The sequence below is a fragment of the Ectobacillus panaciterrae DSM 19096 genome, assembly GCF_000430785.1.
In the GTDB taxonomy this organism is placed as follows: domain Bacteria; phylum Bacillota; class Bacilli; order Bacillales; family Bacillaceae_G; genus Ectobacillus; species Ectobacillus panaciterrae.
In genome coordinates this window covers 1-57,671 of sequence record NZ_AUMR01000038.1, presented here as the reverse complement: position 1 = coordinate 57,671, position 57,671 = coordinate 1, and the positions used below count along the sequence as shown (strand labels likewise).

Sequence of the window (57,671 nt, the reverse complement as noted above, 5' to 3'; positions counted from 1 at the left end):
GCTTACGAACAGAGTACACGATCGCATCTGCAACGTTGCGCTCTTCATTCGCTAAAACAAAATACGCGTCTGCGATTTCGGTTACGATGTTCTCGCGATGATTGTCGATAAGAAGGAACAATGTGTTCAAAATAGGCTGAGATAGAGAAGAGAATGCTTTGTTTAGCATTTCTTTCTTCTTTTCGTTAGAAATGTTAGGCTGTTCCAAAAACATATGCAATTCCTTGCTGTTTTGGAATACGTCTTTCACAGAGCGCAATTCTTCCTCAAACGTTTCTAACATATACTTTTCTTTTGCGAGCTGGAAAAGAGCAACTGCATAACGATTGGCTACAATGTCTTTGCTCATCGCGCTTCGCCTACCTCGTTGATGTAGTCACGAATCAGCTTCGCTTGGTCTTCCTCTTTCAGTTCTTTTTCAATTACTTTAGAAGCAATTTGAACGGATAGAGTAGCAACCTGTGCTTGTAAAGCAGCGATAGCTTGCTCTTTTTCACGCTGAATCTCTTTTACTGCAGATTCTTTCACGGATTCTGCTTCTGCTTTAGCAGCAGCGATAATACCTTCTTTTTGCTCTTCCGCTTGCTTTTTCGCTCTCTCAATCAATTCCTTCGCTTCTTGGCGAGATTGCACCATGAATGCGCGTTGCTCTTCTACCAATTTCTTAGAATCGGCATTGTTTCTTTCAGCCGCTTCAATTTCACTGGCAATATGCTCTTCACGCTGCTTCATGATATTCATTAAAGGTCCGAATGCATATTTGCGAAGCAACGCTAATAGAATTAGGAAAATAACCAATTGGTACACGATCGTTCCATATGGAATGGCAGCTCCTAAAAGCACAAGGATTCACTCCCTTCAGTAGTTTCAACTTGACAAAAAAAAGCCTCAATTTTTGGCATGTATTCAGCTTCGCCGGCAGTCGGCTCCGCTTTTCTTGATGTCTAGCTTCGCCTCCTAGATGCTCCTGCAGAGAACCTTCCCCACAAAAAGGCAAAAAACGCCTTTCTGGGGAAAGAACCTCTGCTTCCGCATCTGGGCAGTCGGCTCCGCTTTTCTTATAAAGCAATGGCGAAGAAGGCTTGCAAACGATCTTCGCCATTTATAGTAAGGAGCATTCCTTATTTGTTTAGAACCATGAACGCGATAACCACGCCGATGATAGGAAGGGCCTCAACTAATGCTACCCCGATGAACATGATAGTTTGAAGCGTGCCACGTAATTCTGGTTGACGAGCAACACCCTCAACTGTACGAGATACGATCAAACCGTTACCAATACCAGCACCTAGTGCAGATAAACCAATTGCAATTGCAGCTGCGATTACACCTAAACTCATTTTAATTTGTCCTCCTTTGTATTAGAAAAAAGTATAGTTTACTGAAATTTATTAATGGTCATGACTTACTTTGTGAGCCATATACACCATTGTTAGCATAGTAAAGATAAATGCCTGAATTGCACCTACGAAAATACTGAAGCCCATCCATGCAAGCATTGCTAAACCGCCGCCTACAGCGCCTAACGCGCCGCTTGTTCCTAATCCTGCAAGCAATGTTAACAGAATTTCACCTGCGTAAATGTTACCGAAAAGACGAAGACCTAACGTTAATGTGTTCGCAAACTCTTCAATAATCTTTAACGGGAACAAGAAAGGCATCGGTTGGAAAAAGCCCTTCATATATTCGCCAGTACCCTTCATCTTGATTCCATAATAATGGGTGAGGGTAACTACCATCACGGCTAATGTTAGCGTAATAGCTGGGTCAGATGTCGGAGATCTCCACCATGCGATATGCTCATGTCCTTCATGAATGGAAAGCATAAATGGCAATCCAAGCATGTTAGATACGAAAACGTACATGATTAGAGTCACTCCTAAAGTCAAGAAGCGGCCTCCAGTTTGCCAGTCCATCGTGCTGTTGATGATATTTTTTACGAAGTCGATAACCCACTCCATAAAGTTTTGCATTCCTGCGGGGCGAAGCGCCAATGTGCGCGTTGCTGCTACAGCGATTAAGAACACAATGAGTGCTGCAATAGTTGTCATCATTACACTGGACAAGTCAAACGTTAAGCCTAAAAACTCAACTAACTTACCGTGTTCCACTAGTAATTCACCTCTCTTCCCTGCCGATATACTGTAAGTAAAGAAAATCTATGATCATGACAAGATAGCCTGTCATTAATCCAAGTCCTAAACTCCACGTCTCCATGAGATGCTGATAACGCACTGCAAATATAATAACGAGACCCATTGCCGCTAAGCGCGGGTATGTACTAACCGCATTAGCCTTAAAACGTATTTTCTCATTTCCCTGCTCCACCCGGTCGAGCAGCTTGTCCGTTTTCCATGCGACGAGACGCAAGCTCATGAAGCTCACGATCGTTCCGATAATCACACCAAGAAACACCTTTGGATAAGGTGTAAATCCCCAGCCCAGCACAAAAAGTGCAAGGAGATAATACATATATTTCTTTTGTCTTCGGACGAGCTCGTGCATGTCAGTCATTGCTGATCTCCTGAGTTAAATTTTTGAATAAGCACAGTCATTGCGTAAGTACCTGTTGCAAGACCTAGCAATAATCCAATAATGAGAAATAAGGGAAACGTATTAAGCTTGCCGTCAATCCACTTGCCCAAGAAAATTCCGACCAAAATGGAACCTACGAGCTGGGAAAGGATGCCGGTCATTAAAGCATAAGCCTTCATTGGGTTGCGCTGTTTTTTTTGCATACGTTCATCCCTCCAAACGAGTGTGGGGAGTTAATGCAGAAACATTGTGATGAGATAATAGTAACTTATTTTCGAGAGAATCATTTTGAAAAGCTGAAAAAGTTACTTTTTTGTCAAAAAATAGATGAAAAGTTACTACTGAAAACCCTATCATCTATCGCCATTGTTAAGCATACAATAGTGTGTTTAACAGTGTCAACGAGAAATCGAAAAAAATCGAAAAATTTAAGAGATATCCAACATTTATCGACATTGAGGACGCAGTCCTAGGAAAAGGTGAGCACCGTCTCGAATGTGTCTTCCCGCCGTCCCTTTTTCACGAATACGAGAGCTTTATACGTTCCTTTAATGGATTGTTTGACTGATATAATTTGCTCGTATTTTCCATTTGTCACATTTTGGCGATAATCAATGAAGTCCACATATCGGAAAGTTGCCGGATCATAGAGGACGATTCCCATCTCGTCGGCGCCGCCGGGCAAATACATTTCATATTTATATATACCTTCTCCTTCTCCCCGCGCAAATTGGAAACCCATGATGCGCGGATAGTTCGGCTCCTCCACGAAGAATAAATACGGAAGGCGGATCGTTTCCTTCTCTCCCAGCATCGTAACATATCCTTCATAGAGTCCTCTTTTTAAAAAAGAAGGATTAATATCAATTTCCACATTCACCTGCTGCTTTTCATGCGGCTTTACATACAATGTATGCGGCAGACTCCATTGTATACCCGTCGCCAGCCGCGGGCTTTGGAAAACATATTTCTGCACACGATCGCTTTGGTTATCGATTACGAGAGGGATTTTCTTTACCGACTGTCCGTCTTTCTTTTCCACAAGACCAAACGGGAGCGATGCAGGGTATACGAGCGTTTCCGGCCTAAACGCCTTCCCCATCTGAATGCGGCCTGCCCCCTGCTCGTAAACGGTGTACAGCCTTCCGTTTTCATTATATAGAAGCTTTGCCGTATTCATAAGCGCTGCCTTGACCTGCTCAGGATTCCATTCGGGATGCGCTTGCTTCATAAGCGCTGCCGCACCCGCTACGTGCGGCGCAGCCATGCTCGTTCCCTGCAGCGATAGGTAACCGCCGGGAATTGTGCTCTTAATGCTGACGCCAGGAGCCACGACGTCCGGCTTAATATCCCATGTAGCTGTTACTGGTCCGCGCGAGCTGAAGGAAGCGAGGCGGTCCTGTTCTTTCCGGAACGTTGTGCGAAGGAATGTTTCCGTTTGCACTTTCAGCCATTTCCCATCCCTTCCCGACAAAACGGCAACCGGAATGGTTACGCCCTCCACAGCTCCTTGGAAATAGCCCTTCATATTATTAAAAATGATTACGGCGGCTGCGCCAGCCTTCTGTGCATGTTGCACCTTCTGAGAAAAGGTAAGGGCTCCCCTTTCCACAAGCACGACCTTGCCGCTTACATTCTTCATATCCGCTTGCTTCCCAAGACCCGCATACACCCACTCCGCGGCGCGGGACAAGCTCCATGCCGGCGATCCCTCCATCATATCAAGGCGCAGCTCTCTTCCTGCTATTTGTACATAAGGAACGCGCATAAGCGGAGAGGAGGCTCCGACCGCAATCGCTTTTGAAGCCGTGCCGGGAGAGCCCACCGTCCAGACACCAGGACCAGAGTTGCCGGAAGCGGTGACTGCTATGATTCCGTGCTCGACTGCTTTATTCAATGCAGTGCTTGTCGGCCAATCCGGACCGTTCACCTCGTTTCCAAGAGATAAATTCAGAACATCCACCTTGTCTTCTATTGCTTTTTCAATTGCCGCAAGCACCGTTTCAGTGGAACCCACACCGCTGGGGCCAAGCGCGCGGTACGCAATGATTTCCGCATCCGGTGCGACGCCTCGAAGCTTCCCGTTCGCCCCGATAATACCGGCGACGTGCGAACCGTGCAGCGTCGGTCCTACACTTCTGGACTCCATCGGGTCATGGTCGCCGTCCACCGTATCATAGCCGCCTTTATAATTGCGTCGCAAATCAGGATGCTCATAATCGATACCCGTATCGATGATTCCGACTTTGATTCCTCTTCCTGTCAGTCGGTTTCCGCTCCGGTCATAATAACCGCGCACCGTATCTCCGCCAATCAGCGGAACACTTTGATCCAAATCTGCTTTATAGGTAGAAATCGGCGTAACCCGCACAACGCCCGGGATTCGCTGCAGCTCGTGCAATTCTTTGCGGCGCCCCTTCACGCTCAAGCCATGCAGCGCCGTTTTATATACATGACGCACCGTAACGCCCGGGTAACGGCTGCGGATTTCTACTTCTATTGCAGCCAATCGCTCAGGTGCCACCTCGATAATTGCAATCTCCCATTCATTTTCATACTGCGGCGGAGCGGACGGATGCTCCGGAAACGTCGCGGCCTCCGCTTCTGATGCGAGCAGAAAACAAGATAGAATCAAAAGAATACGAATCATGTCTACTCCTCCTTATTCCTTTATCTTGTTCCCCGGGAAATTATTTCATGTATCAAAACAGACTATAATTTCCCACTCGTTAAACAAGGAAAAAACCTGATTGAGTTGAAATGCAGGTAGAGAAGAAATTAGAGGGTGCGCTACATTTGGAATACGTTTAATTCAGATCAAGCAATACTTAGCTCGTTAGAACGGAAGCAGAATTATATACAACTGAATAAAAAAAAGAAGAAGGGTTCCCCTTCTTCTCTCGGTCTTACTTCGTTCCGAATAAGCGATCCCCGGCATCGCCTAGTCCCGGCACGATGTAGCCGTGGTCATTTAATTTCTCGTCAAGCGCCGCCAAGTAGATGTCCACATCAGGATGGGCTTTTTGCACCGCTTCTACGCCCTCTGGTGCCGCACAAAGACACATTAATTTGATGTTTTTCGCGCCGCGCTTTTTCAAGGAGTTAATCGCTTCAACTGCAGATCCTCCTGTCGCAAGCATCGGATCGACTACGATGAAATCACGCTCTTCTACGTCAGTAGGAAGCTTTACGTAATATTCTACCGGCTGTAATGTTTCCGGATCGCGGTATAAGCCGACGTGGCCTACCTTAGCAGCCGGAATCAGTTTTAAAATACCGTCTACCATTCCTAATCCCGCACGCAAAATTGGGATGATACCCAGCTTTTTGCCGGCAATCACTTTTGTTTTTGCCATGCTTACAGGCGTTTCGATTTCAATCTCTTCTAATGGCAGGTCGCGCGTAATTTCAAAAGCCATTAAGCTCGCCACTTCGTCCACTAGCTCGCGAAACTCTTTTGTGCCCGTATTCTTATCACGAATATATGTAAGCTTGTGTTGAATTAAAGGATGATCAAATACGTAAAGTTTTCCCATGTGACACACTCTCCTTTGGACGTTTTTTGCACTATTTACGATTGTATAGAAAACCCGGAAAATATTCAAGGGCTGTGCCAAGTTTGACACAGCCCTTTCAAAAATTCTTATAGTCCAGGATACATAGGGAACTTTTCTGTTAATGCGTTTACGCGTTGTCTCGCTTCTTCAAGCGCCGCTTCATTGTCATGGTTCTTCAATGTATAAGCGATGATAGATGCGATTTCATCCATTTCTTCCACTCCGAAGCCGCGCGACGTCACAGCTGCTGTACCGATGCGGACTCCGCTTGTTACGAACGGGCTTGCCGGATCGAATGGAATTGTGTTTTTATTTGCCGTGATGCCTACTTCATCCAATACATGCTCTCCCACTTTACCTGTAAGGTTCAAGCTGCGAACATCAATCAAAATCAAGTGGTTGTCCGTTCCGCCGGAAACAAGCGTTACGCCTTCCTTCTGTAAGCCTTCTGCTAAACGCTTCGCATTGTTGATGACGTTTTGTGCATACGTTTTGAAGCTGTCTTGCAGCGCTTCGCCGAATGCTACTGCTTTTGCAGCGATAACGTGCATAAGCGGGCCGCCTTGAATGCCTGGGAAAATCGATTTGTCAATTTGCTTCGCAAACTCTTCTTTGCACAGAATCATACCGCCGCGAGGTCCGCGCAATGTTTTGTGAGTTGTTGTCGTCACGAAATCAGCGTAAGGAACTGGATTCGCATGAAGACCCGCCGCTACAAGACCAGCGATGTGTGCCATATCCACCATTAAATAAGCGCCCACTTCGTCTGCGATTTCACGGAACTTCTTGAAATCGATGGCACGAGGATACGCACTTGCACCTGCTACGATTAACTTAGGCTTGTGTTGTTTCGCTTTCTCAAGCACATCGTCATAATTAATATGATGTGTATCAGGGTCTACTCCGTACTCGATGAAGTTGTACTGCACACCGCTGAAGTTTACCGGGCTTCCGTGTGTTAAATGGCCGCCGTGGGATAAGTTCATACCGAGCACTGTATCACCTGTCTGAAGAACCGTGAAGTATACCGCCATGTTCGCTTGTGCACCGGAGTGAGGCTGCACATTCACGTGCTCCGCACCGAAAATTTCTTTAGCGCGGTCTCTTGCGATGTCTTCTACTACGTCTACATGCTCACAGCCGCCGTAGTAGCGCTTGCCTGGGTAGCCTTCAGCATACTTATTAGTCAAAACAGAGCCTTGAGCTTCCATTACCGCTTCACTTACAAAGTTTTCGGAAGCAATCAATTCGATTTTGGAACGCTGTCTTCCTAATTCCTCTTGAATTGATTGAAACACTTTTTCATCCTGCTGCTTTAAATGCTCCATGAAAATCCTCCTTTTTCTGAACGAATTATGCGCTTAACTTGTAATAATTCGGATTTTACACCAAAAATACGAATTATAGAGCGACAATTCATTTTAACATTCACGTTTTTTTCAACTTCATTCTAACATGACTTTGCACTGCATTGGAAGAAAAAATCACCAAGCTATTTCAAAATAGCTGTTTTTACAAAACGTCCAGCCGAACTGCCGAACTCATTCTGTAAATTTCTTTGCTGATCACGCCAAATCCCCCACTAATTTTACCCATTTATTCATCAATTAACCAAACACATCTAAAAAACAGCCCGAGGCTTGCCGCGAGCTGTCTGAATTGAACCATTTATTTTGATTTCGACTGCTTGATCAGCTGGTCTCGATTCATATTCCCTTCCATCTCTCTTGCGAACTCTTCATCCATCCGGTGGCTGGAGGCCGTTTTTCCGGCCCGGACATTGCCGCCGAATCTGTTCATGGAACCGCCTTGTTGATTCGTTTTGCCCATTACGTCACATCCTTTGCAAGTTGATGTTTTAGTATGGGGTAAGCGACCTTCCCAGCATCCGTTCCATATTGAGGGAAAATCGGTTTCTTGTGTCGTAACTATACATACAAAAAAGACCATCCTAAGATGGCCCCTACTGACAAGTAAACGATTCTTGCTTTTCAGCATATACCGCGCGAGCGCCGCCAATGAGCTTCGGACGTGTTTTTGCCATTGTTACATGCGCTTGACCGACTCTCTTAACGCTCGTACGCACCGGTACAGCTACGTGCTTTAAATGCATGCCGATGAATGTGTCGCCGATGTCCATGCCTGCATCTGCTTTGATGAACTCGACAACCGCTGGTTCTTTCATATTATAGTACGCATACGTAGGCAAAGCGCCGCCGGCTGAACGCACCGGAAGGACAGAAACAATTTCCCAGCCATGCTTCATAGCTATTTCTCTTTCTGTTACTAATGCACGATTTAAATGCTCGCAGCATTGAAAAACAAGAGAAACGCCAGTCTTCTCTTGAAATTGTTTCAGCTCGGTAAAAATGGCTTCTGCCACTTCCATCGTCCCGGACGTTCCGATTCGAGCCCCCATGACTTCGCTTGTGCTGCAGCCTACAACAAAAATATTTCCTTCTTTAAGAAGAGCTTGCTCCTGAAAATCTGACAGTGCCGTCTGTAGCTGCTCCCTTAATTGTTCTAACTCATCCATCACGATTCTTCCTTTCGCGGGGTTAGTTCAACAAATTATATCACGCTTGTTTCAGGCATTGAAATAAGAATTATACTCGTTTTTTCTAAAAAGAATGGGATCATTCTGCTTCGTATGTCTTAATTTTGCCTACGCGATTTTCGTGGCGTCCGCCTTCATACTCTGCCATTAACCAAATACGTGCAATGTCTCTTGCCAGGCCCGGTCCGATTACGCGTTCACCCATCGCAAGCATGTTGCTGTCGTTATGCTCGCGTGTTGCTTTCGCGCTGAATGTATCGTGAACCAACGCGCAGCGAATGCCTTTTACTTTGTTGGCCGCAATAGACATGCCGATGCCTGTCCCGCAAATTAAAATTCCTTTGTCCGCTTCGCCTTTTGCAACCATTTCTGCTGCCGGGAATGCAAAATCCGGATAATCGACAGAACCGGCTTCACACTCGCAGCCAAGGTCGATATGCTCGATTCCCATTTCTTCCAAAAGGCCGATAATTTCTTTGCGAATATTCATGCCGCCATGATCAGATGCCACTACTACTTTCATGTGTTTCCCCTCCAATTGTCTTAACCAATATTGTATTATACACGAAAGATGACATTTCGGATTATTTGTTTTTATGCTTTTTTATAAAACGCTGAATTAATTGCTCCATTTCATTAAGCGTAGCCTTATACACTTCAAGAGAGCCGCCAAACGGGTCCGAGATATCGCGGCTTCTGTCATCAGTCGCTTCATATAATGTGAACACCTTTTCCTGCATGTTCGGAAAATATTGCAGAATGAGCTGCTTATGGCTCCCGGTCATTGTCAATACGGCATCAGCCCATTCCAGCTGCTCTTCATGCAGCTGGGCTGCCGTATGATTAATCTGTATTCCTTTTTCTTCCAAAGCGCTTTTTGCATGCGCTGAGGCGTCGCTGCCAGCCGCTGCAAATACACCCGCTGATTTCACTTCAAAAGCTCCATCCCCATAATGACGCAACACCGCTTCTGCCATAGGGCTGCGGCATGTGTTTCCTGTACAGACAAATAGGATACGTTTCATAGGCGCTCCCTCCTTAGTTTACGCTCTTATCATCTCTTCAATCTTTATAATGTTTTCCTATCTTTATTCATTATTATAATACCTTAGCCTTATCATGTGAAAAAAAGCTGTCCGTTTTTTTTGCGGACAGCTTTTCATTAATCTATAACAGGAAACCAGCCAGTACGGTTGCTGAGTTCAGCACCGGAACGAAGTGCAATCGGCTGAAAGATTGCTTCGTATTTCAGATTCATCAATTCTCCTTACTCTGTAACTTTTAATTCTACATTCATGTTTCCTTTTGTTGCTTTAGAATACGGACAAACTTGGTGCGCTTCCTTCACAAGCTGTTCTGCTTCTTCTTTCGTTACGCCCGGTACCTTTACTTCCAATACAGCTTCCAATTGGAAACCGCCGTCAGTACCTTTGCCGATAGACACATGAGCTGTTACTTCTGTCGTACCGACTTTCACACGTTTTGTACGTGCTACAAGGTTCAATGCGCTGTCGAAGCATGCTGCGTAGCCGGCTGCAAATAATTGTTCAGGGTTTGTAGCGTCGCCGCCTGGACCGCCAAGTGCTTTTGGCATTTTCACATCTAAATCAATCACGCCGTCAGTAGATACGACCTTCCCGTTTCTTCCTCCTGTTGCTGTCACAGTTGCAGTATATAGATGCTCCATAGTTCAGTCTCCTTTTTCATTTTGATGGTGAATCGTTTGTAAAAGCTTCTGGCATTGCCTCAATAAATCGGCGAATTCTGTTTGAGAAACGCCGCTCTCTGACATTAACGTCTCGGGAATGCAATATGCTTGTTCTTTTAAAGCTGCGCCTTGCTCTGTAATTGCCACATATACCTTGCGTTCGTCTTCTGTGCAGCGCTCACGACGAACCAGTCCGTTTGCCTCCATACGCTTCAGCATTGGAGTAAGCGTGCCGGAATCAAGGAATAGCTCCTCCCCCAGCTCCTTCACCGTCCCCCGCTGTTTTTCCCACAACACGAGAAGCACAAGATATTGCGGATACGTAAGACCCATTTCTTCTAAATACGGACGATATAACCGCGTGATTTCTCGAGAGCACGCATATATCGAAAAGCAAAGCTGATTTTCAAGTTTCAATACATCATTTTTCTCCATAAACACAAATCCTTCATTAATTTAGTTGTGCACAATTAAATTTGACACAATCATAACAAACAATCTTCTTATCGTCAAATATTATGCCGAAAAGCGTAATCGGCTCGTTCAGGTGAAGAACCTCTGGTTCTGCACCTATATATAAATGATTTGTAATTTCGACATAGGAACTGCTATACAGAACAAAAGGCATCCTGATCCTGCACTCGCTTTCTCTCTCTTACCCTTGTATGGGGCAGGAAAAGGGGTTGACCGCTTCTATGCTCCGCCGGATGCTCTTTCCCACTATAAAAAGACGGTTTTTTTATTCAGTTGTATATAGCCGATGGAGCTGGACAGTTCTAAAACTTATCCTTCCCTATCTTTCAAAAATGAAAAACGCGCATTTCCCGTACACGAAATGCGCGTTTTTCTGATAGAGGTATATATCGTGAAGCCCTGTTCCCAAGTACAGCTCAATCTTAACATACAAATGTAAAAATTCACGCTTGTTTTTGTAAAGACTTTTCTATAAGCAGAACTTATTTTCCCAGCGTAACCGTCATAACAGTTGTTTGACCCTTTTGGGCTTGCGTATCGATATTTTTGTCAATTGCGCCGAATGCATCGCCGTTTGTAATAACCATTGGAGTAATGATACTTTTCGCTTTTTCTCCGATAAAGGCTAAATCAAATGTTAACAGCTTATCCCCTGCCTTCACTTCTTGTCCCGAAGCTACGTGAGCTTCAAAGCCTTCTCCGTTCAGGCTTACAGTTTCTAACCCAACGTGAATCAAAATTTCTAAACCGTTTTTAGATTTAATGCCTACCGCGTGCTTCGTATGGAACACCTGAACAATTTCCCCGTCTACAGGAGATACTACTATACCCTCCGTCGGGACAATTGCGATGCCGTCTCCCATCATGCGCTGTGCGAAAACCGGATCTGGTACTTCTTCAATATTCTTTACTTCTCCTGTCAGAGGAGCTACAATCGTTTCTTCTTTTTGTGCTTTAGAACCTAAACCGAATAATTTTTTAAACATTATATAAAATCCTCCTTTAAGCTCATACTTATATTGTAGTGTAGTCTTTTTTATTTTGCCGTTTTTCTGTCCAATTGTCTAGAAATCTTAACAACCCTGTTCCATTTGTATAGGATATGCAATTGTTAATAATTTCTCTTTATAATTTTTAATAAGTTACTTGACAAAAGTAAGTAATAATTTTATCATTACTTACGTAAGATAAGTTGATAATAATTTTTAAGGAGGAATTCATAATGGTGAATTTAGGTCTTTTACTTATTCGTTTAGTTGTAGGAATTACATTTATGGGACATGGCGCACAAAAATTATTCGGCTGGTTCGGCGGCTACGGCTTAAAAGGCACAGGCGGCTGGCTGGAGTCAATCGGAGTAAAACCAGGCGTATTTATGGCATTCTTGGCCGGTGCAGCTGAATTGCTTGGAGGGCTTCTTTTCGCAGCCGGTGTATTCACTTGGGCAGGTGCAGCATTGATTACCATTACTATGTTAGTCGCGATCTTCACAGTACACGGCAAAAACGGCTTCTGGGTGACACAAAACGGATATGAATATAACTTAATACTAATTGTAGTAGCGATTGGAGTTGCCTTAATCGGTCCTGGCGCTTACACTTTACTCTAATATATCTCGAATTCGAGACACTAGTCCTACAGGGGTGAAAAATGATGAAGAAAACAACAGGTATCCACCATATTACAGCAATTGTTGGCAATCCACAGGAAAATGTTGATTTTTATGCAGGAGTTTTAGGACTTCGCCTCGTAAAGAAAACAGTGAACTTTGATGATCCGGGTACGTATCACTTATACTTCGGAAACGAACAAGGCAGCCCGGGCACCATCATTACCTTCTTTCCGTGGCCGGACGCCTATCAAGGGCGGATCGGTTCCGGTCAGGTAGGCGTAACAACGTATGTTGTTCCTGTCGGTTCCCTTGCTTTCTGGGAAGAACGTTTAAACAAATTTCAGATTGAATTTACAAAGTACACACGCTTTGGCGAAACGTATTTGGAATTCGACGACCCGCACGGTCTGCATCTTGAAATTGTAGAGCGCGAAGAAGGGCAAGACAGCGAATGGTCCTTTGGGGGCGTCCCTGCCCAGCATGCGATTAAAGGCTTTGGCGGTGCGGTATTGCTTTCTGCCAATCCGCTTGAAACTATGAAAGTATTGACAGAAGTGATGGGACTTGAACGCATCGGCGAGGAAGACGATTTTGTCCGCTTCCGCGCAGCAGGCGACATGGGCAATATTATTGATGTGAAGAAAACCGCGATTCCCGGCCGTATGGGCGTTGGCACGGTGCACCATATCGCATGGCGCGCAGATGATTATGAGGATCATGAAGCTTGGAGAGAGCACGTCAGTCAGCATGGACAGCAAGTAACGCCTATCATCGACCGGCAATATTTCAATGCGATTTACTTCCGCGAGCCGGGTGCCATTCTGTTTGAAATCGCGACAGATCCGCCAGGGTTCCTTCATAACGAGCCGTTCGAGCAATTGGGTGAAAAGCTGCTGCTTCCGCCGTGGCTGGAACCGAAGCGTGCTGAGCTTGAAAGCATCCTGCTCCCGGCCGAAGTTCGCGTACTGGAGGTGGATAAATGATGCATCATCTCTTTCAAAAAGGTACAGATAATGCTGCACCGACCTTACTTTTACTGCACGGTACAGGCGGAACAGAGAACGACCTGTTGCCCCTCGCAGAAATCATTTCCCCGTCCTCCAACGTATTGAGCGTACGAGGAAATGTATTGGAACACGGCATGCCGCGCTTCTTCCGCCGCTTGGCGGAAGGCGTGTTCGATGAGGAAGACTTGGTGTTCCGCACGAAAGAATTGCACGGCTTCTTGGCGGAAGCCGCCGAGAAGTACGATTTTGACCGCAGCAATGTAGTCGCAATCGGCTACTCAAACGGCGCGAACATTGCCGGCAGTCTTTTATTCCATTACGAAAACGCATTAAAAGGTGCTATCCTTCACCATCCGATGGTGCCAAGACGAGGGATTCCCTTGCCGTTGTTGACCGGAACGCCTATCTTTATCAGCGCGGGCACAAATGATCCGATTTGCGCGCCGCAAGAAACGACTGACCTTGAAAAGCTTTTAAGCGAAGCCGGTGCCAGCGTACAGGTGCATTGGGAAAACTTCGGTCATCAGCTGACGCGCAGCGAGGTCGAAGCAGCGAAGCGCTGGTTTGAAGCGAATTTTTAACTATTAAGGAGGAAGAGACGTTGCTTTCTATCGATCCGAATACGCAAAGTGAACGAGACAATTATAAACTTCTGACCGGGAGCATCATTCCGCGCCCCGTCGCATTCGTTACAACACTTTCTAAAGAAGGCGTATTGAACGGCGCGCCGTTCAGCTACTTCAACATCGTTACAGCCAATCCCCCGATGATTTCCGTGTCTGTACAACGCCAGGCCGGCAATCAGAAGGACACCGCGCGAAATGCAATAGGGGCAGGAGAATTTGTCGTTCATATCTCAGACGAAACGTATGTGGAGGCCATCAATGAAACTGCAGCGCCGCTTCCTCCAAACGAAAGCGAAATCGAACTGGCGAAGCTGACACCAATCAAGAGCGAAGCCATCGCCGTACCGGGCGTCCAAGAAGCAAGCATCCGTATGGAATGCGTACTGGAGCGAGCCATTCCCTTAGGGGGCACCGAAGCGCAGCCAGCCTGCGACCTTTTGATTGGCAGAGTCGTCCGCTTTCATGTCGCAGAACGTTTATATGAAAAAGGACGCATTGATGCAGAAGGACTGCAGCCTGTGAGCCGCTTGGCCGGCAACAGCTACGCGAAGCTTGGAGAGCAGTTTGAGATTGTACGCCCGACATAAAGGAAAAGCGGCGCCGGCTCGTTCAGGGGCTGGACATGAAAGAAAGCACGGCGTTCTGCCGTGCTTTTTTTATATCCGCAAAAAAGAGCCGCCCCATCAAGGAGCGGCTTCCATTTGTTATGTTTCTGCCATAATATTCCAGCTAATCCCAAACGGATCCGTTACACGTCCGAACATCGCACCCCAAAACACGCGGTCGAACGGCATCAGCACCTCTCCGCCTCTTGATAAGCCTTCAAACGCTTTGCGGGCTTCTTCTTCTGACGCAAACTCTAAAGCCAAATCGATATTTCCATACTGTACAGGGCCAACAGAATCGGCCATAAAGGAAGGAGAGTTTTCCATGATTCGTGCACTTTCTGTTCTCAGCGCATATATCTGTTTCAGCGAAGCGCATTATGATTCTTACGAGGTAGGGAGAATTGTATGACATATTTAAAAGTGGAATTTAAGTGCTGGAAGATGGCATTCATCACTTACATACTCATAATAAGCACGTCTCTACAAGAAAAAAGGCTGCCTTTTCTCGCTCTTGTGACCGTGCTGTATTTCGTTGTATTTTGCATGATATCTATTCTTTTGAATGTTATGCAATATGATTCATCAAAAAAAGCAAGGAGCTGACTCCTTGCTTTTTCATATAGGAAACAATAGCTTCAACCCGAACCCCACCAATATGCTGCCTCCCAGCATTTCGCCGTATGTGCCGAGCACCTTTTTCGCGTGGCGCCCCATCAGCAAGCCCGACCATGTTAAAATGGCGCTGGTGAGACCGAAGATGACGAGGGTCGCCCATGTTCTGGCACCGTAAATGCCAAGGCTGAGCCCGACCGAGAAGCTGTCGAGGCTGACACTGAAAGCAAAGAGATATAAACCCAATCCGGACGGAGCCATGTTGCTGCCTTCTGATTTGAGCAATGAGGAATAAATAATATGAAAGCCGAGCCCCATCAACAGGATACCGCCCGCTGTTATGGCCATGGAGCCGAATTTTTCTGTTAATAAGCGTCCGATTAATATGCCTAAAAGCGGCATGATGACGTGAAAAGCCCCGATGGTAAGGCCTATGTAAAAGATTTGCCTTAGTCTAAGATGAACCATACCCATGCCAAGACTTACAGAAAAGGCATCGAGCCCTAAGGCAAATGCCATAATGGCGAGCGTCAGAAGCTCACCGATAAGATGTTGAATGTCCATGCTCCCCCTCCTTGGACTTGCTAATTAAAGATATGCACGTCCAAGGAAGGATAGAAGTGATTTTTGTACAGGTTCAGAATCTTTATTCTACAATGATTTGGTGCCCTGCTGCCTTGATGAGACGGTTCATGATAGCAATGCCGATGCCTTCTTTTGGGAAGGATTCGCTGTAAATGACATCCACGCCTGCTGCATCAAATGCGCGCAGCGCCTCATACAGCTTGGCAGCGACAGTAGCGGGTTCCGAGCGTTTACCGCACGAGAGCACAGCGTCCGCCTGATAGAAGGAGTGATTTTCTTCTGTTGTCAGCACACCGACTTTAAGCCCTTCTGCCTGTTTTTCTTTGGCGAGCTGCTGGATATAGCTTCGCGTACCTTCCACCACAGTAAGCGGCGCTTTCGGCGCATAATGTGTATACTTCATCCCAGGAGACTTCGGCTTCTCTGTTTCGTTTTCCAGCCCCGGATCTATCATCACCTGCCCGATTACTTCTTCCAGCTGTTCTTTCGTTACACCGCCCGGACGCAGAATTGTCGGGATGTCACTTGTACAATCCAACACCGTGGATTCTACTCCTACTCCTGTTGCCCCGCCGTCTACGATACCTGCAATTTTACCGTTCAAGTCCTCGTATACGTGAGATGCAAGCGTCGGGCTCGGACGGCCGGAACGATTGGCACTTGGCGCTGCAACAGAAACATTTGCCTGTGCGATTAACGCAAGAGCGACAGGATGGTCCGGCATACGTACCGCTACCGTTTCTAAGCCTGCCGTTACTTTTTCGGATACGCCGTCTTTTTTAGGAAGAACGAGCGTAAGAGGCCCCGGCCAAAAATGCTTGATCAGCTGCTGTGCAACAGGCGAAACCGCTGATACGAGATGATTCAACTGTTCAAGTTTTGCGATATGTACGATAAGCGGATTATCGTTCGGGCGCCCTTTCGCTTCAAAAATTTTGGCTACTGCTTCGTCGCTTGTGGCATCCGCACCGAGCCCATATACTGTTTCAGTCGGAAAGGCGATAACCTCTTTTTGCCGAAGCAAAACAGCCGCTTCCTCTATTTGTGGATAACTGTTTTTATTTTCAACATCTTTATCCACAACCCATAATTTTGTATTCATTCTTCTTCACGTCCTTATTCCATAAAAAATCCTTGATATATATAGTTTACTACGATGAAAACAAAAAACACAAACAAGGTTTATCCACAAAATGTGGATAAACCTCAAAATTCCGTGGATAACTTTGTTAATAGCTGATAATTCACACGAAAAGCGGAATTATCCGGTACAACTAAACAGAACAAACGCTTCCTGCTGTTTCATGCTTGTTTGAAAATGCTCCAAATCTTGAATTCCCTCAGGAACATTGTCTTTTTCCACAATTGTAAAACCGAACGTGTGGAAAAGCGGCAATGATCCTTTTTTGTTCGTAATTAAATACAATTTTTCTACACCTTGTTGCTGTATATAGATGAGAAATGCTTGAAAAAATCGTAAAAACTGCACCTTATCCACAGCAGGAGACAGCACAAGCGAGCGAAGCAGTCCATCGCTGCCGGCTTTTTCGTAGCCGATTGTCGCTTGAATCACTCCATTTTCATCTTCAAGAAGCATAAATTGTGGATAAATACGATCTACTTTCGTCCCGTTCACTTCAGCTTGTCCAAGAAAACGAATAAGCTTGTCTACATCCTGTTCCGTCGCAAAACGCATGGCGGACATCTCTCCCTTCTTGTATCCATGATATGAAAAGAGACGTCCGCTTAGAACTTATTTAGAAAATAAAGCGGCAACGACTTCTGCAAAGAAAAACTTTACCTTTACTTCTTCCTCTTCTTTTACTTCCTTCACTTCTACTTTTGCTTTCTTTTCCGCCGAGGTTGCTTCTAATTCCTTCATCAGCTTTTCTTCTTTAGCGATGCGTGCCGCTTCTTTTGCTTTTGCAACTGCTTTTTTCACCACAGGCTTTTCTTTTTTATCCACAATTCTTTCCACAGAAGGTGTTTCTTTTTTATCCACAATCTCTTCCGTAGATTTTTCTGGTTTTGTATTTTCTTTTTTAACCGTTTCTGCTTTCGCCACTTTTTCTTCCTTGCGAACCGCTGTGCCGCTTGAGAAGTCTAAAAAGCAAAGCGGAGGGAACAGCACGCACCACCAGTTTGCGCCTTCGCCTTTCCCAAGCGTTACTAACACTGCTTCGTACTCTCCTGCCGGATATAGAAAATTGCCGTACAGCTTTGTCGGAAATTTGATGTGCTTGCCAAACTCTACTTTATAGCTTTGCTTGCTTCCTTCTTCCTTTAACACTTGCGCTACGGTTTGTTCAAGCTCCGGGATGCGGCTCTGAATGATGAGGCGCGCATCGTCGATGGAAGTTAAATCCGCTACCCATGTATCAATTTGCGCTTTCACTTGATCACGCACCTTGCGCTTTAATGCTTGATCCTTCTCGGAATCGCTGTTTGCCAAAATGCGAAGGCGAATCGCCTCATTCGGAATGACCTTTGCTTCTGCTTTTGTATATCCAAAATGCGCTGTAAGCTGCGCGCCGATTACCAATAAAATTAAAAATGCGATAACTTGCTTTTTCATTCTCCCACACCGCCCCTTCAGTAAAACAGTGTAGGCATATTTTCTGTTTTCTAAACTAGCAATCTAGAAAATTGTTAAGAAAAGCGGAGCTATATACAACTGAATAAAAAAACCGTCTTTTTACAGTGGGGCGAGAGCATTCGGCGACGTGCGGAAGCGGTCAAACCCTTGCAGTGGTCCATGCAAGGGTAAACCATAGATAGGAAGAAAGCGCCAATGCCTCTATACACAGCACATTGAAATGTCGAAATCATAAATCATTCATATATAGACATACAGAAAAGCGAAGCTGGCTCGTTTCTTCAACGCTTCATCTCTCAAATTGCACCGTTTATTATCCAAAATGATGCATTTACTATCCGATTCGGACCATTTACTATCCAAATTCACACATCTACTATCCAAATTTCAATTTTATGACGAATCTATAAGTCAGTTATATATAGTATTAAAAAAAGAGCCCTTTGTTTCGCAAAGGGCATTTTACATCTGGGCGAATACCATGCGGTCCTTGCCGTTGATGTCAAAAACGATTTCTACGGCTGCATGAGGGAATGTTTCTTCAAGCATGGCTTTGATTGCCTCTCCTTGGCCTGCACCGTATTCAAATGCGACAATTGCTTTTTCCTTCAGCACTTGCGGCAATTCAATCATAAAGCGGCGGTAAAAGTCCAAGCCATCCTCTCCGCCCACCAATGCGCGTACAGGCTCATGCTCCTTTACGACCGGAGACAGACCTTCCCACTCTTCATATGGAATGTAAGGAGGATTGGACACAACAATATCAAGCTTCTTTCCGCTTTCAATAAACGGCTGCAGAAGATCTCCATGATAAAATGCAACACGAGCACCTAGCCTTTGTGCATTTTCTTTCGCCACTTCAATGGACTCCTGCGCGATATCTACAGTAGAAACAGAAAGATTTTCATTTTCCAGCGCCAAGGTAATCGCAATAGCGCCGCTTCCCGTTCCGATATCTGCAACCTCCAAGGCTTGCGAACCAAACTTATGGGATATGCGTTCAAGCACGCCAAGGATAAGCTCTTCTGTTTCCGGGCGAGGAATCAAAACCTCCCCATTGACGTGAAACGTCCGGCCGTAAAAGATTTCATAGCCGGTCATGTATTGAATCGGTACACCTTCGCCGTGACGTTCTACCATTTCACGAAAGGCAGCAGCCTGTTCTATGGTCAGTTCATCACGCATTCTCATGAGGAGCCCCGTTCTGTTTGTCTGCAGAATATGAAGAAGCAGCATATCTCCCGCATTTTCCTCGCGTCCTTTTTCCCGCAAAAAAGAAGAAGCCCATTTAAGGGCTTCGTACACGCGCATTATTCCGCGGCCTCCATCTTCTTCGCTTGATCCTCCATGATTAAAGCGTTGATGAATTCATCAAGCTTGCCTTGCAGAATTTGATCAAGCTTTTGAATCGTCAAGCCGATTCGATGGTCTGTCACACGGTTTTGCGGGAAGTTATACGTACGGATACGCTCGGAACGGTCGCCTGTTCCTACCGCTTGCTTACGGTTTTGATCATATTCCGCTTGCGCTTCCTGCTGGAACTTATCGTAAACGCGGGCACGTAATACTTTCATTGCTTTTTCTTTGTTTTTGATTTGGGACTTTTCGTCCTGGCATGATACAACAACGCCTGTCGGCATATGCGTCAAACGAACCGCAGACATCGTCGTGTTAACGCTTTGTCCGCCCGGGCCGCTGGATGCGAAAGTATCCACGCGAATATCCTTTTCATGAATATCCACTTCTACCTCTTCTGCTTCCGGCAATACCGCAACAGTCGCTGTAGATGTATGAATACGTCCGCCTGATTCTGTTTCCGGTACGCGCTGTACGCGGTGCGCTCCATTTTCGAACTTCATTTTGGAATATGCGCCTGTACCGTTAATCATAAAGATAATTTCTTTAAAGCCGCCAAGCCCTGTTGAGCTTGCCTCAATAACCTCAGATTTCCAGCCCTGCACTTCCGCGTAACGGCTGTACATGCGGTATAAGTCGCCTGCAAATAACGCTGCTTCGTCTCCGCCGGCAGCGCCGCGAATCTCAATGATAACGTTTTTGTCATCATTCGGATCCTTCGGAATCAATAATACCTTCAGGCGCTCGGAAAGATCTCGTTCTTGTGCTTCGAGCTCAGAGATCTCTTCCTTTACCATATCGCGCATATCTGCGTCCAATTTCTCTTCAAGCATTGCTTTTGCATCCTTCAATTGATCGCGTACAATTTTATACTCACGATATACTTGTACTGTCTCTTGAATATCGGACTGCTCCTTCGAATACTCACGAAGCTTCTTCGGATCATTTACTACAGCAGGATCGCTCAAAAGCTCGTTCAGTTTCTCGTAACGGTCTTCTACAGCCTGCAAACGATCTAACACGTCACTCACCTCAACATCCTAAGTCTTTAAATAGTATAGCTTGTGTAAAGAAGGAAAAGCAAGATGCAGCAGCGAAAGCCGCATCTTTTTCCCCCGTTTCCTTCTGTGAAAAAAACCCGCTTTTCCAGCGAGTTTTAATCCTGATTGCACTTTACTTCTCTCGGTACAATATGACAATGACGGCAGCGCGGTTCATACGATTCGGATGCGCCGACTAAAATAATCGGGTCATCAAAAGATGCCGGCTCTCCATCAATCAAGCGCTGCGTACGGCTTGCCGGCGCCCCGCATACTGAGCATACGGCTTGCAGCTTCGTTACGTGTTCGGCAATAGCCATAAGCTGAGGAACTTGTCCAAATGGTAGACCGCGAAAATCTTGGTCTAAACCGGCTGTAATCACTCGATAGCCGCGGTTTGCGAGGGTTTGCACCACTTCCACAATGTCCTCATCAAAAAATTGCACTTCATCTATTGCAATGACATCTAGTTCTTCTGTTACGCAATCCAATATTTCGGCTGAAGATGTAACCGGAACAGCCGTCACCTTTGCACCGTTATGGGATACTACATCTTCTTCACTGTATCGTTTATCAATACTGGGCTTGAACACAACTGCGTGTTGCTTCGCAAATTGCGTACGGCGCACGCGGCGAATCAGCTCTTCTGATTTACCAGAGAACATGCTGCCGCAAATGACCTCGACCCAGCCATTTCGGTTCATTAAGTACATAAAAAATGCCTCCTCGTTTTAAAAGCAAGAAGCGAAATCGTAAGAAAAAACCGTCCAATCCTTTTTAAATGGGCGTAGAGCACCTGCAGAATATATATACAAGTGAATAAAAAAACCGTCTTTTATAGTGGAGAGATCATCCGGCGACGTGCAGAAGCGGTCAAACCTTTGTAGTGGTTCATGCAAGGATAAAGAGAGAAGAAGTATACCATACTCCCTTTTGGTTGCACATAGCACATGAAAATGTCGAAATGATCATTCACTCATATATAGTAACGGTTAAACCCGCTCCTCTGTGTCTTTTTACTAAGCACATAGGCTTGTGCATACTGCGAATAAAAGGAATGGAAAGAGCGCGGAATTTTATAAATTTTTTTCAAAAAAAAAAAAAGCAGGCAAGCTCTGCTTGCCTGCTTTATTTCCATTATATCATTAGGAACGTAGCTATTACTTAATGCCGTATTTTTTGTTGAAACGATCAACACGTCCATCCGCAGTAGCGAATTTCTGACGTCCTGTGTAGAATGGGTGAGAATCGGAGCTGATCTCCACTTTAAGCAGCGGATAAGTGTTGCCGTCTTCCCATTCGATTGTTTCTGCAGAATACTTAGTAGATCCGCTTAAGAACTTGAATCCTGTGTTAGTATCCATGAAAACAACCTTCTTATAATCTGGATGAATTCCTTGTTTCATTCTTTTCATCTCCTTCCGCCCTGAATCATTTTAGAAACAGAGTTTTTCATCAAATGCTATAGCAGCATAGTCTAACGATGAAACACACATGATGAAATTATAACAAGGTAGGATGCATTTTGCAACTACCTATTTTTAGCATTATTTACTTTTCTTTTTCGTTTATTTTTTGTGCTGGAATCGGCTCCGCTTTTCTTGGTGTCCAGCTCCTCCGGCTAGGTGCTGCCACCATAAGATGAAACTTCATCCGTGGAGATGATTTTTCCTCCACGGATGTTAGTTGAATCAATCGGGCTCTTAGCGTCCGTTTGTTCATCTTGTCTAAGCAATCCTGTTACGGACGCTTAGAGCGGGATAAAGGCAAAAAGCGCCTTTTTGGGGAGAGAACCTCTGGTTCTGCACCTGAACGAGCCGGCTCCGCTTTTCTTCATGTCCAGCTCCGCCGGCTAGCTCCTCCTGTCAGAGAACCTCCCCCCATAAAGGCAAAAAGCGCCTTTTTGGGGAGAGAACCTCTGCCTTCCGGAGCTGAACGAGCCGGCTCCGCTTTTCTTTATTTCATCGTGACTACGCCTTTTTGCTCTTGGGTAATCATTTGGAAAAATTCTTCGTTTGATTTTGTATTGCGCAGCGTACGCAGCAGACGGTCTGTGAAGTCCGGCGTATCTGTCATTGTTTTGCGGATGACCCAAAGCTTGTCTAAGTGCTCTTTTGGGATCAGCAAATCTTCTTTGCGCGTACCGGAGCGGCGAATGTCAATTGCCGGGAAGATACGGCGCTCTGCTAAGGAGCGGTCTAAATGAAGCTCCATGTTGCCTGTTCCTTTGAACTCTTCGTAGATTACATCATCCATACGGGAGCCTGTATCTACAAGAGCGGTTGCTAAAATCGTTAAGCTGCCGCCTTCTTCAATGTTGCGGGCCGCACCGAAGAAGCGCTTCGGACGGTGGAAGGCAGCAGGGTCGATACCGCCGGACAAGGTGCGTCCGCTCGGCGGAATCACAAGGTTATACGCACGCGCCAAACGTGTAATGCTGTCCATAAGAATGATAACGTCCTTCTTATGCTCTACAAGGCGCATAGCGCGTTCGAGCACAAGCTCCGCTACTTTGATATGGTTCTCAGGCACTTCATCGAATGTAGAGCTTACTACGTCTCCTGCGACGGAGCGTTCGATGTCTGTCACTTCTTCCGGGCGCTCATCAATTAAAAGCACGATCAATTCCGCTTCCGGATGATTCGTTGTAATGCTGTGCGCGATTTCTTTTAACAGCATCGTTTTACCCGCTTTTGGCGGCGCTACGATAAGACCGCGCTGTCCAAAGCCGACCGGCGCAACTAAATCCATAATGCGAGTGGATAGGTTTTTAGGCTCGGTCTCGAGCTTCATTTGACGATCCGGATATAGTGGTGTTAATGCTGGAAAATGCACGCGTTCTTTCGCGGACTCCGGATTGTCTCCATTCACTGCCTCTACCTGTAACAGTCCAAAATAACGCTCGTTCTCTTTTGGAGGACGTACTTTTCCTGATACTTTGTCTCCATTTCTCAAGTCAAATCGGCGAATTTGCGATGCGGAAATATAAATGTCTTCCGAACTTGGGGAGTAGTTGATTGGGCGCAAGAATCCAAATCCTTCAGATTGGATGATTTCAAGAACGCCTTCCATGAAGAAAAATCCTTCTTTCTCTGCTTGTGCTTTCAAAATAGCAAAAACCAATTCTTTTTTTGTCAATTTGCTGTAATAGGAAATTTTAAACTCTTTCGCATGTTCATACAGCTCTTTTAATTTCATATTTTCTAATGTAGAAATTGTTAAACTCATTGGGACACCACGCTTTAATTTATTCTCTTTTTTTTATGGATAGAAAGGAAAAAACGGAAGGTATTATGAAAGAGTGAGTACATGTAGAATAATATTCACTATTGTAACCTCTTTTTCCACATTTAATCAATCACTGTTTGCGTAAATCCTGCTGTTAATGTGAAAATATATGATGATTGTTTGAATAGGAGTGCAGAACATATATAAGAAGGAGCGAAGGCAAAACGCCTTCGCCTATTCTATTATTTCATCACTAGATTTGGTTTCTTATGCAAGCTGTGACGGCCATCGATGAAACGAACCGTTCCTGATTTCGCTCTCATAACAACTGATTGCGTTGTGCCGACTGTGCCTTTGAATTGTACGCCGCGCAGAAGCTCGCCATCTGTTACGCCCGTTGCTGCAAAAATCGCATCATCGCCGCGCACTAAATCTTCCATGCGAAGAATTCTGTTTACATCGTCAATTCCCATAGCTTTGCATCGGTTCAATTCCTCTTCGTTTTGCGGAAGAAGTTTACCTTGCAGCTCTCCTCCAAGGCATTTCAGCGCTACGGCAGACAATACGCCCTCCGGCGCACCGCCGGAACCGAACAAGATATCTACACCGGTATGGTCGAAAGCTGTGTTGATAGCGCCTGCTACATCGCCATCGTTAATAAGCTTAATGCGCGCGCCGGCTTTTCTGATTTCTTCAATGATATGAGCATGGCGCGGACGGTTCAATATAGTAGCAACAACATCTTCTATATCTTTTCCTTTTGCTTTTGCTACCGCACGGAGATTGTCAAGAATCGATGCATTGATGTCCACCATTCCTACAGCTTCCGGACCGACTGCAATTTTGTCCATATACATATCAGGGGCATGAAGCAGGTTGCCATGGTCTGCCACGGCCAAGACCGCAAGAGCATTCCAGCCGCCTGATGAGACGATATTTGTTCCTTCAAGCGGATCGACCGCCACGTCAACGCGCGGACCGTATCCTGTTCCAAGCTTTTCTCCAATGTACAGCATCGGAGCTTCATCCATCTCGCCCTCGCCGATTACTACAGTTCCCTTCATCGGAATCGTATCAAACACATCGCGCATAGCTGATGTTGCCGCCTCATCTGCTTCATCCTTTTTGCCGCGCCCCATCCAGCGCGCAGACGATAAAGCCGCCGCTTCTGTTACACGAACCAGTTCCATAGATAAACTTCTCTCCATAATAATACCTCTCCTTCTTCTGTAAATTACGAGCTTTGTATTTGTTCGATTTCTTTCTGGGTAAGCTTTTCCCGCCAAATACGCGCGCCGAGACCGCGCAGCTTTTCTTCTAAATCTTCATATCCTCTATCAATATGTTCCAAGCCAGTTACCTCGGTCGTTCCTTGTGCCATGAGTCCTGCAATGACGAGCGCTGCACCGGCACGAAGGTCGCTTGCCTTTACTTTCGCACCGTTCAGTTCAATAGGACCCGTTACAATAGCAGAACGGCCTTCTACCTTAACATTTGCATTCATGCGTCTCAGCTCATCAATGTGCTTAAAACGCGCACCATAAATGGTATCTGTCACTACCCCTGTCCCATTCGCTTTTGTCAAAAGCGATGTGAACGGCTGCTGCAGATCCGTTGCAAAGCCGGGATGCACGAGCGTTTTCACATCTACAGTCTTCAAGTTGCTGCCGCCTGTCACTACCATTTGGTCATCGTTCGTTTCAATTTGCACGCCCATCTCACGAAGCTTCGCCGTTACAGATTCCAAGTGCTGCGGGATTACATTATCAATGGTAATCTTTTCCCCTGCCGCAGCCGCTAAAATCATGTACGTTCCTGCTTCAATGCGATCTGGAATAATAGAGTGATAACAGCCCTTCAGGGAGTCTACGCCATCGATGCGGATCACGTCCGTACCGGCGCCTTTAATACGCGCGCCCATACTCGAAAGCAGTGTTGCCACATCAATAATTTCCGGCTCCTTCGCCGCATTCTCAATGACGGTCCTTCCTTTTGCACGTACAGCTGCAAGCATGATGTTGATCGTCGCTCCTACGCTTACAACATCCAAATAAATGCGTGCGCCGCGCAGCTCATCTGCCCGTAAATAAATGGCGCCTTGTTCATTTGTGACGTGCGCACCGAGCGCCTCAAATCCTTTTATATGCTGATCAATTGGGCGCGGTCCTAAATGACAGCCGCCCGGGAGACCGATAACCGCTTTTTTAAACCGGCCCAGCATCGCGCCCATTAAATAATAAGAAGCCCGCAATTTCTTTACTTTCCCGTTAGGCAAAGGCATGTCGACCATTCTGGAAGGATCAATTGTCATTTCTTGCTCTTGATACGTAACAGCTCCGCCGATTTCCTCCAGCAAATCTCCCAGTATACCTACATCTGAAATATTGGGAATACCGCCGATAGTAACGGGAGTTTCTGCAAGAATCGTTGCAGGAATTAAAGCAACAGCGCTGTTTTTCGCACCGCTGATGCGAACAGATCCGCTTAGAGGTTTACCGCCTTCAATGAGTAACTTTTCCATCTCGCGTCCCCTTTCCAGCACCATCCTATCGATTGTTCCAGTCTTGCAAGAACTGCTCAATTCCTTTATCTGTTAATGGGTGCTTCATTAATTGTCCGAATACTTTGTACGGAATCGTTGCAATATGAGCGCCGCGAAGTGCTGCTTCTGTTACATGAACAGGATGGCGAACGGATGCTGCGATGATTTCTGTTTTAATGTCGTGCTGAAGGAAGATAGCAGAAATTGTTTCAACCAATTCTAATCCGTCTTGACCGATATCGTCTAAACGTCCAAGAAAAGGAGATACGTATGTAGCTCCCGCACGAGCTGCAAGCAATGCTTGGTTTGCGTTAAAAATCAATGTTACATTTGTTTTAATTCCAAGGTCGCTGAATGCCTTAACTGCTTTTAAACCATCCTCCGTCATCGGAACCTTAACCGTAATATTTGGTGCGATTGCCGCAAGCTCTTTTCCTTCTTCAATCATTTCTTCTGCGTTTAATGCAATAACCTCTGCACTTACAGAGCCTTTTACTTCCGCCGTAATTTCACGCAGACGGTCATGGAATGATACGCCCTTTTCTTTTGCTACTAGGCTCGGGTTTGTCGTAACCCCCGCAATAATTCCCATGCTGTTGATTTCTTTAATTTCTTCAAGATTTGCCGTATCAATGAAAAATTTCATTTTATAAGCCTCCTTGTTTGAATTTCAACTGATTTTTTCCGCTTTTTCCACAGTATAGCCAACTTTTTGCGAACCTTGTCTATTTTTGTAAGCTGATGCCGCTTTCATTATACAACGAAAGGAAACCGCCTAAAAGACTAGACGGTTTCCAAAATGTATAATTTCTGTAAAAAATCATACAATTGATGAAGGTTCCGCTTATTCAGCTTTACCGTTGGAACCGAACTCGCGCATTTTGCCGACTACTGTCGCTTTAATCGCATCGCGTCCTGGTCCAATATATTTACGTGGGTCATACACTTCTTTGTTTGTATTCAACACTTCGCGAACTGCTTGTGTAAATGCAATTTGATTTTCAGTGTTTACGTTAATTTTGGATGTACCCAAAGAAATAGAGCGCTCGATATCTTTTGTCGGGATACCAGTGCCGCCGTGCAATACTAATGGTACGCCAGTTAAGTCACGAACTTGTTCCATTTCTTTAAAGCCTAGGTTTGGTTCACCTTTGTAAGGACCATGAACAGAGCCTAATGCTGGAGCTAAGCAGTCGATGCCAGTACGTTTCACAAGCTCAGCGCACTCGTTTGGATCTGCGTAAATTACGCCTTCAGCTACTACATCGTCCTCTTGTCCGCCAACTGTTCCTAATTCTGCTTCTACAGACACGTTACGAGCATGTGCATACTCTACTACTTTTAAAGTAGTTTCTACGTTCTCTTCGAAAGGATGATGAGAAGCGTCAATCATAACAGATGTGAAACCCGCCTCGATTGCTTCTTTACATTTGTCGAAGCTGGAGCCGTGGTCTAAGTGAATTGCCACTGGAACTGTAATTTTCATATCTTCCATTAAACCTTTAACCATCATAACTGTAGTCTTGAAGCCGCCCATATGACGAGCTGCACCTTCAGACACACCAAGGATAACTGGAGACTTCTCTTGTTCAGCAGCTGCTAAGATTGCTTGCGTCCACTCTAGGTTATTGATGTTGAACTGTCCAACTGCGTACTTACCTTCTAATGCTTTGTTCAGCATTTCTTTCATGGAAACTAAAGGCATAGTGAATCCTCCTAAAACATTTTTTGCATCCGATAAATTCCCGTATAGTTTCAACTAAATACAAAAAATTATGTGTCGAATCGTACCGGACTTTCTTCTACACTCCATAGGATACCAACTTGTCTTAGAAAACTCAACTGAATTCACCTGCCGCAACCCTTATGGAAACGCTTTCTCTAAATATTTTTTGTAAAATTTTTACGCTAGGCGTTTACAGCGATCTCTTGGCGCACTATTGTTCGCATTTCGTCGATATCAAACGGTTTGGCAAAATGCATAATCGCTCCAAGGTCTTTTGCTTCTTGAATCATATCAAGCTCACCGTATGCTGTCATTAAAATGACTTTAATATCTTGGTCAATTTCTTTAATGCGTTTTAAAATCTCAATGCCGTCCATTCCCGGGATTTTCATATCCAAAATGACGAGATCAGGCTTGTCCTTCAGCACGATATCAATTGCTTGAAAACCGTTTGCCGCTTGAAATGTCCGATAGCCCTCTTTTTGAAATACTTCATTTAGTAAGATACGAATGCCGTACTGATCATCTACGATCAAAATCTTCTCGTCCATTCTCCCCCAGCCTTTCTATCAATAAAATGTAATTTTCCCTAATATTTTTCCTCAAAACTACTTCTATGCATTACAAATGTTTTCCTGCTTCTTCCTTATTGTATATCTTCTTATTTTTATGCGCTACCTTCTGATTTTAGATTTTAAGTAAAATCTTATATAATATTACGAGACGTATGGAAGGGAGCAACGAACGTGCTGAAAATTTTTTCCACACAGCTGAGCGGCTATTTCAAGCGCATCGCAGAACAAGAAGAAATGAACATAGAGGACAGCGCCCGTCTTCTCGCGCAGGCGCTTGTAGGAGACGGCCATATTTATATGTACGGCGTGAAGGAGATGCAGGGCGTTGTGCTTGAAGCGTTATACGGCGCAGAGCCATTGCAGAGAGCGAAGCAGTTGAAGCGAGAAGCCATAGAAGAAGTAACACCGGCTGACCGGGTCATCCTCATCAGCCGCTTTTCCACAGACGAAGAAGCGATCCTGCTTGCGAAGGAATTGCAGACACAAGGACATGCGGTGGTCGGCATTTCGGCCGTAAAAGAAGGAGAAGAATCCTTAGAGCAATTTACAGATGCTCATATTGATACAAAGCTCCTAAAAGCTTTAATTCCGGATGAAGACGGCACACGCTACGGCTTTCCGAGCGGCATGACCGCTTTGTTTGCCTATTATGGGCTGAAGTTTACCGCTCAGGAAATTCTAGCTGAATATTAAAAAACGCTGAGCACGGGAGAGAAACCCGTGCTCAATTGTTTTATATACAAGTGAATAAAAAACCGTCTTTTATAGTGGGGAGAGAGCATCCGGCGACGTGCAGAAGCGGTCAAACCTTTGTAGCGGTTCATGCAAGGGTAAACCAGAAAGAAGAAGCATACAGGTTGATTCGTTTGTTTATCGTATACTACGAGCAGCATGGCTTGTAAACAAAGGAAAGTATTGCCGCGAAATTTTATAATTTTTATCGTAAACAAAAAGCAGCTCTTTTATATAAGAGCTGCTTTTTCAAAAGGTACGAAATGATAAAATTTAGGTTTGTCTAGCTGCGCCTGAACGAGCCGGCTTCGCTTTTCTTGTTGTCTAGCTCCGCCGGCTAGCTCTTCCTGTCAGAGAACCTTCCCCCATTAAGGCAAAAAGCGCCTTTATGAGGGAAGAACCTCTGCCTTCCGGAGCTGAACGAGCCGGCTTCGCTTTTCTTAATTATTTATTTTCTTTATTAATGATAGTCGCATGCACGAAGTCACGGAACAACGGCTGCGGTCTTGTCGGACGGGATACGAATTCCGGGTGGAACTGAGACGCAACGAACCAAGGGTGGTTCTTCAATTCAATAATTTCCACTAAACGGCCATCAGGGCTTGTTCCGGAGAATAAGAATCCTGCCTTTTCCATATCTTGGCGGAATTGATTGTTAAACTCGTAGCGATGACGATGGCGCTCATATACTACAGGCTCGCCGTAAGCATGATATGCTTTTGTTTCTTCCGCAAGCTTGCATGGATATAAGCCAAGGCGAAGCGTACCGCCCAAGTCTTCTACATCCTTTTGCTCCGGTAAAAGGTCGATAATCGGATATTTTGTATCCGGATTAATTTCAGAGGAGTTCGCTCCTTCTAATCCCAATACGTTGCGTGCAAATTCAATGGATGCCAATTGCATGCCTAAGCAAATGCCAAGGAACGGAACATGATTTTCACGTGCGTATTGTGTCGCTGCAATTTTTCCTTCTACGCCGCGATCACCAAAGCCGCCTGGTACAAGGATGCCGTCTACATCGCCTACTAACTCCTTCACGTTTTCAGGTGTTACATGCTCAGCATTGACCCATTTGATTTCAACGTCTGCATCGAACGTATAACCTGCATGACGAAGTGCTTCTACCACGGAAATGTATGCATCTTGAAGCTCAACATATTTTCCTACTAAAGCAATTTTCGTTTTCTTGGACAGATTGCGCACTTTTTGTACCAATGCTTTCCACTCTTCCATATCAGCAGGCGTGCAATCCAATTTCAAATGCTCGCATACGATTTGGTCCATTTTTTGCTCTTGCAGAGATAATGGCACTGCATATAGTGTATCTGCATCACGAGCCTCAATAACTGCCTTCGGATCGATATCACAGAATAACGCAAGCTTGTCCTTCATATCTTGTGAAACAGGCAATTCTGTACGAACTACGATAATGTTTGGCTGAATGCCTAAGCTGCGAAGCTCTTTCACGCTGTGCTGCGTCGGCTTCGTTTTCATTTCGCCTGCTGCTTTAATGTAAGGAATTAACGTACAGTGAATGTACATAACGTTGTCGCGACCGATATCGCTCTTAATTTGACGAATCGCTTCAAGGAAAGGAAGAGATTCAATATCCCCTACTGTTCCGCCGATTTCCGTAATAATAACATCCGCGTTTGTCTCGCGCCCTGCACGGAATACGCGCTCTTTAATCTCATTCGTAATGTGCGGAATAACCTGTACAGTTCCGCCTAAGTAGTCACCGCGGCGCTCTTTTTGCAGGACAGACGAGTATACTTTACCAGTCGTTACGTTGCTGTACTTGTTTAAGTTAATGTCGATGAAACGCTCATAGTGACCAAGGTCAAGATCTGTTTCTGCACCGTCATCTGTTACGAATACTTCTCCGTGCTGATACGGGCTCATTGTTCCCGGGTCTACGTTGATATACGGATCAAATTTTTGAATCGTTACGTTCATTCCGCGATTTTTTAATAATCTCCCTAAAGATGCTGCTGTGATGCCCTTTCCTAAAGACGATACAACACCGCCTGTTACGAAAATATACTTAGTCATGAAAATTCTCCCTTCGGTCGTTTTGTTTCCGCTCCAATAATCCGCGGCATTCTGCTAGAGAAGCTCGAACGGACGCTAAGAGCCTATATAAAACGTTGCTGTTTGCAACGTATGTAAGGAGCAGCCCATATGTTTTATTGTTAGACTTTTTTGCATTTCTAAACAAAAAAAGAAAATAGCCCCCTAAACTATGATAGGGAGCTATTTTCTTTTTATATAAAACGTAATTGTTATCCTTTTTTAAAGAGCCCAAAAATGATTCTACATAGACTCTATAGAAAAGTCAAGGCTTATAGTTCATCCTCTTCTTCGACTTCATCGTATTCCGCTTCATCTTCGTCCACGAAATCCTCGTCATCGTCTAGCTCTTCCAACTCTTCTTCATCCAGAAGCTCGTCGTCTTCCAACTCTTCTTCATCTAACTCATCTTCATCTAATTCATCTACATCTACATCTTCATCTAACTCATCGTATTCTTCATCTTCCGCTACGAACTCATCAAATTCTTCTTCATCCTGTTTGCGCTTCTTCTTAGGTTTTGCTTGAGGCAGTATTTCCTCATCAATTTGTTCGTACGGATACCAGCTGCGCAGTCCCCAACGATTTTCCCCAATACTAATGAAGCGCCCGTCGATGTTCAGATCTGTATAAAATTGAGCCAGTCTTGTCGCTACCTCGTCTTGGGATAAGCTAAGCGTTCCGGAGATTTCCTGTACAAGTTCCGCAAACGCGATTGCTTGCCTTTTCCCTTCCATAATGGAGTAAGCAAGCTCGATCATGGACATTTCTTTTAACTCTTCTGGTGAATATTGCTCTAAATTCACGGGCGAGGCACTTCCTTTCTCTCAAAATAATCCTCTATTATTATAAGGCCTGTACAAAAAAATACATACTATTCATTATAAACAATTCATCATGAATTATGCTACAAAAAAAGGGGGAATTGAACTATCCACTAAAGTGAAAGGTTTGAGGAATTTGTATCTCTTGTTTCTTATTTGGAAAAAACCCCAATGACAAGCCCGTGCTGACGTATGAATTTTACTTCATTTTCTTAACCACACGCCCCCACTTCCATCTATTTCCACAAAATTAATTTTAGCACAAACATTTGTTATTAACATCCCCAGAAACACAATATGTAAGAATAAAACGCCCTAACACACGGGAGTCATGTGTTAGGGCGCAGTTAATCAAATATGACTTCCCTACATGTTGCGGCGATACTGGCCGCCTACTTCGTATAATGCTCTTGTAATTTGGCCGAGACTCGCTGCTTTGACCGTTTCCATAAGCTCCGCAAAGATATTTCCGCCAGAAATGGCAGTCTGCTGGAGGCGCTTCAGTGCCTCTTCTGTCTTACCTTTATGCGCATCCTGGAATGCTTGTAAATTAATAATCTGCGTTTCTTTCTCTTCGTAGGAAGCACGGGCGATTTCCATATTGTTGACCTCTTCCTCGGATGCCGGGTTCGGGTTTAAATATGTGTTTACTCCGATAATCGGCAGCTCGCCTGTATGCTTTTGCATTTCATAATGCATGGATTCATCTTGAATTTTTCCGCGCTGGTATTGTGTTTCCATCGCACCAAGCACACCGCCGCGATCATTCATGCGATCGAACTCCTGTAATACCATTTCTTCTACAAGATCTGTTAATTCCTCAATAATGAAGGAACCTTGCAGCGGATTTTCATTCTTCGTTAAGCCATGCTCTTTTGTAATAATCAACTGAATTGCCATGGCACGGCGTACGGATTCCTCAGTCGGTGTTGTAATTGCCTCATCATAAGCGTTCGTATGAAGAGAGTTACAGTTATCATGAAGAGCCATAAGCGCTTGCAGTGTTGTACGAATATCATTGAATGCGATTTCCTGCGCATGCAAGGAGCGTCCGGATGTTTGCACGTGGTACTTCAGCTTTTGGCTGCGATCATTCGCTCCGTACTTTTCCTTCATCACAATAGACCAAATGCGTCTTGCTACGCGTCCGATTACGGAGTACTCCGCATCCAAGCCGTTGCTGAAGAAGAAGGATAGGTTCGGTGCAAAATCATCGATGTTCATGCCGCGGCTCAAGTAGTACTCTACATACGTAAATCCGTTCGCAAGCGTGAAAGCAAGCTGAGAAATCGGATTCGCTCCCGCTTCGGCAATGTGATAGCCGGAAATGGATACAGAATAATAATTTCTTACTTTACTTTGGATAAAGTACGCCTGAATATCACCCATTAAACGCAACGCAAATTCCGTAGAGAAGATGCACGTGTTTTGTCCTTGATCTTCTTTTAAAATATCCGCCTGTACTGTTCCGCGTACTGTTTGTAATGTTTTCGCTGTTACTTGCTCATATTCTTCTGCTGTCAGCGTACGACCTAGCTCTTTTTCAGTCTTTTCAACCTGCTGCGCAATTGCCGTGTTCATGAACATCGCCAGGATGATTGGTGCCGGACCGTTAATTGTCATGGATACGGATGTAGAAGGAGAACATAGGTCAAAGCCGCCGTACAGCTTTTTCATGTCATCGAGCGTACATACGTTTACGCCGCTCTCGCCGATTTTTCCGAAAATGTCCGGGCGGTAGGACGGATCTTCCCCGTATAAAGTTACGGAGTCGAACGCTGTGCTTAAGCGCTTCGCATGATCATCTTTACATAGGTAATGGAAGCGGCGGTTCGTGCGCTCCGGTGTTCCTTCTCCTGCAAACTGGCGCTTCGGATCTTCGTCGGAACGCTTGAACGGGAATACGCCGGCAGTATACGGGAATTGTCCAGGTACGTTTTCTTTGCGCACCCAGCGCAGAATTTCGCCGTAGTTGCTGTACTTTGGAAGCATAACCTTCGGAATTTCCGTACCGGACAGCGTTTTTGTTTTCAGCTGTGTGCGGATCTCCTTGTCACGAATCTTTGTGACAAACTCATCGGCAGCATATTGTTCTTTTACTGTATCCCACGTATCAAGAATCAGCTTCGCTTGCGGAGACAGGACATTTCCGTAGCTGCGTTTAACTGATTCTAACGTTTCGATAGCCTGTAAATCCGCTCCTTGCTCTTTGATTGCTTCTACTGCACCTTCAATTTGGAAAAGACGCTCTGCTGTTTTTGCTTGCTGCTCTGTACTTTTGTGATAGCTGCGTACCGCATCGGAGATTTCACGCAAATAATAGCGACGGTCATTCGGGATGATTACATGCTGCTTCTCGACTTTCCCTGCCTTAATCGTTTGCGGCTCCAGGTTCTTTTGTGCCTTTTGATTCATTAATTCTACTAATTTCAAGAACACAGTGTTTGTGCCGGCATCATTGAACTGGCTTGCAATTGTGCCGTATACAGGCATTTCTTCAAGCGGCAGCTCAAATAGCATATGACTGCGCTGATATTGCTTTTGCACTTGGCGAAGCGCATCTTCAGAGCCTTTGCGCTCAAACTTATTGATGACGATCAGGTCAGCGTAATCAATCATATCAATCTTTTCAAGCTGTGTCGGCGCACCGAATTCGCTCGTCATGACATACATACTCATGTCGCTGTACTCTGTAATGCCGGCATCACCTTGCCCGATTCCGCTCGTTTCCACGATAATTAAGTCAAAGCCTGCCGCTTTTACAACTGTAATTGCATCTTGAATCGCAAGAGACAGCTCGGAGCGTGATTCACGCGTCGCCAGGCTTCGCATGTACACGCGCGGAGAATTAATTGCGTTCATGCGGATGCGGTCTCCAAGCAATGCGCCCCCCGTTTTTTGCTTTGTCGGATCGATGGAAATGACCGCAATTTTCATTTCTTTGAATTCATGCAAGAAACGGCGAATAATCTCATCTGTTAAAGAGCTTTTTCCGGCGCCGCCTGTTCCCGTAATGCCAAGAACCAGCGCAACTTCCTTTACGCGATCAGAAAGAGACTTAAAAATCTCGTTTCCTTTGCCGATACTTTGCTCCGCAAGCGTAATCAGCTTTGCGATTGTGTTTGTATCGAGCTGCTCTGTTTTTTCAAGCTCCTTCGTTAAGTCTCCTGCCGTCGGGAAATCGCATTCCTTCAGCATTTCATTAATCATGCCCTGCAACCCCAAACGGCGCCCGTCTTCCGGAGAGAAGACTTTCGCAATGCCGTATTCATGCAGCTCATCGATTTCACGAGGAATGATAACGCCGCCCCCGCCGCCGTAAATGCGGATATGATCAGCACCTTTTTCTTTTAATAAATCGCACATATATTTAAAGTACTCTACGTGACCGCCTTGGTAGGAGGATATCGCAATCCCTTGCACATCCTCTTGAATTGCTGCATTTACGATTTCTTCCACGGAACGGTTATGCCCGAGGTGAATAACCTCTGCGCCGCTTGCCTGCAAAATTCGTCTCATGATATTAATAGAAGCATCATGACCGTCGAATAAGCTGGAAGCTGTCACAAAACGCACCTTATGCTTTGGACGATATACATCAATCACTGCCATCTCTCCATCCCCCTATTTCTTCATATGCATGCCGTGCAGCAAATAATTCGTCTGCAGCTCCGTATACTCCTCGAGCGTATACAGCTTCTGCATAACCCAGCGGCGGAAGCCCCACATTTGCCCCTGCACAAAAATATTGTGAGCGATAACCCCTATTTCTTCGCTTGTTAATACGATTTCCTCGTTCTCTACGCATTGATGCAGGATGTCTTCAAACAGCTCCACCATTTCAAGCTCCTTCTTCAATACGTATGGAACAGACTCCTTTGACAAAGAGCTTACCTCTTGATACATGATGAGCACCTCTTCCTGCAGCTCATCCATAACCTTAAAGTAGTTGGCTATCGCAAGACGCAAGCTTCCCACGCTTACCTTCTCCATGCTTAACGCTTGCTCAAGCCGCATTTTTACATTTTCATAGATACTGTCGCACACAAGATACAAAACATCGTCCTTTGTACGGATATATTCATAGAGCGTGCCGATGCTGAACCCGGCCGCTTTTGCAATTTCCCTCGTCGTCGTCCGGTGAAACCCCTTTTGCTTAAAAAGCTGAACCGCCCCTTTAATCATTTGTTCACGGCGGATCGCTACAAGCTTTTCATTCTTCACAGACGCGTGGACATTATGCTTCGCCATCCCTCTTCACCTCTCTTGCCGGCGCAGGAATGGCGCTCCTGCGCGTTATTTACATAATAAGGAAATATAAAATTTGATGACATATCTAGCTACTCCGGCTAGGTGCTGCCACCAGAGAACCCTCTCCACACAAAGGCAAAAAGCGCCTTTGAGGGAGAGGAACCTCTGGTTCTGCACCTGAACGAGCCGGTTCCGCTTTTCTTACTTCGCAATCATGCGGGAAATAACCAGCCTTTGAATTTCCTGTGTTCCTTCATAAATTTGCGTGATTTTCGCATCGCGCATGTAGCGTTCTACCGGATAGTCCTTCGTGTAGCCGTAGCCGCCAAATACTTGCACCGCTTCTGTCGTTACCTTCATCGCCGCATCTCCTGCGAACAGTTTAGACATCGCGGATTCTTTACCATAAGGAAGACCTTCGGATTCAAGCCATGCCGCTTGGTAGGTTAAAAGACGCGCTGCTTCTACGCTCGTTGCCATATCTGCCAGCTTAAAGCCGATTCCTTGCTGTTCGGAAATCGGCTTGCCGAATTGCTGACGCTCTTTTGCATACCCGACGGCCGCATCCAATGCACCTTGTGCAATACCGACAGCTTGTGCCGCGATACCGTTACGGCCACCGTCCAATGTTTGCATCGCAATTTTGAAGCCTTGCCCTTCTTCGCCAAGACGGTTCTCGACAGGAACGCGGCAATCTTCAAACATAATCTCTGTTGTAGGCGAGGAACGAATACCGAGCTTGCTTTCCTTCTTGCCTACGGAGAAGCCAGGCGTATCGCTTTCTACGATGAATGCAGTTGTGCCGCGCTGTTTAGATTCAAGATCTGTTAATGCAAATACAACATAAATATCCGCTACACCGCCGTTTGTGATAAAAATTTTAGAGCCATTCAAAATGTAGTGATCGCCGTCGCGCTTCGCCGTCGTTCTCATACCTCCGGCATCAGAGCCGGAGCCTGGCTCAGTCAAGCCGTACGCACCGATTTTCTTCCCTTCTGCCATCGGGCGAAGATACTTTTGCTTTTGCTCTTCAGAACCGAATTTGTAAATTGGCCAACCCGCTAAAGATGTATGAGCGGATAATGTTACGCCAGTAGACGCACAAACACGTGATAATTCTTCTACCGCAATTACATAAGCTAAGTAATCGCTGCCGATGCCGCCGTATTCTTCCGGCCATGGAATACCTGTTAAACCAAGCTCTGCCATTTTATCGAACAGCTCGCGGTCAAAGCGTTCTTCTTCGTCACGCTCTGCAGCTGTAGGAGCTACTTCATTTTTCGCAAAATCGCGAACCATTTTTCTAATCATTTCATGTTCTTCTGATAGTTTGAATTGCATGGATGAGTCCTCCTCTATATATGAGTGAATTATAATCTCGACATTTCCATGTGCTATGTGCAACCAAAAGGGAGTATTGCATACTTCTTCTCTCTGGTTTACCCTTGCATGAACCGCTACAAAGGTTTGACCGCTTCTTCACGTCTTTTAATCTCTCCCCACTATAAATAGACGGTTTTTTATTCACTTGTATATATGTTTTTAAAGCTGTTTGCTGATTACAAGTCTTTGAATTTCGCTCGTTCCTTCGTAAATCTCGCATACCTTCGCGTCGCGGAAGTAGCGCTCAACCGGATAATCTTTTGTATAGCCATACCCGCCATACACTTGAATTGCTTCGATGGATACGTCCACTGCCGTTTTGGAAGCAAACAGCTTCGCCATGGATGCTTCCTTGCTGCAGGAAATACCTTGTGCGCGAAGAGATGCCGCACGATATACGAGAAGACGCGCTGCTTCCACGCTCGTTGCCATGTCCGCCAGCTTAAAACCGATTCCCTGCTGCGTGGAGATTGGCTTGCCGAATTGCTGACGCTCTCTTGCATATTCGTTCGCGCACTTCAGCGCCGCCTCAGCGATACCCAATGCCTGCGCCCCGATTCCGATGCGGCCGGCATCCAAGTTCGCCATTGCGACCTTAAAGCCTTGCCCTTCACCGCCAAGCAAATTTTCTGCCGGCACCTTCATATCTTCAAAAATCAGCTGCACAGTGCGTGAGCCGTAAAGACCCATCTTGTGCTCATCCTTGCCGACAATGAGACCTGGCGTATCCTTTTCCACGATAAAAGCAGAGATGCCGCGCGTGCCTGCTGTCGGATCCATGGTAGCAAACACGATATACGTGTCCGCTTCGCCGCCGTTTGTGATGAATACCTTAGAACCGTTCACTCTATAGAAATCTCCGTCCTTTACGGCACGCGTTTTCAAGCTGCCGGCATCAGAACCCGCGCTCGGTTCTGTCAGAGCGAATGCGCCGAGATATTCCCCGCCCGCAAGCTTAGGGATATACTTGCGCTTCTGCTCTTCCGTGCCGAAGTAAAGAATCGGATTTGTGCAAACAGACGTATGAACTGCAAGAATAACGCCAATCGTTGCACTCACACGGGATAGCTCATTGATTGCAAGAATATAAGAAATGAAATCCATGCCGGCCCCGCCATACTCTTCCGGAATCGGAATGCCCATCAAGCCGAGCTCACCCATTTTCTTCAATACCTCTCTAGGAAACTCACCTTTCTCCATGCGCGGCACAAATGGCGCAATTTCGTTTTCCGCAAAGTCACGAACCATTTTTCTCATCATGTTTTGTTCTTCTGTGAATAAAAGATGCATGCCCCTCACCTCGGTGTAGAAATTATGACTTGCTTCCTCTTTAACATCATTGGGGAAATCTCCGCTTGTGAAGTATTGCCTTACTCGTATACGTAGAAGCCGCGGCCTGTTTTCTTGCCTAACCAGCCTGCGCTTACATATTTGCGAAGAAGCGGGCACGGACGGTATTTGCTGTCGCCCAAGCCTTCATGCAACACTTCCATAATGTATAAACATGTATCTAAGCCGATAAAGTCAGCCAGTGTAAGAGGTCCCATCGGATGGTTCATGCCAAGCTTCATCACATCGTCGATTGCTTCTTTCGTTGCGACACCTTCATATAATGCATAAATGGCTTCATTGATCATTGGAAGCAAAATTCTGTTGGAGATAAAGCCAGGAAAATCATTTACTTCTACCGGCACTTTGCCGATTTTCTTCGTGATGTCTTCAATCGTTTGATATACTTCGTCTGTTGTGGCGAGTCCGCGGATAATTTCTACAAGCTTCATGACCGGTACCGGGTTCATGAAGTGCATGCCGATTACTTGCTCCGGACGCTTCGTAGCTGCTGCGATTTCTGTGATAGGGAGCGATGAAGTATTTGTAGCCAAAATGGTATGTGAAGGTGTAATTTCATCCAACTGCGCAAAAATTTGTTTTTTAATATCCATGCGTTCTACTGCCGCTTCAATGACAAGATCCGCTTCCCTTGCGCACGCAAGGTCCAATGCCGGAGAAATTCTATCTAATACAGCTTGCTTTTCCTCTTCTGTCATGCGGCCTTTTTCCACTTGACGGGAAAGGTTTTTCGTAATAATGCCAATTCCTTTGTCGATTTGCTCTTGCTTCAAATCCTGCAAGCTTACGGAATACCCTGCCATCGCACATACTTGCGCAATCCCAGACCCCATTTGTCCTGCGCCGATTACCACTATGTTTTGAACGTTCATATTTCATCCTCCTTGTTTTAAGAGGGAGAGGGTTTGCCTCCACCTTTTTAATAAAGCCATTTCGCCAGTCCCGCGGGCATCCCCATATCATCGAAAGCTGAACGAGCCGATTCCGCTTTTCTTTATGTCCAGCTCCACCGGCTAGGCGCTGCCACCAGAGAACCTCACCCACATAAAGGCAAAAAGCGCCTTTATGGGGTGAGAACCTCTGGTTCTGCGCCTGAACGAGCCGGCTCCGCTTTTCTTATTTCACTTCGATCATGATCGCATCGCCTTGGCCGCCGCCGCTGCAGATTGCTGCGATGCCGATGCCGCCGCCGCGTTGCTTTAATGCATGAATCAAGGATACGATGATGCGGGCGCCGCTTGCGCCGATTGGGTGACCCATCGCTACAGCACCGCCGTTTACGTTCACTTTTTCCAAGTCCAAGCCTGCAATTCGGCTGCTTGCAATCGCAACTGCTGCGAATGCTTCGTTGATTTCAAACAAGTCGATTTCTTCTACTGTTTTTCCTGTTTTCTTTAACAGCTCGTTAATGACATAACCCGGTGTTCTAGGGAAATCCTTCGCTTCTACCGCAATTGCCGCTTGGCCGAGGATTGTCGCAATCGGCGTTTTGCCTTCTGCTTGCGCGCGTTCTTCGCTCATTAAAACAAGTGCTGCCGCTCCGTCGTTCAAGCCGGGCGCATTTCCTGCCGTAATTGTTCCGTTTGCGCCAAATACCGGCTTCAGCTTCGCGAGCTTCTCAACAGTCGTATCTTCACGAGGCGCTTCATCGTGAGCCACGACAATCGGGTCTCCCTTGCGCTGCGGAATAGTTACAGGCACGATTTCCTCTTCAAAACGGCCTTCTTTACGAGCTGTTACTGCTTTCATATGGCTGTGGTATGCCCACTCATCCTGCTCTTCGCGAGAAATATTGTCTTCGCTTGCCACTTCGTTTCCGTATGTGCCCATATGAACACCGGAGAAGGAGCACGTTAATCCATCTGCGATGTTAAGGTCCACTACCTCGCTATGCCCCATGCGATATCCCCAGCGCGCTCCCTTCAGAATATAAGGAGCGTTGCTCATGGATTCCATGCCTCCTGCCACGATTAGCGATTGGTCGCCAGCGCGGATGATTTGATCCGCTAACGTTACCGCCCTTAACCCGGAAGCACACACTTTGTTGATTGTTTCCGTGTGCGTTTCCCAGGAAATTTCTGCATTGCGTGCTGCCTGACGAGATGGGATTTGCCCTTGGCCCCCCTGCACAACTGTACCGAAAATAACTTCCTCTACATCAGTCGGTATAACATTTGCTCGTTCTAAAGCCGCTTTGATGGCAGTTCCCCCAAGCTCTGCCGCCTTCACGTCTTTTAAAGCACCGCCGAATTTACCGATAGGCGTTCTTGCCGCCCCAATAATTACTGTTTTCCCCATGTAAAGTCCCCCTTTGTTACTTTTGAAATTGAAAGAATTCATTTTTGGAGCTGAACGAGCCGATTCCGCTTTTCTTGATGTCCAGCTCTGCCGGCTAGGCGCTGCCACCTAAGAACCTCCGCCTCAAAAAAGCAAAAAGCGCTTTTTAGGGCGGAGAACCTTAGGTTCTGCGCCTGAACGAGCCGGTTCCGCTTTTCTTGATTGAACGCTCGCTCGATGTTGCTGCTGTGAAAAGAGGTGCAGGCGCACCTCTTTTCTTCTCAAATTGCGGGTGTTCTTTCATTCATGCCTATAACAGATTTCTCTAGGATTTCTGTTACGTCGAGCGTTTGTACTTGCTCTTCTGCTTCCTTCGCCTTCGTTCCGTCGCTGATCATCGTCAAGCAATACGGACATCCTGTACTGATAACGGTTGGCTTGACCGCAAGAGCTTGCTCGGTTCTCGCTACGTTGATGCGAGTGCCTGCGTGCTCTTCCATCCACATGAGACCGCCGCCGGCGCCGCAGCACATTCCTGTTTCGCGGTTGCGTTCCATTTCCACAACCTTTACGCCCGGAACCGCTTTCAAAATGGAACGAGGCGCTTCATATACTTCGTTGTAGCGTCCCAAGTAGCAGGAATCATGGTACGTAATCGTTTCATTTACTTCGTGATTCGGCTTCAGTTTTCCTTCTTGTACCCATTGTGCCAATAGTTCTGTATGATGGTAGACTTCCGCTTCTAAACCGAAGTCTGGATACTCGTTTTTAAAGATGTTGTATGCATGCGGGTCGATTGTTACAATTTTCTTCACGCCTGCTTTTTCAAACTCTTCGATGTTTTTCGCTGCCATGTCTTGGAACAAGAATTCATTTCCGAGACGGCGCGGCGTATCGCCGGAGTTCTTTTCTTTGTTTCCAAGAATCGCAAACTTAATGCCAGCTTCGTTCATAAGCTTCGCGAAGGATAGCGCGATTTTTTGGCTGCGATTATCGTAAGAACCCATAGATCCGACCCAGAAGAGATATTCAAATTCTTCTCCCGCTTTGGACATTTCTTTTACAGTCGGGATATGAACATCTTCTCTTGCTTCACGCCAAGTTTCGCGTTCTTTGCGGCTTAAGCCCCAAGGGTTGCCTTGACGTTCGATATTTGTCATCGCTCGCTGCGCATCTGCGTCCATCTTTCCTTCTGTTAATACGAGGTAGCGGCGCAGGTCGATAATTTTATCCACGTGCTCGTTCATAACCGGACACTGGTCTTCACAGTTACGGCACGTTGTACATGCCCAAATCTCCTCTTCTGTGATAACCTCGCCGATTAAGCTCGGGCTGTATGCAAGCGCCGCAGCGGATTCCTGCTGTCCTGCAGCCATTGCCAACTGATTTCCTTGTGTATTGGCAAATGCAAATGCCGGAACCCAAGGCGTGCGGGACGTAACAGCCGCACCTGTATCTGTTAAGTGGTCACGCAGTTTTACAATCAAGTCCATCGGAGACAGCATTTTGCCTGTTCCCGTTGCTGGACACATATTCGTACATCTGCCGCACTCTACGCAAGCGTACAAGTCGATAAGCTGTGTTTGCTTAAAGTCTTGAATTTTTCCGACCCCGAAGGATTCCTGTGATTCATCTTCAAAATCGATTTTTTCAAGCTTGCCCGGATTCGTCAAACGCCCGAAGTAAACGTTTGCAGGACCGGCAATTAAATGGGCGTGCTTCGATTGAGGCACGTATACTAAGAATGTTAATAGAATTGTTAAGTGAATCCACCAAGCGATATAGAAAATGACGATCGCGCCTGTTGTGCCGATGCCGGATAATAAATAAGCGATGCCGGAAGCGATTGGCTCGCTCCATGACAGCTCTTCACCGTGCCAAATGATGCCTGCACCGTTTCCTAACAATACAGAAAGCATTAAGCCGCCGATAAAGATTAAAACAAGTCCCGCTTTAAAGTTTCGTTTTAAGCGAACAAGCTTTTCAATATAACGTCTATAAAAAGCCCAATACACAGCGATTAAAATAACGAATGTAACAATTTCCTGGAAGAATGTGAATGCAGGGTAGAGTGGTCCAAGCGGAAGATGTGATCCTGGTGCTAAGCCTTTCCAAATGAAGTCTAATGCTCCGAACTGGACGAGAATGAATCCATAGAAGAACATAACGTGCATAATGCCGCTTTTCTTATCTTTGAGCAGCTTTTTTTGTCCGAACACGTTCACTTTTACGCGTTCCCATCTCTCTTTTACTTTGTTATCGAATTCAACCTTTTTCCCCAATTTGATGTAAGCAAGTCTCGTTTGAATGAGGTATACAAACAGATACACGCCATAACTCGTTATGCCGAGAAATGCTAACCAGTTTACAAGAAGCCAGCCGTTCATGCTTCATCCCCTCTCTTTATATGTATACGATTTGCGTGAGGAACTAGTAAAAATTTTTACCCCCCTTTTTTAAACATTTAGAACCAAAAAAATCTTCTGAATTTTTTATCTACTTTTATTATAGTATGAGTGAGCATTCAGTCAACAGTTTTTGTTATACAACAAAAGAATTTTTTTTCCTCTTCAGGCGAAACTATAAGAACCAGTGTATCAGGAGGGGGGTTTTTATGTCTTTTTTCTTTCGCTTCCTCGTCTTGCTTGTCGTATGGGCCGGCGTGGATTTTTGTCTCGGAAGACGAAATCAGCTAAAGCGGGCGGAGGTTCGCAAATTCCCGATGCGCCATAGCGATTTTCGTTTATATACATGCGGCCAGACGCTTTATGATGATTTATTCGCTGATATACAACACGCGCGCCATCATATTCATATTTTATTCTTTATTGTGAACAATGACCGCGTTAGTCATAAATTTTTGGAGCTTTTAATGGAAAAAGCAAGGCAAGGAATTGAAGTGCGTCTGCTGTTAGATCGCATCGGCAGCCACCATCTATCAAAAGATTCCATTCGGCAGCTGCGCGAAAACGGTGTTCATTTCTCATTTTGCCACACGATTCGGCTGCCATTTCTATTTTATTCAGCCAATCAGCGCAATCACCGGAAAATTACTATTATTGACGGTAAAATCGGTTATATCGGCGGCTTTAACATCGGTGAAGAATATTTGGGGCACGATCCGCAGCTCGGCAATTGGCGCGATTATCATCTTCGCCTTACAGGTGAAGGCGTACAGGATTTACAGGTGCAGTTTCTTCACGATTGGCGCGATGAAACAAAAGAAGATTTGATCAAAGAATCGAAATATTACCCCGCCCTTGCGAAAGGCTCCGCTCTGCATCGCTTCGTTCCGACAGACGGCGCTTACCTGCAGCAAGCCTTTCTGGATTTGATTGAGGAAGCCGAGCATGATTTATATATCGGCACGCCGTATTTCATTCCGGGACGCAAGCTGCAGCGCGCTTTGCTTCGCGCAGCCGAGCGCGGTATCCGCATTACAATTCTAGTGCCAAAAAAAGCAGATCATCCGCTCGTCCGGGAAGCAAAGCTTCCATACTGCCGGCCTTTGCTTCGTGCAGGCTGCTCTATTTATCAATTTGAAGACGGTTTTTTTCATGCAAAAATCATAATGGTTGATGGACGTATTTGCGACATCGGCACAGCGAATTTCGATTTACGCAGCTTATATATTAACCACGAAATAAATTGTTTTATTTATGATAAGTCTTTCATTGAAGTTGTGAAAAAGGAGGTTGATCAAGATTTGGAGAATTCCCAGCTTCTCACCTTGGAAGAAATATCAAATCTTCCGTTTTCGAAACGATGCAAGGAGTGGCTGGCTACAGCAGTTGCATTTTTCCTCTAAGAACAAGAAGGAGAAGAATCTATGAGAATTCAATTTGAGTATATATCTCACGCCCTGGCGCTTTGGGACTGCTCTCCCGTAAAACAATGATGCTTCCGGTGGTGTTTGCTACATAGACGCATACAAATATCATTCCGAAGGTGCATCTCTCTTCTCCCAAATCTGAAAAGGAATTTCGCTCGTATGCTGATTTTGTAGATGGCGCATTTGAAATGTAATCCTCCATATTCATTCAACAAAACGTAATATTAATTTAACGTTATATTTACATTTTGTAATATCATTTGAATGTAATAGCCTTATGCCAGAAATGGAGTATATAGAAATGGATAGATTTCATAAGGAAACCTTAAAGGAAGTACATTCCGCAAAGTATCTTACAAGTTGGCATTACATCCGCTTTTTTTCCCTTTATATTTACATTCTCATTATTTTCAAGTTCACTGTGCTGGACATAGCGCAAGATCGTTTTATGAGGATAGGACTTTGCACGGCCTTCGCATTATTGTTTTTCCGGCAAATCTTCATGTGGCGTGATAACCGGCAGCTTCTTCGCACGTATCATAGCTTGAACGAACAGCTCGAAGATAAAGTCAATGAAGGCATTCAAGCTCTTTCTAAAAGCGAGCAACAATATAAAACATTGTTTGAAAATCATCCGGATGCCGTATTTTCCTTAGATATGAGTGGAAATTTCCAAAGTGCCAATACATCCTGCATGGAAATCCTAGGCTACACATTCGAGGAGCTAAATGGACAATCCTTCTTGAATTATGTGGTAGAAGACGATCAGTATATGGCACGTGACGCTATACGCCAGGCGAAAACTGGTTTATCGCAAACTTTTGAAGTACGCGCCTGCGACAAAGAGAAGGAGTTCTCTTATTTGCAAGTTACCTTAATCCCCACCTTGGTAGGCAATAAAACTATCGGCATGTATGGCATTGCAAGGGATACGACAGAATTGAAGCAAAAACAGCGGCAAGTAGAGCATATGGCATTCCACGATGCTCTCACAAGCTTGCCGAATCGAAGAAAGTTTGAGAATTGCTTGGCAGAAGCTCTGAAAACAGCAACGAAGCGTGAAACGATGACAGCTGTTCTGTTCATTGATTTAGACCGATTCAAAAAGGTTAATGATCGTCTCGGACATGATATCGGCGACCTCCTGCTTATTGAGGTCAGCAAACGGCTTCAGCAATCTCTGCGCTCTAAAGATATTGTAGCACGCCAAGGTGGAGATGAATTTACGGTTCTTCTCACCGATGTCTTCTCGCAACAAGGAGCTGCGCTTACTGCGGAGCGCTTGCTGGAGCTATTAAATGAACCTATATATGTCAGCGGAAATGAATTAAAAATTACGCCAAGCATCGGAATTGCTCTTCATCCTTCTCACGGCACAAATGTAACAAAACTTATGAAAAACGCGGATATCGCTATGTATCGAGCCAAGGCAAGCGGAAAAAACAAATACATATTTTATTCCCAAGAAATGAGTGATGTAGAGGATGAGAAGCATTTCTTAGAAGGAGAACTGAATCAGGCTCTGCAAAACAATGAGCTTGTTCTTCATTATCAGCCGCAGGTGAATATGGAAACGCATGAAATCATAGGCTTTGAAGCATTGCTGCGCTGGAAGCATCCGAAATTTGGGATGGTATCTCCTGCTGAATTTATCCCGATCGCTGAAGAAACCGGGCTTATCATTCCTATCGGAGAATGGATTCTCCGAACGGCTTGTCAGCAAGCTATCGAGTGGCACGATAGGGGCTATGCACATTTAAAGGTGGGCGTGAATTTATCTCCTCTGCAGTTCAACCAGTCCAACCTTGTAGAGCTCGTTTCAAGTATACTGGAAGAAACAAAGCTGCCGGCGCATTTGCTGGATTTAGAAATTACAGAAGGCGTCGCGATGAAAAAAGAGGAGCAAGTCATTAAAAAATTGAATCAGTTAAAGCGGTTGAACGTCCAAATCTCCATTGATGATTTCGGCACGGGCTATTCTTCTTTATCTTACTTAACGAAGTATCCGATTCATACATTGAAGATTGCCCGGGAATTTATTAAGGAAATTCAAAACAACCCGCAGGAAGAAGCGATTATTTCATCCATTATTATGATGGCCAAAAACCTGCAGCTGACGGTCATCGCAGAAGGTGTGGAAACGAACGAACAGTGGTCTTTTTTAAGCAGACAGCAATGCGATCAAATCCAAGGATTTTATATAAGCAAGCCGGTTGACGCAGACAAAGTATGGGATGTCCTGCTGTCCAACCGCATTAAGCTGGCATCAAAAAACATGCTTTCTTTATAGGAATCCTGCTTTTCTTCATGTCCAGCTCCACCGGCTAGGCACTGCCGCCTAAGAACCTCCGCCACAAAAAGGCAAAAAGCGCCTTTTAGGGCGGAGAACCTTAGGCTCTGTGCCTGAGCGAGCCGGTTCCGCTTTTCTTATATCCAGCCTTTTTCCTCTGCAGCTGCAATCGCTTCGATGCGGTTGCGCGCCCCGAGCTTATTTAGAATCTCTGACATGTAGTTGCGCACAGTGCCTGAAGATAAGTACAGCATGTTTGCGATTTCATTTGTCGTTTTTCCTTCCCGTGCAAGCACGAGCAGCTCCTTCTCGCGATCTGTCAGCGGATTTTCCTCTTGCCACATGCCGAACATTAAATCCGGCGAGATCTCGCGCTTGCCTTTCATAACATTGCGGATGGATGCCGCCAAATCCTCGCTCGGTCCATCCTTAAGCAAATACCCGTGAATGCCTGCCTTCATCGCTCTCTCAAAATAACCGGGACGAGCGAATGTCGTCAAAATCATAACGCGGCAAGGCGATTGTTGCTTCCTTAGCTCCTCTGCAACGTCCAAGCCGCTCTTGAGCGGCATCTCAATATCCATTAAGCATATGTCCGGCTGCATGGATTGTATAAGCTTCAGGGCTTCCTCCCCGTTCGCCGCTTGCCCGACGACTTCAATATCATCTTCCAAATCAAGCAATGCCCCGAGGGCTCCCCGAAGCATCCGCTGGTCTTCTGCAATTACAATACGTATCATCCTGTCATCCCGTCCTTTTCCTTTCGAACGAGCGGGATTGAAATCGCAACCTCTGTCCCGCCATTCCCCGATGCAAGCTTAAGCACGCCCTCAAGCAAGGCAAGCCGTTCCTGAATGCCATTTAATCCGTTTCCCTCCGCACTCTGAATGCCGACGCCATTATCCTTTACCTCAAGTACAGTTTCCCCCTTCGTAATATAAACTCTCACAGTACAAACAGTGGCCTGACTATGCTTCACAACGTTCGTTACCGCTTCACGAAGGCACATCCCCATTATATTTTGCGTAAGAGGGGCGATATTAGCAGTGTCCGCTTCTTCTTCATACTGAAAAGCAATACCTGCAGCTTGCAGAATCGCTTGCACCTGTACTATCTCTTCCGCGATCGTGATAGAGCGCATTTCCGTAACAAGCTCCCTCACTTGCTTTAAAGCAGCGCGGGATGTTTGTTCAATTTCCTTCGCTTCAAGCTTCGCCCGCTCTGGATCTTTCGTGACGAGCTTCTCCACAAGCTGGCTTTTCAATGTAATAAGCGATAACGTATGACCAAGCGTATCATGTAGATCACGGGCAATGCGCTGGCGTTCCTCGCGTTTGACTAGTTCTTGTATTTGTTCATTTGCTTTGTTCAACTTTCCCTCAAGCTCCTTGCGCTTTCTGCCCGCCTGAAGGCCAAATGGAAACAGCAGCATTAAAATAAGCATTGGCAGCATATTCAAAATATCATCTAAACTCCATGTACCGCGCTGCAAAATCAAGGAAAATGCAATGGAACTGACAAACATACTAAAAAGCTGTATAAATTGTTTTCTTGTAAATGCCATTCCCACAAAAGTTGCTACGAAAAAGTGCATATATACGTAATTGATATGATAAAAAGCAGAGTACGTAAAGATAATACCAATTTGTATCATGACCCAAAGAGAAAACATGCGTTTTTTCGCAAAATACACTTGCCGGTAAGCTACAATAAAAATCGCCAGCAGTAAGTAGCCGACGATCATTTTCAGGCGAGGCTCTTCCATAAGATAGTGAAGGGGGAAGAAGAGATACACAAGCCAAATAAGAGGAAAGTAGCCGTGTTTATCCGGGAACAATTGAAATTTTTTAATTTGCATTTACACCGCTTCCTGACGTTTTCTTGTATATACAGATAATACTACAAAGAAAACGAGATATCCTCCTAAGAGCGCTATACTTGTTACATCAGGTGCCTTGCCGGCAACGATATTCCATGCGCCATGGCCAAAACGGTATGTCGGCAGCCATTCCCCGATTGTACGCAGCGTTTTTGGCAAAACTTCAAGCGGCATCCAAAGACCGCCAAGAATCGAGAGTGTCATATACAGAATATTACCTACCGCCGCAGCCGTATCAATGCTTTTGAAGGAACCGATAAATGTTCCAAGAGCCAAAAATGGAAATGCTCCTATTAAAATCCACAATCCGCTTTCAATCCACTGCAGCGCAGTCAGTTCAACGTTATTAATTAAAGCACCCGTCAAGAAAATAACAATGATAGAAAATAGATTAATGAGCGTTTGCGCTGCCATTTTTGCAGTTAGATAGGCACCCGCCGGCAGAGGAGTAATTTGGATGAGTCGAGACCAGCCTTGCGTTCTTTCCTGAACGAGACGAAGACCGAGCGTGTTGATGGCAGAGCCGATAATACTGAAAGTCGTCATAGAAATTAAATACTGCGCCTGCCATTCCTTACTGTTCGACGCCCCGCCTGCGATATTTGTGAAAATATAATAAAACATAAGCGGCATAATAAGCGATGCAATAATAAAACGACGATTTCGCAGCACCCGCAATATTTCCATCCTGCACTGTGATATAAACATATTCATACAGCTTCCCCTTTCCTTTGTACAAGCTTCTCAAATGCCTCTTCCAACCCTCCGCGTTCTACAAACACATCGTAAACAGGAAGCTTCTTATCGAAAATATAATGGAGTACCGCATCAGAGTCCGTTGTGGAAATTGAAATCACATCTCCCTCTGCCGCAACCTCTGTTACATAAGGAAGTGCCGAAAACTCTCCAAGCGCAAGCATTCCATGCGTTCGGAACGAAACGGCTTTTTTCGTAAACGACGATTTCATGTCAGAAGGTGCGCCATCGGCAATAATTTTTCCGTCTGCGACAAGAATGATACGGTCTGCGAGCTGATCTGCTTCTTCCAAGTAATGCGTTGTCAAAATAATCGTTTTGCCGGTGCCCGCAAGCTCGCGAATACTTTCCCAAAACCGCTTTCGCGAAGAAATGTCCATCCCAACTGTCGGTTCATCTAAAAACAGCAAATCAGGATTCCCTGCCAGTGCCAGCGCAAATCCAAGGCGCCGCTTTTGTCCGCCCGACAGCTTTTCTGCCATTACTTTTTCTTCCGATGCCAAATTCGCCATTTCCAGCAGCTTTTTCTTTGAGAACGGATGAGAATAGTAGCTTCTGAACAAATCAATCGTTTCCCCGACAGTCACGCGGTCGATGACGCTGACCTCCTGCAGTATCGCTCCCATACGATTGCGCACATAGCTATCCTTCGGTTTTTTTCCAAATATCTTCATTTCTCCTTCAGACGGGTCCAGCAGTCCTAAAAGCATAGAAATAGTCGTAGTCTTCCCTGCCCCGTTCGGACCGAGAATAGCCGTCACCGTGCCCTTTTCTATGGAAAACGAAACATCATCTACAGCCTTTTTATTTTTAAAAACCTTGGAAACTCCCTTTACATCAATTACTTTTTCCATCGTTCCACCTCCATGTTCTACTCTCATTGTATGAATTTCCCATCGCTTCAAACAGTAAGAGATGTCATAAGATGAAGATGACAAATGTCATGAAAGCTTTGAACGATTGCAGGAAAAATGATACTATCATTTAAGTACTTACAAGAAGGAAGTGTAGGAATGATTATTCGAAATGAACAGGATTTAGAGGGATTGCGAAAAATCGGCCGCATTGTGGCATTGGCGCGCGAGGAAATGAAAAGCCTTGCGAAGCCCGGGATGACAACGAAAGAGCTCGATTTAATCGGAAAGCGCGTACTGGATGAGCACGGTGCGATGTCCGCGCCACAAAAGGAATATGATTTCCCTGGCGTAACGTGCATCAGCGTAAACGAAGAGGTTGCGCACGGCATCCCTGGTGACCGCGTTTTACAAGAAGGCGATTTAATAAATGTTGATATCTCCGCTGCATTAGACGGCTATTATGGGGATACAGGCATTTCATTCGTGCTTGGGCAGGATGAAGCAAAAGAACGTCTCTGCAAAACTGCAGAAGACGCATTCTGGGCGGCGATGAAGAAAACAAAAGCCGGCGCGAGAAAGAATCAAATCGGCCGCGCGGTGATGAACGAAGCGAGAAAAAATAAATTCAATGTCATTGAAAACCTGACAGGCCACGGCATCGGGTTAAGCCTGCATGAAGAGCCGGAGCACATCTTAAACTATTTTGATCCGATGGACAGCATGCTTCTTAAAGAAGGCATGGTACTTGCGGTGGAGCCGTTTATCTCTGCAGGAGCCAACCATATCGTTGAATCAGGAGACGGCTGGACGTTTGTAACACCTGATAAAAGCCTGGTAGCGCAGTGCGAACACACGATTGTCGTGACAAAAGGCGAACCTATTATTTTAACACAACTATAAAATCCTTGGCTTTCCAAGGATTTTATAGTTGCCTGAGTATAGTAACGGTCAGGGCTTTTAAGACACCCTGCCCTGTGTTTCTAAACATGTATCTTTGGTGTAGCGTATACCCTGGGTTTCAACAGAAGGACAGGACTTGGAAGCATTAACGGAAATTTTTATCTTTTTTAAAAAAGCTCATGCACCCGCATGAGCCTCCTTTTCATATTTCCTCCCTCTGCCCAAGCGCCTCCTCCACCCCTTCCACGTACTGAAGAAAATAATGATGCAAATAAGAAGAATCCGTTTCCAGCAAAAATAAAGGCGGCGGACACTTTCTGCGATAGCACATGCGCAATATATCCGTGTACAAGTCATCCTTCACTTCAGGCGACCAGCCCTCTTCGAACGATTTCCGGCGCAAATAGCGCAGCTTCAATACATAATTCTGTAATGCGGTGTACGATGGGATGGAAGCACCAATTGTATATCCATCCTCATAGGACTGCTTATGAACTCTGTTCACATCCAGAAACATGCACAGCTCCCCTGTCCTCAATCGTATTTAAAATTAAAAAGCTTCGTTTATCCAGATAAACGAAGCTTTTTCTAACATTATATTTACATTTTCTCCGGCGCAGAAACACCAATTAACGCTAAAGCATTTTGAAGCGTAATTTGTACAGCCTTCATTAAGTCGTAACGGGCTTGACTCTTCTCCATATTGTCGCGGTCAAGCACCTTTTCAGCGTTGTAGAAGCTGTGAAGGGCAGAAGCAAGATCAAACACATAGTTTGTCATGCGATGCGGCAGACGTTTTTGCGCCGCTTCTGCTACTGCTGCAGGGAAATCTCCAAGCTTTTTCAGCAGTTCGAATTCTTTTTCGGAGTCGATCAGCTTGTAATTCACGGAACCTTCTGCCGGTAAGCCAAGCTCTTCGCCTTGACGAAGGATGCTGCATACGCGTGCGTGTGCATATTGCGCGTAGTATACAGGGTTCTCGTTAGATTTGGATACAGCTAAGTCCATATCGAAATCAAGATGAGAGTCTGCACTGCGCATTGCGAAGAAGTAACGCATTGCATCTACGCCTACTTCCTCCATTAATTCGCGAAGCGTAACCGCTTTGCCCGTACGTTTACTCATTTTTACTTTTTCGCCGTTTTGGTACAATTGCACCATTTGGATGATTTCTACTTCCAGCGTATCTTTGTCATGACCAAGCGCCTGAATCGCCGCTTTCATGCGAGGAATGTAACCGTGATGGTCCGCACCCCAAATGTTGATCAGTTTTTCAAAGCCGCGCTCAATTTTATCACGGTGGTACGCAATATCAGGTGTTAAGTATGTGTAAGAACCGTCTTGTTTAATTAATACACGGTCTTTATCATCGCCGTATGTTGTAGAACGGAACCAAGTTGCGCCGTCCAGTTCATATATTTCGCCGCTCTTCTTCAGATCTGCCAAAGCTTCGTCGATTTTGCCGTTTTGGTATAGAGATGTCTCAGAATACCATACGTCAAAGCCGACACGGAAGCTCTCCAAGTCCTTCTTCAGCTTTTCTAATTCGTACTTCAAGCCGTATTCACGGAAGAAATCATAGCGTTCCTTTTCATCAACGTTCACGTAACGGTCGCTGAACTCTTCTGCCAAGCTCTTTCCGATATTGATTACATCTTCACCGTAGTAGCCGTCTGCCGGCATTTCTTTTTCCAAGCCAAGCGCCTGCATGTAACGCGCTTCTACAGACAATGCAAGATTATGAATTTGGTTACCTGCATCGTTGATATAGTATTCACGGGATACATCATAGCCTGCTTTTGCAAGCACGTTGCATAATGTATCGCCGACAGCCGCGCCGCGGGCATGCCCTAAATGAAGATCGCCTGTAGGGTTAGCGGATACGAACTCCACTTGTACCTTTTGCCCGTTTCCTGTACCTGTTTCTCCATATTTTTCTCCCGCTTCTAAAATGGCAGGAATCAAATCTGTCAGGTAGCTATTATCCATATAAAAGTTGATGAAGCCAGGACCGGCAATCTCAATCTTCTCAATAGATGCTTTTTCTTTATCAAAGCTGTTCACAAGCTCTTCTGCAATCATGCGGGGCGCTTTTTTCGCAACGCGCGCTAACTGCATCGCCATGTTCGTAGAATAATCACCGTGTGATTTATCTTTCGGCACTTCAAGCACAACATTTGGAATTTGTTCTTCAGTTGCTAAACCAGCCTTTTGTACAGCGGCTTTAATCTCTTCTTTTACTAGATCTTTTACTTGCTCCAGAGAGTTCATTTCTTCTCCTCCTTAAAGGTAATGGTAATTGCATATCGTCCTGCGTCGCTTCCGTTAAGAAGCAGCGCATACGTTAAAAACAACCGTCCTTTTTTCGTTTTCTCCGACCATTCAAAAAGAACGTTGTCCGTTTTTGTTTGTAACGCAAAGGCGCCGAGTTCACTTGTGTACATTCCGTTCGTCTGCTGCCCTTTTTTGTGCGTTTGCCGCATGGACACCGCTCCAGAACGCATAATCAGCACATCAGTGCCCTGAATTTTAACAACCGTATTCACTTCGCCCTGCTCATTCGGCTCTTGAAACGTTAAATATGTACTTTGACCCTTTTCATAGTATAGACCATTTGTATCAAAAGCAATAGTTTCCTTCCGTGCGCCGTCACGAATCTGTGTTACAAATTTTAATTGAATGGGTACACCCGCAGGCTGCTTGTCCATGTTCCGCACACCTTTCCAACCTGTATAGATATAATAAATCTAGCATAAGCATGAATTATTCATTTTTAAACACACTTCTCTCATCATACCAAAAAAAAACACGTCCGTCTTGTGAAAAAATAGGAAAAGCTAACTCCTGCATCAAGAGTTAGCTTTTAAGATTATTTATTTTTTTGCGCTAAACCAAGAATGATTTCACGGATGATTTTACTTGCGACAATCGGTGTTTGCTCGCTGTGGTCATACACAGGTGCTACTTCCACTACATCTGCACCCACTACTTTAATATCAGAGTTTGCGATTTCAACAAGAGATGCTAATAGCTCTTTGGATGAAATGCCGCCAGCTTCTAATGTACCTGTTCCTGGAGCGTGTGCCGGATCTAATACATCAATATCGATCGTTACGTATACAGGACGGCCTGCAAGCTCAGGCAATACTTTTTTCAACGGCTCTAGCACATCGAATTTGAATAACGGCATGCCCACTTCCTTCGCCCATTGGAACTCTTCTTTCATACCGGAGCGGATTCCGAAAGAGTACACGTTTTTCGGACCAATCAAGTCACACGCTTTTTTAATTGGCGTGGAGTGAGATAACGGCTCGCCTTCGTAAGATTCGCGAAGGTCTGTGTGCGCATCCATATGGATGATTGCAAGATTCGGATATTTTTTGTGCATTGCTTTAATAACCGGCCAAGATACTAAGTGCTCACCGCCAAGACCGATTGGAAACTTGCCGTCAGCCAATAGTCCGTCGATATACTCCTCGATCATATCGATGCTGCGCTGCGGGTTGCCGAACGGAAGCGGAATATCGCCAGCGTCAAAGTATTTTACTTCTTCCAATTCGCGATCCATGTACGGGCTGTACTCTTCAAGACCGATAGACACTTCGCGGATACGAGCCGGGCCGAAACGGGAGCCGGGACGGAAGCTTACTGTCCAATCCATCGGCATGCCGTAGATAACCGCTTCTGCTTCTTCATAGTTTGGGTGACTTTTAATAAAGACATTGCCAGAGTATGCTTCATCAAAACGCATAATGTTTTCCTCCTTTATGTATGAAGAACGCCTCGGACAAGGCGTTCTTTTCGTCTTCTATTATTTAAGTAAATCGCCGACAAATTTAGGTAACACGAAAGCTGCTTTGTGAAGCTCTTTTGTGTAGTACTTTGTCTCGATTTCATGGAAACGCTCTTCGCTCACTGCAAGCGGATCATGCTTTTTGGATCCAATTGTGAATGTCCAAAGACCGCTTGGGTAAGTCGGGATGTTCGCTGTGTAAAGACGTGTAATTGGGAAGATTTCGCTCACGTCTCTGAATACTTTAGAGATTAAGTCCGGTGTGAACCAAGGGTTGTCCGTTTGCGCTACGAAGATACCATCTTCTTTTAACGCTTTTGAAATTCCTGCGTAGAAGCCTTTTGTAAATAAGTTTACAGCTGGTCCTACCGGCTCTGTGGAATCAACCATGATTACATCGTATACGTTTTCGCTTTGTGCGATGTGCATGAAGCCGTCATCGATTTTTACGTCTACGCGAGGGTTTTCTAATTCACCCGCGATTTCAGGCAAGTACTTTTTAGAGTACTCGATTACTTTGCCGTCAATTTCTACAAGCGTTGCTTTTTTCACGCTTGGGTGCTTTAATACTTCACGGATTACGCCGCCGTCTCCGCCGCCTACTACAAGAACGTTCTCAGGGTTTGGATGCGTGAATAAAGGCACATGCGCTACCATTTCATGGTATACGAACTCATCTTTTGTTGACGTCATAACCATGCCGTCAAGAAGAAGCATGTTGCCGAACTCTTCCGTTTCTACCATATCAAGCTTTTGAAATTCTGTTTGCTCTGTATGTAAAGTACGATTAATTTTTAACGTAATACCGAAGTTTTCTGTTTGTTTTTCTGTAAACCACAATCCCATTGTGTTTATCACGCCTTCCGTTGCATATTTTAGGACAAACTTAATCTTCCCTATACAAAATAAAACAAAACGTCTCAAATGTATAGTTAAAATACAAAAAAAAGATGAAGTTTTTACAACTTACTGTTTTATCGTTTCCGATTGGAGGCAGAATTATAATCGGAAAAAGCCAGCTTCTTTGAATGCTGTTTTGTTGTAATACACTAACGGTGTAGAAGCGTTGAACGGCATTGAGTATAGCTTTCGCCGTATAGTACGCAAGCAAGTGTTAACGCCCTGTGTGATTCACCTTAAGTTTTATGAATGTTCTTAACTATATGTAAATGATTTATAATTTCGACGTTTTATTTGCTATTTCGAACAAAACAGCATTGGCACTTACTTCCTCTCTCTGGTTTACCCTTGCATGGGCCACTACAAGGGTTTGACCGCTTCTGCACGTCGCCGGATGCTCTCGCCCCACTATAAAAAGACGATTTTTTTATTCAGTTTTATATATATGTAAAATTATGTTATTTTTTTGTAAAACGACTTGTTTCGTTCCCTAAGCCTCTTCATAATTTGTATTACATATCAATAGATAAGGAGCGATTCTATGAAGCAACCCCTCATTTTTGCGCACCGCGGCGTAAAAGGCACACATCCGGAAAATACAATGATTGCTTTTCGTGAAGCAGAACGGGTGGG

At 45.2% G+C, this 57,671-nt stretch carries 57 protein-coding genes and 2 pseudogenes (1 of these 59 running past the window's edge); 10 read left to right on the top strand and 49 right to left on the bottom strand.

The genetic code is table 11. The features are described from left to right. The 16 genes from H540_RS0110845 to H540_RS0110765 all read right to left on the bottom strand — a co-directional run. Positions 1 to 349, bottom strand: the 5' portion of a protein-coding gene (locus H540_RS0110845) for a F0F1 ATP synthase subunit delta (RefSeq protein ID WP_028400666.1). It extends 194 nt beyond the left edge of the window; only the first 349 of its 543 coding nucleotides appear in the window; it begins with the start codon at positions 347 to 349; the stop codon falls past the left edge of the window. Next, a complete protein-coding gene (atpF, locus tag H540_RS0110840) occupies positions 346 to 849 on the bottom strand; it encodes a F0F1 ATP synthase subunit B (protein WP_028400665.1) in 504 nt (167 codons plus the stop codon). The genes H540_RS0110845 and atpF overlap by 4 nt, the downstream gene beginning before the upstream one ends. Positions 850 to 1,121: 272 nt before the next feature. Further along, positions 1,122 to 1,340 (bottom strand): F0F1 ATP synthase subunit C, encoded by a 219-nt coding sequence (gene atpE, locus H540_RS0110835; RefSeq protein WP_028400664.1) that lies wholly within the window; start codon positions 1,338 to 1,340, stop codon positions 1,122 to 1,124. Positions 1,341 to 1,391: 51 nt separating this feature from the next. Continuing rightward, positions 1,392 to 2,111 carry a F0F1 ATP synthase subunit A gene (atpB, locus tag H540_RS0110830; protein WP_028400663.1) on the bottom strand — a complete coding sequence of 240 codons (720 nt, stop codon included), beginning with the start codon at positions 2,109 to 2,111 and terminating at the stop codon, positions 1,392 to 1,394. A gap of 7 nt (positions 2,112 to 2,118) precedes the next feature. Continuing rightward, entirely contained in the window at positions 2,119 to 2,514 is a 396-nt protein-coding gene (locus H540_RS0110825) for an ATP synthase subunit I (RefSeq protein WP_028400662.1), read from the bottom strand. After that, positions 2,511 to 2,738 carry an AtpZ/AtpI family protein gene (locus tag H540_RS0110820; protein WP_028400661.1) on the bottom strand — a complete coding sequence of 76 codons (228 nt, stop codon included), beginning with the start codon at positions 2,736 to 2,738 and terminating at the stop codon, positions 2,511 to 2,513. The genes H540_RS0110825 and H540_RS0110820 overlap by 4 nt, the downstream gene beginning before the upstream one ends. 266 nt (positions 2,739 to 3,004) lie before the next feature. Then, a complete protein-coding gene (locus H540_RS0110815; RefSeq protein ID WP_028400660.1) occupies positions 3,005 to 5,185 on the bottom strand; it encodes a S8 family serine peptidase in 2,181 nt (726 codons plus the stop codon). A 256-nt stretch (positions 5,186 to 5,441) separates the two neighbouring features. After that, positions 5,442 to 6,071 carry a uracil phosphoribosyltransferase gene (gene upp / locus H540_RS0110810; protein WP_028400659.1) on the bottom strand — a complete coding sequence of 210 codons (630 nt, stop codon included), beginning with the start codon at positions 6,069 to 6,071 and terminating at the stop codon, positions 5,442 to 5,444. Positions 6,072 to 6,178: 107 nt separating this feature from the next. Then, the gene (locus H540_RS0110805) at positions 6,179 to 7,420 is read right to left on the bottom strand and encodes a serine hydroxymethyltransferase (protein WP_028400658.1); all 1,242 of its coding nucleotides are present in this window, start codon (positions 7,418 to 7,420) and stop codon (positions 6,179 to 6,181) included. A 340-nt stretch (positions 7,421 to 7,760) separates the two neighbouring features. Continuing rightward, the gene (locus H540_RS33130) at positions 7,761 to 8,042 is read right to left on the bottom strand and encodes a hypothetical protein (RefSeq protein ID WP_155891004.1); all 282 of its coding nucleotides are present in this window, start codon (positions 8,040 to 8,042) and stop codon (positions 7,761 to 7,763) included. Positions 8,043 to 8,055: 13 nt separating this feature from the next. Then, entirely contained in the window at positions 8,056 to 8,628 is a 573-nt protein-coding gene (locus H540_RS0110795) for a TIGR01440 family protein (protein ID WP_028400657.1), read from the bottom strand. Positions 8,629 to 8,728: 100 nt separating this feature from the next. Further along, positions 8,729 to 9,172: a ribose 5-phosphate isomerase B gene (rpiB, locus tag H540_RS0110790; RefSeq protein WP_028400656.1), complete on the bottom strand. Its 444-nt coding sequence runs from the start codon at positions 9,170 to 9,172 to the stop codon at positions 8,729 to 8,731. 61 nt (positions 9,173 to 9,233) lie between these two features. Then, a complete protein-coding gene (locus H540_RS0110785) occupies positions 9,234 to 9,674 on the bottom strand; it encodes a low molecular weight protein arginine phosphatase (protein WP_028400655.1) in 441 nt (146 codons plus the stop codon). 242 nt (positions 9,675 to 9,916) lie between these two features. Then, entirely contained in the window at positions 9,917 to 10,336 is a 420-nt protein-coding gene (locus H540_RS0110775) for an organic hydroperoxide resistance protein (RefSeq protein WP_028400654.1), read from the bottom strand. Between the two features lie 3 nt (positions 10,337 to 10,339). Next, positions 10,340 to 10,792, bottom strand: a complete 453-nt coding sequence (locus H540_RS0110770; RefSeq protein ID WP_028400653.1) for a MarR family winged helix-turn-helix transcriptional regulator — start codon at positions 10,790 to 10,792, stop codon at positions 10,340 to 10,342. 521 nt (positions 10,793 to 11,313) lie between these two features. Beyond that, positions 11,314 to 11,817 carry a PTS sugar transporter subunit IIA gene (locus tag H540_RS0110765; RefSeq protein WP_028400652.1) on the bottom strand — a complete coding sequence of 168 codons (504 nt, stop codon included), beginning with the start codon at positions 11,815 to 11,817 and terminating at the stop codon, positions 11,314 to 11,316. A 236-nt stretch (positions 11,818 to 12,053) separates the two neighbouring features. Here H540_RS0110765 and H540_RS0110760 point away from each other — a divergent pair, with 236 nt between their 5' ends. The 4 genes from H540_RS0110760 to H540_RS0110745 are packed head-to-tail and all read left to right on the top strand — an operon-like array spanning position 12,054 to position 14,663. Then, positions 12,054 to 12,440 carry a DoxX family protein gene (locus H540_RS0110760; RefSeq protein ID WP_028400651.1) on the top strand — a complete coding sequence of 129 codons (387 nt, stop codon included), beginning with the start codon at positions 12,054 to 12,056 and terminating at the stop codon, positions 12,438 to 12,440. Positions 12,441 to 12,481: 41 nt separating this feature from the next. Then, a complete protein-coding gene (locus H540_RS0110755; protein WP_028400650.1) occupies positions 12,482 to 13,426 on the top strand; it encodes a ring-cleaving dioxygenase in 945 nt (314 codons plus the stop codon). Then, on the top strand, positions 13,426 to 14,031 hold the full coding sequence (locus tag H540_RS0110750; protein WP_028400649.1) for an alpha/beta hydrolase: 606 nt from the start codon (positions 13,426 to 13,428) through the stop codon (positions 14,029 to 14,031). The genes H540_RS0110755 and H540_RS0110750 overlap by 1 nt, the downstream gene beginning before the upstream one ends. 20 nt (positions 14,032 to 14,051) lie before the next feature. After that, positions 14,052 to 14,663: a flavin reductase family protein gene (locus H540_RS0110745; RefSeq protein WP_028400648.1), complete on the top strand. Its 612-nt coding sequence runs from the start codon at positions 14,052 to 14,054 to the stop codon at positions 14,661 to 14,663. Between the two features lie 117 nt (positions 14,664 to 14,780). On the opposite strand, the gene H540_RS29510 is transcribed toward H540_RS0110745, so the two are convergent. From H540_RS29510 to H540_RS0110660, 15 genes are all read right to left on the bottom strand, one after another. Further along, the gene (locus H540_RS29510; RefSeq protein WP_051317066.1) at positions 14,781 to 15,008 is read right to left on the bottom strand and encodes a VOC family protein; all 228 of its coding nucleotides are present in this window, start codon (positions 15,006 to 15,008) and stop codon (positions 14,781 to 14,783) included. Positions 15,009 to 15,299: 291 nt separating this feature from the next. Continuing rightward, on the bottom strand, positions 15,300 to 15,860 hold the full coding sequence (locus tag H540_RS0110725; protein ID WP_034670809.1) for a manganese efflux pump MntP: 561 nt from the start codon (positions 15,858 to 15,860) through the stop codon (positions 15,300 to 15,302). A gap of 82 nt (positions 15,861 to 15,942) precedes the next feature. Beyond that, positions 15,943 to 16,983 carry an L-threonylcarbamoyladenylate synthase gene (locus H540_RS0110720; RefSeq protein ID WP_028400645.1) on the bottom strand — a complete coding sequence of 347 codons (1,041 nt, stop codon included), beginning with the start codon at positions 16,981 to 16,983 and terminating at the stop codon, positions 15,943 to 15,945. Positions 16,984 to 17,142: 159 nt separating this feature from the next. Beyond that, positions 17,143 to 17,577 carry a GNAT family N-acetyltransferase gene (locus tag H540_RS29505; RefSeq protein WP_245592219.1) on the bottom strand — a complete coding sequence of 145 codons (435 nt, stop codon included), beginning with the start codon at positions 17,575 to 17,577 and terminating at the stop codon, positions 17,143 to 17,145. A 57-nt stretch (positions 17,578 to 17,634) separates the two neighbouring features. Next, the gene (gene spoIIR / locus H540_RS0110710) at positions 17,635 to 18,456 is read right to left on the bottom strand and encodes a stage II sporulation protein R (protein ID WP_028400644.1); all 822 of its coding nucleotides are present in this window, start codon (positions 18,454 to 18,456) and stop codon (positions 17,635 to 17,637) included. Between the two features lie 483 nt (positions 18,457 to 18,939). Beyond that, on the bottom strand, positions 18,940 to 19,788 hold the full coding sequence (prmC, locus tag H540_RS0110705) for a peptide chain release factor N(5)-glutamine methyltransferase (RefSeq protein ID WP_028400643.1): 849 nt from the start codon (positions 19,786 to 19,788) through the stop codon (positions 18,940 to 18,942). Further along, the gene (gene prfA / locus H540_RS0110700) at positions 19,788 to 20,855 is read right to left on the bottom strand and encodes a peptide chain release factor 1 (protein ID WP_028400642.1); all 1,068 of its coding nucleotides are present in this window, start codon (positions 20,853 to 20,855) and stop codon (positions 19,788 to 19,790) included. The genes prmC and prfA overlap by 1 nt, the downstream gene beginning before the upstream one ends. Before the next feature lie 134 nt (positions 20,856 to 20,989). After that, the gene (locus H540_RS0110695) at positions 20,990 to 21,586 is read right to left on the bottom strand and encodes a thymidine kinase (protein WP_028400641.1); all 597 of its coding nucleotides are present in this window, start codon (positions 21,584 to 21,586) and stop codon (positions 20,990 to 20,992) included. A gap of 447 nt (positions 21,587 to 22,033) precedes the next feature. Then, positions 22,034 to 22,279 (bottom strand): type B 50S ribosomal protein L31, encoded by a 246-nt coding sequence (locus H540_RS0110690; RefSeq protein ID WP_028400640.1) that lies wholly within the window; start codon positions 22,277 to 22,279, stop codon positions 22,034 to 22,036. 550 nt (positions 22,280 to 22,829) lie between these two features. After that, positions 22,830 to 24,101 (bottom strand): transcription termination factor Rho, encoded by a 1,272-nt coding sequence (gene rho / locus H540_RS0110685; RefSeq protein ID WP_028400639.1) that lies wholly within the window; start codon positions 24,099 to 24,101, stop codon positions 22,830 to 22,832. A 242-nt stretch (positions 24,102 to 24,343) separates the two neighbouring features. Continuing rightward, complete coding sequence (gene glpX, locus H540_RS0110680) at positions 24,344 to 25,309, bottom strand: class II fructose-bisphosphatase (protein ID WP_028400638.1); 966 nt, start codon at positions 25,307 to 25,309, stop codon at positions 24,344 to 24,346. A gap of 26 nt (positions 25,310 to 25,335) precedes the next feature. Next, positions 25,336 to 26,622, bottom strand: coding sequence for a UDP-N-acetylglucosamine 1-carboxyvinyltransferase (locus H540_RS0110675; protein WP_028400637.1), 1,287 nt, complete (start codon positions 26,620 to 26,622; stop codon positions 25,336 to 25,338). 25 nt (positions 26,623 to 26,647) lie between these two features. Further along, positions 26,648 to 27,289, bottom strand: coding sequence for a fructose-6-phosphate aldolase (gene fsa, locus H540_RS0110670; RefSeq protein WP_028400636.1), 642 nt, complete (start codon positions 27,287 to 27,289; stop codon positions 26,648 to 26,650). Between the two features lie 198 nt (positions 27,290 to 27,487). Further along, positions 27,488 to 28,348, bottom strand: coding sequence for a class II fructose-bisphosphate aldolase (locus H540_RS0110665; RefSeq protein WP_028400635.1), 861 nt, complete (start codon positions 28,346 to 28,348; stop codon positions 27,488 to 27,490). 203 nt (positions 28,349 to 28,551) lie between these two features. Then, entirely contained in the window at positions 28,552 to 28,920 is a 369-nt protein-coding gene (locus tag H540_RS0110660; RefSeq protein WP_028400634.1) for a response regulator, read from the bottom strand. A gap of 195 nt (positions 28,921 to 29,115) precedes the next feature. Between H540_RS0110660 and H540_RS0110655 the strand changes: the two genes are divergently transcribed. Beyond that, entirely contained in the window at positions 29,116 to 29,637 is a 522-nt protein-coding gene (locus tag H540_RS0110655; RefSeq protein WP_028400633.1) for a DUF2529 domain-containing protein, read from the top strand. 483 nt (positions 29,638 to 30,120) lie between these two features. On the opposite strand, the gene H540_RS0110650 is transcribed toward H540_RS0110655, so the two are convergent. The 9 genes from H540_RS0110650 to H540_RS0110610 form a co-directional block, all read right to left on the bottom strand. Further along, positions 30,121 to 31,728, bottom strand: a complete 1,608-nt coding sequence (locus H540_RS0110650) for a CTP synthase (protein WP_028400632.1) — start codon at positions 31,726 to 31,728, stop codon at positions 30,121 to 30,123. A gap of 290 nt (positions 31,729 to 32,018) precedes the next feature. Next, positions 32,019 to 32,552: a DNA-directed RNA polymerase subunit delta gene (gene rpoE / locus H540_RS0110645; RefSeq protein WP_028400631.1), complete on the bottom strand. Its 534-nt coding sequence runs from the start codon at positions 32,550 to 32,552 to the stop codon at positions 32,019 to 32,021. 384 nt (positions 32,553 to 32,936) lie between these two features. Then, positions 32,937 to 36,176 (bottom strand): fused isobutyryl-CoA mutase/GTPase IcmF, encoded by a 3,240-nt coding sequence (icmF, locus tag H540_RS0110640; protein ID WP_155891005.1) that lies wholly within the window; start codon positions 36,174 to 36,176, stop codon positions 32,937 to 32,939. A gap of 18 nt (positions 36,177 to 36,194) precedes the next feature. Further along, positions 36,195 to 36,821 carry a TetR/AcrR family transcriptional regulator gene (locus H540_RS0110635; RefSeq protein WP_028400629.1) on the bottom strand — a complete coding sequence of 209 codons (627 nt, stop codon included), beginning with the start codon at positions 36,819 to 36,821 and terminating at the stop codon, positions 36,195 to 36,197. Between the two features lie 201 nt (positions 36,822 to 37,022). Further along, on the bottom strand, positions 37,023 to 38,162 hold the full coding sequence (locus tag H540_RS0110630) for an acyl-CoA dehydrogenase (RefSeq protein ID WP_028400628.1): 1,140 nt from the start codon (positions 38,160 to 38,162) through the stop codon (positions 37,023 to 37,025). A 201-nt stretch (positions 38,163 to 38,363) separates the two neighbouring features. Further along, a complete protein-coding gene (locus H540_RS0110625) occupies positions 38,364 to 39,494 on the bottom strand; it encodes an acyl-CoA dehydrogenase (protein ID WP_028400627.1) in 1,131 nt (376 codons plus the stop codon). An 80-nt stretch (positions 39,495 to 39,574) separates the two neighbouring features. Beyond that, the gene (locus tag H540_RS0110620) at positions 39,575 to 40,426 is read right to left on the bottom strand and encodes a 3-hydroxybutyryl-CoA dehydrogenase (protein ID WP_028400626.1); all 852 of its coding nucleotides are present in this window, start codon (positions 40,424 to 40,426) and stop codon (positions 39,575 to 39,577) included. 244 nt (positions 40,427 to 40,670) lie between these two features. Then, the gene (locus H540_RS0110615) at positions 40,671 to 41,894 is read right to left on the bottom strand and encodes an acetyl-CoA C-acetyltransferase (RefSeq protein ID WP_425388103.1); all 1,224 of its coding nucleotides are present in this window, start codon (positions 41,892 to 41,894) and stop codon (positions 40,671 to 40,673) included. Between the two features lie 218 nt (positions 41,895 to 42,112). Continuing rightward, positions 42,113 to 44,218, bottom strand: coding sequence for a (Fe-S)-binding protein (locus H540_RS0110610; RefSeq protein ID WP_028400624.1), 2,106 nt, complete (start codon positions 44,216 to 44,218; stop codon positions 42,113 to 42,115). Positions 44,219 to 44,445: 227 nt separating this feature from the next. On the opposite strand from H540_RS0110610, the gene cls reads away from it, so the two are divergent. The 3 genes and pseudogenes from cls (at position 44,446) to H540_RS29500 (ending at position 47,953) form a co-directional block, all read left to right on the top strand. Further along, positions 44,446 to 45,639, top strand: coding sequence for a cardiolipin synthase (gene cls, locus H540_RS0110605; RefSeq protein WP_028400623.1), 1,194 nt, complete (start codon positions 44,446 to 44,448; stop codon positions 45,637 to 45,639). Positions 45,640 to 45,728: 89 nt separating this feature from the next. Continuing rightward, positions 45,729 to 45,848, top strand: a pseudogene (uvsE, locus tag H540_RS34545) (UV DNA damage repair endonuclease UvsE); the annotation flags it as partial. A gap of 116 nt (positions 45,849 to 45,964) precedes the next feature. Then, on the top strand, positions 45,965 to 47,953 hold the full coding sequence (locus H540_RS29500) for a putative bifunctional diguanylate cyclase/phosphodiesterase (RefSeq protein WP_051317064.1): 1,989 nt from the start codon (positions 45,965 to 45,967) through the stop codon (positions 47,951 to 47,953). Positions 47,954 to 48,090: 137 nt separating this feature from the next. On the opposite strand, the gene H540_RS0110595 is transcribed toward H540_RS29500, so the two are convergent. Genes H540_RS0110595 through H540_RS0110580 form a run of 4 tightly spaced genes read right to left on the bottom strand, consistent with a single transcriptional unit; the run spans position 48,091 to position 51,442 of the window. After that, on the bottom strand, positions 48,091 to 48,693 hold the full coding sequence (locus H540_RS0110595; RefSeq protein ID WP_028400622.1) for a response regulator transcription factor: 603 nt from the start codon (positions 48,691 to 48,693) through the stop codon (positions 48,091 to 48,093). Continuing rightward, positions 48,690 to 49,811, bottom strand: coding sequence for a sensor histidine kinase (locus H540_RS0110590; protein WP_028400621.1), 1,122 nt, complete (start codon positions 49,809 to 49,811; stop codon positions 48,690 to 48,692). The genes H540_RS0110595 and H540_RS0110590 overlap by 4 nt, the downstream gene beginning before the upstream one ends. Beyond that, positions 49,812 to 50,546: an ABC transporter permease gene (locus H540_RS0110585; RefSeq protein WP_028400620.1), complete on the bottom strand. Its 735-nt coding sequence runs from the start codon at positions 50,544 to 50,546 to the stop codon at positions 49,812 to 49,814. After that, positions 50,543 to 51,442, bottom strand: coding sequence for an ABC transporter ATP-binding protein (locus tag H540_RS0110580; RefSeq protein WP_028400619.1), 900 nt, complete (start codon positions 51,440 to 51,442; stop codon positions 50,543 to 50,545). Before H540_RS0110580 ends, H540_RS0110585 begins: the two co-directional genes overlap by 4 nt. A gap of 159 nt (positions 51,443 to 51,601) precedes the next feature. On the opposite strand from H540_RS0110580, the gene map reads away from it, so the two are divergent. Further along, the gene (gene map / locus H540_RS0110575) at positions 51,602 to 52,345 is read left to right on the top strand and encodes a type I methionyl aminopeptidase (protein ID WP_028400618.1); all 744 of its coding nucleotides are present in this window, start codon (positions 51,602 to 51,604) and stop codon (positions 52,343 to 52,345) included. Between the two features lie 202 nt (positions 52,346 to 52,547). Here the strand turns inward: map and H540_RS0110570 are convergent, their stop codons facing one another. From H540_RS0110570 to speE, 5 genes are all read right to left on the bottom strand, one after another. After that, entirely contained in the window at positions 52,548 to 52,862 is a 315-nt protein-coding gene (locus tag H540_RS0110570) for a hypothetical protein (RefSeq protein WP_028400617.1), read from the bottom strand. 83 nt (positions 52,863 to 52,945) lie between these two features. Beyond that, positions 52,946 to 54,616, bottom strand: a complete 1,671-nt coding sequence (gene argS, locus H540_RS0110565; RefSeq protein ID WP_028400616.1) for an arginine--tRNA ligase — start codon at positions 54,614 to 54,616, stop codon at positions 52,946 to 52,948. Beyond that, positions 54,613 to 55,053: a YwiB family protein gene (locus H540_RS0110560; protein WP_028400615.1), complete on the bottom strand. Its 441-nt coding sequence runs from the start codon at positions 55,051 to 55,053 to the stop codon at positions 54,613 to 54,615. Before H540_RS0110560 ends, argS begins: the two co-directional genes overlap by 4 nt. 161 nt (positions 55,054 to 55,214) lie before the next feature. Next, on the bottom strand, positions 55,215 to 56,096 hold the full coding sequence (gene speB, locus H540_RS0110555) for an agmatinase (protein WP_028400614.1): 882 nt from the start codon (positions 56,094 to 56,096) through the stop codon (positions 55,215 to 55,217). 60 nt (positions 56,097 to 56,156) lie between these two features. Then, on the bottom strand, positions 56,157 to 56,984 hold the full coding sequence (gene speE / locus H540_RS0110550) for a spermidine synthase (RefSeq protein WP_028400613.1): 828 nt from the start codon (positions 56,982 to 56,984) through the stop codon (positions 56,157 to 56,159). A 595-nt stretch (positions 56,985 to 57,579) separates the two neighbouring features. Between speE and H540_RS32050 the strand changes: the two are divergent. After that, positions 57,580 to 57,671, top strand: a pseudogene (locus H540_RS32050) (glycerophosphodiester phosphodiesterase); the annotation flags it as partial.

Coding starts and splice junctions, on each gene's coding strand:
- atpE (WP_028400664.1), bottom strand. CDS start 1,340: ATGAGTTTAGGTGTAATCGCAGCTGCAATTGCAATTGGTTTATCTGCA.
- H540_RS0110825 (WP_028400662.1), bottom strand. CDS start 2,514: ATGACTGACATGCACGAGCTCGTCCGAAGACAAAAGAAATATATGTAT.
- H540_RS0110820 (WP_028400661.1), bottom strand. CDS start 2,738: ATGCAAAAAAAACAGCGCAACCCAATGAAGGCTTATGCTTTAATGACC.
- H540_RS0110815 (WP_028400660.1), bottom strand. CDS start 5,185: ATGATTCGTATTCTTTTGATTCTATCTTGTTTTCTGCTCGCATCAGAA.
- upp (WP_028400659.1), bottom strand. CDS start 6,071: ATGGGAAAACTTTACGTATTTGATCATCCTTTAATTCAACACAAGCTT.
- H540_RS0110805 (WP_028400658.1), bottom strand. CDS start 7,420: ATGGAGCATTTAAAGCAGCAGGATGAAAAAGTGTTTCAATCAATTCAA.
- H540_RS33130 (WP_155891004.1), bottom strand. CDS start 8,042: ATGGTCTTTTTTGTATGTATAGTTACGACACAAGAAACCGATTTTCCC.
- H540_RS0110795 (WP_028400657.1), bottom strand. CDS start 8,628: ATGGATGAGTTAGAACAATTAAGGGAGCAGCTACAGACGGCACTGTCA.
- rpiB (WP_028400656.1), bottom strand. CDS start 9,172: ATGAAAGTAGTAGTGGCATCTGATCATGGCGGCATGAATATTCGCAAA.
- H540_RS0110785 (WP_028400655.1), bottom strand. CDS start 9,674: ATGAAACGTATCCTATTTGTCTGTACAGGAAACACATGCCGCAGCCCT.
- H540_RS0110775 (WP_028400654.1), bottom strand. CDS start 10,336: ATGGAGCATCTATATACTGCAACTGTGACAGCAACAGGAGGAAGAAAC.
- H540_RS0110770 (WP_028400653.1), bottom strand. CDS start 10,792: ATGGAGAAAAATGATGTATTGAAACTTGAAAATCAGCTTTGCTTTTCG.
- H540_RS0110765 (WP_028400652.1), bottom strand. CDS start 11,817: ATGTTTAAAAAATTATTCGGTTTAGGTTCTAAAGCACAAAAAGAAGAA.
- H540_RS0110760 (WP_028400651.1), top strand. CDS start 12,054: ATGGTGAATTTAGGTCTTTTACTTATTCGTTTAGTTGTAGGAATTACA.
- H540_RS0110755 (WP_028400650.1), top strand. CDS start 12,482: ATGATGAAGAAAACAACAGGTATCCACCATATTACAGCAATTGTTGGC.
- H540_RS0110750 (WP_028400649.1), top strand. CDS start 13,426: ATGCATCATCTCTTTCAAAAAGGTACAGATAATGCTGCACCGACCTTA.
- H540_RS29510 (WP_051317066.1), bottom strand. CDS start 15,008: ATGGAAAACTCTCCTTCCTTTATGGCCGATTCTGTTGGCCCTGTACAG.
- H540_RS0110725 (WP_034670809.1), bottom strand. CDS start 15,860: ATGGACATTCAACATCTTATCGGTGAGCTTCTGACGCTCGCCATTATG.
- H540_RS0110720 (WP_028400645.1), bottom strand. CDS start 16,983: ATGAATACAAAATTATGGGTTGTGGATAAAGATGTTGAAAATAAAAAC.
- H540_RS29505 (WP_245592219.1), bottom strand. CDS start 17,577: ATGCGTTTTGCGACGGAACAGGATGTAGACAAGCTTATTCGTTTTCTT.
- spoIIR (WP_028400644.1), bottom strand. CDS start 18,456: ATGAAAAAGCAAGTTATCGCATTTTTAATTTTATTGGTAATCGGCGCG.
- prmC (WP_028400643.1), bottom strand. CDS start 19,788: ATGCGCGTGTACGAAGCCCTTAAATGGGCTTCTTCTTTTTTGCGGGAA.
- H540_RS0110695 (WP_028400641.1), bottom strand. CDS start 21,586: ATGTACTTAATGAACCGAAATGGCTGGGTCGAGGTCATTTGCGGCAGC.
- H540_RS0110690 (WP_028400640.1), bottom strand. CDS start 22,279: ATGAAACAAGGAATTCATCCAGATTATAAGAAGGTTGTTTTCATGGAT.
- rho (WP_028400639.1), bottom strand. CDS start 24,101: ATGAGTTTAACAATTTCTACATTAGAAAATATGAAATTAAAAGAGCTG.
- glpX (WP_028400638.1), bottom strand. CDS start 25,309: ATGGAGAGAAGTTTATCTATGGAACTGGTTCGTGTAACAGAAGCGGCG.
- H540_RS0110675 (WP_028400637.1), bottom strand. CDS start 26,622: ATGGAAAAGTTACTCATTGAAGGCGGTAAACCTCTAAGCGGATCTGTT.
- fsa (WP_028400636.1), bottom strand. CDS start 27,289: ATGAAATTTTTCATTGATACGGCAAATCTTGAAGAAATTAAAGAAATC.
- H540_RS0110665 (WP_028400635.1), bottom strand. CDS start 28,348: ATGCCTTTAGTTTCCATGAAAGAAATGCTGAACAAAGCATTAGAAGGT.
- H540_RS0110660 (WP_028400634.1), bottom strand. CDS start 28,920: ATGGACGAGAAGATTTTGATCGTAGATGATCAGTACGGCATTCGTATC.
- H540_RS0110650 (WP_028400632.1), bottom strand. CDS start 31,728: ATGACTAAGTATATTTTCGTAACAGGCGGTGTTGTATCGTCTTTAGGA.
- H540_RS0110635 (WP_028400629.1), bottom strand. CDS start 36,821: ATGGCGAAGCATAATGTCCACGCGTCTGTGAAGAATGAAAAGCTTGTA.
- H540_RS0110630 (WP_028400628.1), bottom strand. CDS start 38,162: ATGCAATTCAAACTATCAGAAGAACATGAAATGATTAGAAAAATGGTT.
- H540_RS0110625 (WP_028400627.1), bottom strand. CDS start 39,494: ATGCATCTTTTATTCACAGAAGAACAAAACATGATGAGAAAAATGGTT.
- H540_RS0110620 (WP_028400626.1), bottom strand. CDS start 40,426: ATGAACGTTCAAAACATAGTGGTAATCGGCGCAGGACAAATGGGGTCT.
- H540_RS0110615 (WP_425388103.1), bottom strand. CDS start 41,894: ATGAATTCTTTCAATTTCAAAAGTAACAAAGGGGGACTTTACATGGGG.
- H540_RS0110610 (WP_028400624.1), bottom strand. CDS start 44,218: ATGAACGGCTGGCTTCTTGTAAACTGGTTAGCATTTCTCGGCATAACG.
- cls (WP_028400623.1), top strand. CDS start 44,446: ATGTCTTTTTTCTTTCGCTTCCTCGTCTTGCTTGTCGTATGGGCCGGC.
- H540_RS29500 (WP_051317064.1), top strand. CDS start 45,965: ATGGATAGATTTCATAAGGAAACCTTAAAGGAAGTACATTCCGCAAAG.
- H540_RS0110595 (WP_028400622.1), bottom strand. CDS start 48,693: ATGATACGTATTGTAATTGCAGAAGACCAGCGGATGCTTCGGGGAGCC.
- H540_RS0110590 (WP_028400621.1), bottom strand. CDS start 49,811: ATGCAAATTAAAAAATTTCAATTGTTCCCGGATAAACACGGCTACTTT.
- H540_RS0110585 (WP_028400620.1), bottom strand. CDS start 50,546: ATGAATATGTTTATATCACAGTGCAGGATGGAAATATTGCGGGTGCTG.
- H540_RS0110580 (WP_028400619.1), bottom strand. CDS start 51,442: ATGGAAAAAGTAATTGATGTAAAGGGAGTTTCCAAGGTTTTTAAAAAT.
- map (WP_028400618.1), top strand. CDS start 51,602: ATGATTATTCGAAATGAACAGGATTTAGAGGGATTGCGAAAAATCGGC.
- H540_RS0110570 (WP_028400617.1), bottom strand. CDS start 52,862: ATGTTTCTGGATGTGAACAGAGTTCATAAGCAGTCCTATGAGGATGGA.
- argS (WP_028400616.1), bottom strand. CDS start 54,616: ATGAACTCTCTGGAGCAAGTAAAAGATCTAGTAAAAGAAGAGATTAAA.
- H540_RS0110560 (WP_028400615.1), bottom strand. CDS start 55,053: ATGGACAAGCAGCCTGCGGGTGTACCCATTCAATTAAAATTTGTAACA.
- speB (WP_028400614.1), bottom strand. CDS start 56,096: ATGCGTTTTGATGAAGCATACTCTGGCAATGTCTTTATTAAAAGTCAC.
- speE (WP_028400613.1), bottom strand. CDS start 56,984: ATGGGATTGTGGTTTACAGAAAAACAAACAGAAAACTTCGGTATTACG.